The 57,671-nt window shown below is 35.3% G+C and carries 63 protein-coding genes (2 of these 63 cut by a window edge); all 63 read left to right on the top strand.

Annotation, left to right across the window (positions count from 1 at the left end):
* A protein-coding gene (gene smc, locus GH741_RS06010) for a chromosome segregation protein SMC (RefSeq protein WP_153735879.1) crosses the window boundary here: on the top strand, positions 1 to 3,379 show its 3' portion. It extends 185 nt beyond the left edge of the window; the window shows 3,379 of its 3,564 coding nt (coding positions 186-3,564); its start codon lies beyond the left edge, outside the window; the stop codon is at positions 3,377 to 3,379.
* Between the two features lie 16 nt (positions 3,380 to 3,395).
* Complete coding sequence (gene ftsY / locus GH741_RS06015) at positions 3,396 to 4,403, top strand: signal recognition particle-docking protein FtsY (RefSeq protein ID WP_153735880.1); 1,008 nt, start codon at positions 3,396 to 3,398, stop codon at positions 4,401 to 4,403.
* Positions 4,404 to 4,571: 168 nt separating this feature from the next.
* Positions 4,572 to 4,898 carry a putative DNA-binding protein gene (locus GH741_RS06020; RefSeq protein ID WP_153735881.1) on the top strand — a complete coding sequence of 109 codons (327 nt, stop codon included), beginning with the start codon at positions 4,572 to 4,574 and terminating at the stop codon, positions 4,896 to 4,898.
* Positions 4,899 to 4,911: 13 nt separating this feature from the next.
* Positions 4,912 to 6,264 carry a signal recognition particle protein gene (gene ffh / locus GH741_RS06025; RefSeq protein ID WP_153735882.1) on the top strand — a complete coding sequence of 451 codons (1,353 nt, stop codon included), beginning with the start codon at positions 4,912 to 4,914 and terminating at the stop codon, positions 6,262 to 6,264.
* An 80-nt stretch (positions 6,265 to 6,344) separates the two neighbouring features.
* Complete coding sequence (gene rpsP / locus GH741_RS06030; protein ID WP_153735883.1) at positions 6,345 to 6,617, top strand: 30S ribosomal protein S16; 273 nt, start codon at positions 6,345 to 6,347, stop codon at positions 6,615 to 6,617.
* A gap of 14 nt (positions 6,618 to 6,631) precedes the next feature.
* Positions 6,632 to 6,859 (top strand): KH domain-containing protein, encoded by a 228-nt coding sequence (locus GH741_RS06035; RefSeq protein WP_153735884.1) that lies wholly within the window; start codon positions 6,632 to 6,634, stop codon positions 6,857 to 6,859.
* 78 nt (positions 6,860 to 6,937) lie between these two features.
* The gene (locus tag GH741_RS06040; protein ID WP_338079266.1) at positions 6,938 to 7,324 is read left to right on the top strand and encodes a YlqD family protein; all 387 of its coding nucleotides are present in this window, start codon (positions 6,938 to 6,940) and stop codon (positions 7,322 to 7,324) included.
* Positions 7,325 to 7,337: 13 nt separating this feature from the next.
* On the top strand, positions 7,338 to 7,856 hold the full coding sequence (rimM, locus tag GH741_RS06045; RefSeq protein ID WP_153735885.1) for a ribosome maturation factor RimM: 519 nt from the start codon (positions 7,338 to 7,340) through the stop codon (positions 7,854 to 7,856).
* Positions 7,856 to 8,593, top strand: a complete 738-nt coding sequence (gene trmD, locus GH741_RS06050) for a tRNA (guanosine(37)-N1)-methyltransferase TrmD (protein WP_153735886.1) — start codon at positions 7,856 to 7,858, stop codon at positions 8,591 to 8,593. The genes rimM and trmD overlap by 1 nt, the downstream gene beginning before the upstream one ends.
* Positions 8,594 to 8,719: 126 nt before the next feature.
* Complete coding sequence (rplS, locus tag GH741_RS06055) at positions 8,720 to 9,064, top strand: 50S ribosomal protein L19 (protein ID WP_153735887.1); 345 nt, start codon at positions 8,720 to 8,722, stop codon at positions 9,062 to 9,064.
* 212 nt (positions 9,065 to 9,276) lie between these two features.
* Positions 9,277 to 9,837: a signal peptidase I gene (lepB, locus tag GH741_RS06060; RefSeq protein WP_153735888.1), complete on the top strand. Its 561-nt coding sequence runs from the start codon at positions 9,277 to 9,279 to the stop codon at positions 9,835 to 9,837.
* Between the two features lie 12 nt (positions 9,838 to 9,849).
* Entirely contained in the window at positions 9,850 to 10,695 is an 846-nt protein-coding gene (gene ylqF, locus GH741_RS06065; RefSeq protein ID WP_153735889.1) for a ribosome biogenesis GTPase YlqF, read from the top strand.
* Positions 10,696 to 11,472: 777 nt separating this feature from the next.
* Positions 11,473 to 12,249 (top strand): ribonuclease HII, encoded by a 777-nt coding sequence (locus GH741_RS06070; protein WP_153735890.1) that lies wholly within the window; start codon positions 11,473 to 11,475, stop codon positions 12,247 to 12,249.
* An 11-nt stretch (positions 12,250 to 12,260) separates the two neighbouring features.
* Positions 12,261 to 14,081 (top strand): hypothetical protein, encoded by a 1,821-nt coding sequence (locus GH741_RS06075; RefSeq protein ID WP_153735891.1) that lies wholly within the window; start codon positions 12,261 to 12,263, stop codon positions 14,079 to 14,081.
* On the top strand, positions 14,078 to 14,347 hold the full coding sequence (locus GH741_RS06080; RefSeq protein WP_153735892.1) for an EscU/YscU/HrcU family type III secretion system export apparatus switch protein: 270 nt from the start codon (positions 14,078 to 14,080) through the stop codon (positions 14,345 to 14,347). The genes GH741_RS06075 and GH741_RS06080 overlap by 4 nt, the downstream gene beginning before the upstream one ends.
* Positions 14,348 to 14,458: 111 nt before the next feature.
* Complete coding sequence (gene sucC, locus GH741_RS06085) at positions 14,459 to 15,619, top strand: ADP-forming succinate--CoA ligase subunit beta (RefSeq protein WP_153735893.1); 1,161 nt, start codon at positions 14,459 to 14,461, stop codon at positions 15,617 to 15,619.
* A 56-nt stretch (positions 15,620 to 15,675) separates the two neighbouring features.
* Positions 15,676 to 16,578, top strand: coding sequence for a succinate--CoA ligase subunit alpha (gene sucD, locus GH741_RS06090; protein ID WP_153735894.1), 903 nt, complete (start codon positions 15,676 to 15,678; stop codon positions 16,576 to 16,578).
* A 73-nt stretch (positions 16,579 to 16,651) separates the two neighbouring features.
* Positions 16,652 to 17,605, top strand: a complete 954-nt coding sequence (dprA, locus tag GH741_RS06095) for a DNA-processing protein DprA (RefSeq protein WP_338079267.1) — start codon at positions 16,652 to 16,654, stop codon at positions 17,603 to 17,605.
* A 239-nt stretch (positions 17,606 to 17,844) separates the two neighbouring features.
* On the top strand, positions 17,845 to 19,926 hold the full coding sequence (gene topA / locus GH741_RS06100; protein ID WP_153735895.1) for a type I DNA topoisomerase: 2,082 nt from the start codon (positions 17,845 to 17,847) through the stop codon (positions 19,924 to 19,926).
* Positions 19,927 to 20,289: 363 nt separating this feature from the next.
* Positions 20,290 to 21,204, top strand: a complete 915-nt coding sequence (gene xerC / locus GH741_RS06105) for a tyrosine recombinase XerC (RefSeq protein WP_153735896.1) — start codon at positions 20,290 to 20,292, stop codon at positions 21,202 to 21,204.
* Positions 21,205 to 21,223: 19 nt separating this feature from the next.
* Entirely contained in the window at positions 21,224 to 21,769 is a 546-nt protein-coding gene (gene hslV, locus GH741_RS06110) for an ATP-dependent protease subunit HslV (protein ID WP_338079272.1), read from the top strand.
* An 18-nt stretch (positions 21,770 to 21,787) separates the two neighbouring features.
* Positions 21,788 to 23,191, top strand: coding sequence for an HslU--HslV peptidase ATPase subunit (gene hslU, locus GH741_RS06115; RefSeq protein ID WP_153735897.1), 1,404 nt, complete (start codon positions 21,788 to 21,790; stop codon positions 23,189 to 23,191).
* A 25-nt stretch (positions 23,192 to 23,216) separates the two neighbouring features.
* Entirely contained in the window at positions 23,217 to 23,990 is a 774-nt protein-coding gene (codY, locus tag GH741_RS06120; RefSeq protein WP_153735898.1) for a GTP-sensing pleiotropic transcriptional regulator CodY, read from the top strand.
* A 372-nt stretch (positions 23,991 to 24,362) separates the two neighbouring features.
* Positions 24,363 to 24,761, top strand: a complete 399-nt coding sequence (gene flgB / locus GH741_RS06125; protein ID WP_153735899.1) for a flagellar basal body rod protein FlgB — start codon at positions 24,363 to 24,365, stop codon at positions 24,759 to 24,761.
* Positions 24,762 to 24,763: 2 nt separating this feature from the next.
* Positions 24,764 to 25,219 (top strand): flagellar basal body rod protein FlgC, encoded by a 456-nt coding sequence (gene flgC / locus GH741_RS06130; RefSeq protein WP_153735900.1) that lies wholly within the window; start codon positions 24,764 to 24,766, stop codon positions 25,217 to 25,219.
* 54 nt (positions 25,220 to 25,273) lie between these two features.
* The gene (gene fliE / locus GH741_RS06135) at positions 25,274 to 25,546 is read left to right on the top strand and encodes a flagellar hook-basal body complex protein FliE (protein WP_476693034.1); all 273 of its coding nucleotides are present in this window, start codon (positions 25,274 to 25,276) and stop codon (positions 25,544 to 25,546) included.
* An 83-nt stretch (positions 25,547 to 25,629) separates the two neighbouring features.
* Positions 25,630 to 27,228: a flagellar basal-body MS-ring/collar protein FliF gene (gene fliF / locus GH741_RS06140; RefSeq protein WP_153735902.1), complete on the top strand. Its 1,599-nt coding sequence runs from the start codon at positions 25,630 to 25,632 to the stop codon at positions 27,226 to 27,228.
* 13 nt (positions 27,229 to 27,241) lie between these two features.
* Entirely contained in the window at positions 27,242 to 28,255 is a 1,014-nt protein-coding gene (gene fliG, locus GH741_RS06145; RefSeq protein ID WP_153735903.1) for a flagellar motor switch protein FliG, read from the top strand.
* The gene (gene fliH / locus GH741_RS06150; protein WP_170287573.1) at positions 28,248 to 29,021 is read left to right on the top strand and encodes a flagellar assembly protein FliH; all 774 of its coding nucleotides are present in this window, start codon (positions 28,248 to 28,250) and stop codon (positions 29,019 to 29,021) included. The genes fliG and fliH overlap by 8 nt, the downstream gene beginning before the upstream one ends.
* The gene (gene fliI, locus GH741_RS06155; RefSeq protein ID WP_338079268.1) at positions 28,999 to 30,315 is read left to right on the top strand and encodes a flagellar protein export ATPase FliI; all 1,317 of its coding nucleotides are present in this window, start codon (positions 28,999 to 29,001) and stop codon (positions 30,313 to 30,315) included. The genes fliH and fliI overlap by 23 nt, the downstream gene beginning before the upstream one ends.
* Positions 30,315 to 30,761, top strand: a complete 447-nt coding sequence (gene fliJ, locus GH741_RS06160) for a flagellar export protein FliJ (protein ID WP_153735905.1) — start codon at positions 30,315 to 30,317, stop codon at positions 30,759 to 30,761. The genes fliI and fliJ overlap by 1 nt, the downstream gene beginning before the upstream one ends.
* A gap of 4 nt (positions 30,762 to 30,765) precedes the next feature.
* Entirely contained in the window at positions 30,766 to 31,350 is a 585-nt protein-coding gene (locus GH741_RS06165; RefSeq protein ID WP_153735906.1) for a MotE family protein, read from the top strand.
* 29 nt (positions 31,351 to 31,379) lie between these two features.
* Complete coding sequence (locus GH741_RS06170; protein WP_153735907.1) at positions 31,380 to 32,726, top strand: flagellar hook-length control protein FliK; 1,347 nt, start codon at positions 31,380 to 31,382, stop codon at positions 32,724 to 32,726.
* A gap of 8 nt (positions 32,727 to 32,734) precedes the next feature.
* Positions 32,735 to 33,175: a flagellar hook assembly protein FlgD gene (gene flgD / locus GH741_RS06175; protein WP_153735908.1), complete on the top strand. Its 441-nt coding sequence runs from the start codon at positions 32,735 to 32,737 to the stop codon at positions 33,173 to 33,175.
* A 14-nt stretch (positions 33,176 to 33,189) separates the two neighbouring features.
* Entirely contained in the window at positions 33,190 to 33,561 is a 372-nt protein-coding gene (locus GH741_RS06180; protein ID WP_153735909.1) for a TIGR02530 family flagellar biosynthesis protein, read from the top strand.
* Between the two features lie 83 nt (positions 33,562 to 33,644).
* Positions 33,645 to 34,559: a flagellar basal body rod protein FlgG gene (flgG, locus tag GH741_RS06185; protein WP_153735910.1), complete on the top strand. Its 915-nt coding sequence runs from the start codon at positions 33,645 to 33,647 to the stop codon at positions 34,557 to 34,559.
* A gap of 45 nt (positions 34,560 to 34,604) precedes the next feature.
* Positions 34,605 to 34,820: a flagellar FlbD family protein gene (locus GH741_RS06190; RefSeq protein ID WP_153735911.1), complete on the top strand. Its 216-nt coding sequence runs from the start codon at positions 34,605 to 34,607 to the stop codon at positions 34,818 to 34,820.
* Positions 34,817 to 35,239: a flagellar basal body-associated FliL family protein gene (locus tag GH741_RS06195; protein ID WP_153735912.1), complete on the top strand. Its 423-nt coding sequence runs from the start codon at positions 34,817 to 34,819 to the stop codon at positions 35,237 to 35,239. The genes GH741_RS06190 and GH741_RS06195 overlap by 4 nt, the downstream gene beginning before the upstream one ends.
* 33 nt (positions 35,240 to 35,272) lie before the next feature.
* Positions 35,273 to 36,274 carry a flagellar motor switch protein FliM gene (fliM, locus tag GH741_RS06200; RefSeq protein ID WP_153735913.1) on the top strand — a complete coding sequence of 334 codons (1,002 nt, stop codon included), beginning with the start codon at positions 35,273 to 35,275 and terminating at the stop codon, positions 36,272 to 36,274.
* On the top strand, positions 36,264 to 37,430 hold the full coding sequence (fliY, locus tag GH741_RS06205) for a flagellar motor switch phosphatase FliY (RefSeq protein ID WP_153735914.1): 1,167 nt from the start codon (positions 36,264 to 36,266) through the stop codon (positions 37,428 to 37,430). The genes fliM and fliY overlap by 11 nt, the downstream gene beginning before the upstream one ends.
* Before the next feature lie 26 nt (positions 37,431 to 37,456).
* A complete protein-coding gene (locus GH741_RS06210; RefSeq protein WP_153735915.1) occupies positions 37,457 to 37,819 on the top strand; it encodes a response regulator in 363 nt (120 codons plus the stop codon).
* 57 nt (positions 37,820 to 37,876) lie between these two features.
* Positions 37,877 to 38,491 (top strand): flagellar biosynthetic protein FliO, encoded by a 615-nt coding sequence (fliO, locus tag GH741_RS06215; protein WP_170287574.1) that lies wholly within the window; start codon positions 37,877 to 37,879, stop codon positions 38,489 to 38,491.
* A complete protein-coding gene (gene fliP / locus GH741_RS06220) occupies positions 38,484 to 39,149 on the top strand; it encodes a flagellar type III secretion system pore protein FliP (RefSeq protein WP_153735917.1) in 666 nt (221 codons plus the stop codon). Before fliO ends, fliP begins: the two co-directional genes overlap by 8 nt.
* Before the next feature lie 18 nt (positions 39,150 to 39,167).
* Positions 39,168 to 39,437 (top strand): flagellar biosynthesis protein FliQ, encoded by a 270-nt coding sequence (gene fliQ, locus GH741_RS06225; RefSeq protein WP_153735918.1) that lies wholly within the window; start codon positions 39,168 to 39,170, stop codon positions 39,435 to 39,437.
* Between the two features lie 3 nt (positions 39,438 to 39,440).
* Positions 39,441 to 40,220: a flagellar biosynthetic protein FliR gene (gene fliR, locus GH741_RS06230; protein WP_153735919.1), complete on the top strand. Its 780-nt coding sequence runs from the start codon at positions 39,441 to 39,443 to the stop codon at positions 40,218 to 40,220.
* Positions 40,221 to 41,300 carry a flagellar biosynthesis protein FlhB gene (flhB, locus tag GH741_RS06235; protein WP_153735920.1) on the top strand — a complete coding sequence of 360 codons (1,080 nt, stop codon included), beginning with the start codon at positions 40,221 to 40,223 and terminating at the stop codon, positions 41,298 to 41,300. It begins immediately after the preceding gene.
* 23 nt (positions 41,301 to 41,323) lie between these two features.
* Positions 41,324 to 43,354: a flagellar biosynthesis protein FlhA gene (gene flhA / locus GH741_RS06240; RefSeq protein WP_153735921.1), complete on the top strand. Its 2,031-nt coding sequence runs from the start codon at positions 41,324 to 41,326 to the stop codon at positions 43,352 to 43,354.
* Positions 43,351 to 44,478, top strand: a complete 1,128-nt coding sequence (flhF, locus tag GH741_RS06245; RefSeq protein WP_153735922.1) for a flagellar biosynthesis GTPase FlhF — start codon at positions 43,351 to 43,353, stop codon at positions 44,476 to 44,478. The genes flhA and flhF overlap by 4 nt, the downstream gene beginning before the upstream one ends.
* Complete coding sequence (locus GH741_RS06250; protein WP_153735923.1) at positions 44,471 to 45,334, top strand: MinD/ParA family protein; 864 nt, start codon at positions 44,471 to 44,473, stop codon at positions 45,332 to 45,334. Before flhF ends, GH741_RS06250 begins: the two co-directional genes overlap by 8 nt.
* Positions 45,335 to 45,340: 6 nt before the next feature.
* Positions 45,341 to 46,420, top strand: coding sequence for a protein-glutamate methylesterase/protein-glutamine glutaminase (locus GH741_RS06255; RefSeq protein ID WP_153735924.1), 1,080 nt, complete (start codon positions 45,341 to 45,343; stop codon positions 46,418 to 46,420).
* 4 nt (positions 46,421 to 46,424) lie between these two features.
* Positions 46,425 to 48,467 (top strand): chemotaxis protein CheA, encoded by a 2,043-nt coding sequence (locus tag GH741_RS06260; protein WP_153735925.1) that lies wholly within the window; start codon positions 46,425 to 46,427, stop codon positions 48,465 to 48,467.
* A gap of 12 nt (positions 48,468 to 48,479) precedes the next feature.
* Positions 48,480 to 48,953, top strand: a complete 474-nt coding sequence (locus GH741_RS06265) for a chemotaxis protein CheW (RefSeq protein WP_153735926.1) — start codon at positions 48,480 to 48,482, stop codon at positions 48,951 to 48,953.
* Between the two features lies 1 nt (position 48,954).
* On the top strand, positions 48,955 to 49,590 hold the full coding sequence (locus tag GH741_RS06270) for a chemotaxis protein CheC (protein WP_153735927.1): 636 nt from the start codon (positions 48,955 to 48,957) through the stop codon (positions 49,588 to 49,590).
* Entirely contained in the window at positions 49,587 to 50,084 is a 498-nt protein-coding gene (locus GH741_RS06275) for a chemotaxis protein CheD (protein ID WP_153735928.1), read from the top strand. The genes GH741_RS06270 and GH741_RS06275 overlap by 4 nt, the downstream gene beginning before the upstream one ends.
* A 45-nt stretch (positions 50,085 to 50,129) precedes the next feature.
* Entirely contained in the window at positions 50,130 to 50,891 is a 762-nt protein-coding gene (locus tag GH741_RS06280; protein WP_153735929.1) for a FliA/WhiG family RNA polymerase sigma factor, read from the top strand.
* A 74-nt stretch (positions 50,892 to 50,965) separates the two neighbouring features.
* The gene (locus GH741_RS06285) at positions 50,966 to 52,333 is read left to right on the top strand and encodes a DUF342 domain-containing protein (RefSeq protein WP_153735930.1); all 1,368 of its coding nucleotides are present in this window, start codon (positions 50,966 to 50,968) and stop codon (positions 52,331 to 52,333) included.
* Between the two features lie 32 nt (positions 52,334 to 52,365).
* On the top strand, positions 52,366 to 52,665 hold the full coding sequence (locus tag GH741_RS06290; protein WP_153735931.1) for a hypothetical protein: 300 nt from the start codon (positions 52,366 to 52,368) through the stop codon (positions 52,663 to 52,665).
* 15 nt (positions 52,666 to 52,680) lie between these two features.
* Entirely contained in the window at positions 52,681 to 53,199 is a 519-nt protein-coding gene (locus GH741_RS06295; RefSeq protein WP_153735932.1) for a hypothetical protein, read from the top strand.
* Positions 53,200 to 53,358: 159 nt separating this feature from the next.
* On the top strand, positions 53,359 to 54,090 hold the full coding sequence (gene rpsB, locus GH741_RS06300; RefSeq protein WP_153735933.1) for a 30S ribosomal protein S2: 732 nt from the start codon (positions 53,359 to 53,361) through the stop codon (positions 54,088 to 54,090).
* 216 nt (positions 54,091 to 54,306) lie between these two features.
* A complete protein-coding gene (gene tsf, locus GH741_RS06305) occupies positions 54,307 to 55,191 on the top strand; it encodes a translation elongation factor Ts (protein ID WP_153735934.1) in 885 nt (294 codons plus the stop codon).
* A 260-nt stretch (positions 55,192 to 55,451) separates the two neighbouring features.
* Positions 55,452 to 56,183, top strand: coding sequence for a UMP kinase (gene pyrH / locus GH741_RS06310; protein WP_153735935.1), 732 nt, complete (start codon positions 55,452 to 55,454; stop codon positions 56,181 to 56,183).
* A complete protein-coding gene (gene frr, locus GH741_RS06315) occupies positions 56,176 to 56,733 on the top strand; it encodes a ribosome recycling factor (protein WP_153735936.1) in 558 nt (185 codons plus the stop codon). Before pyrH ends, frr begins: the two co-directional genes overlap by 8 nt.
* A 205-nt stretch (positions 56,734 to 56,938) precedes the next feature.
* Positions 56,939 to 57,671 carry the 5' portion of an isoprenyl transferase gene (locus GH741_RS06320; RefSeq protein WP_153735937.1) on the top strand. It continues 38 nt past the right edge of the window, so the window shows 733 of its 771 coding nt (coding positions 1-733); its start codon is at positions 56,939 to 56,941; the stop codon falls past the right edge of the window.

Here is a 57,671-nt window from a genome sequence, read left to right on the forward strand (position 1 = left end):
AGATATCATCTTTCAGGGAAGTGATTCAAGGAAAGCTCTTAATGTGGCTGAAGTTACACTTACTCTTGATAATTCTGATCAAATGTTAGCTGTTGATTACGAAGAGGTAAGTGTTACAAGACGGGTGTATCGTTCTGGAGAAAGTGAATTCCTAATTAATAAACAGAGCTGCCGTCTAAAAGATATCGTTGACCTTTTTATGGATTCTGGGCTAGGAAGAGAAGCATTTTCAATTATTAGTCAGGGGAAAGTAGAAGAAATTCTGAGCTCGAAAGCCGAGGAACGTAGATCCATCTTTGAGGAAGCTGCTGGTGTATTAAAATATAAACATCGAAAGAAAAAAGCGGAATATAAGCTTGCAGAGACACAAGAAAATTTAAATCGTATCGAGGATATTATCCACGAGATAGAAAATCAGTTGGATCCTCTTAAGGAACAAGCAGCAGTTGCTAAGGATTATCTTGAAAAGAAAGATGACCTAAAAGAAAAAGAGATTTCTTTATTAATTGCCGAAATTGAACAACTTCACTCTCAATGGAAAGCAATGCTAGAAGAAATTGAAACCCAAAAGCGCAATGAGATTGAGCTAAAGACGAAAATACAGAAAAAAGAAGCAAATTTAGAAGAAGAACGAAGTCAGATTCAACTTTTAGATGAATCAATAGAAGAACTTCAAGAAACTTTACTGATCCTAACAAAGGATTTAGAAAACCTTGAAGGAAAGAAAAAATTAATAAACGAAAGATATAAATATTTCGAATCTAATAAAGCAAAACTTCAAGAAGAGGGTACCCAATTACAGGATAAAGTCTATAGGATAGAAAAAGATCTAGGTGTGGAACAACAAAAGTTAACTGAAAATGTAAAAAGCAGAAATCATACTAAAGAACATGTCCAAAAATTAGCACAAGATTTGACGATGACTAAAGAAAACATTCAAGATCAAATTGAAGAACTAAAAAGTGAATACATTGAACGCTTAAATGAACAGGCTGCAAAAAGGAACGAAAGACAATCAATAGAAAGTCAAAAATCCCAGATTGGAAACAAAAAAAATAACCAACAAGATAAATTTAAAGGACTTGTAACTGATCGTGACCTTGTAGAGGAAAAAATACAGCGACTTGAAAGTGATCTTGAATCTCGTAAAACGGAGCGTGCTGATGCTGAGCAACAGTTGCTTTCCGCCAAAACAAATTTAACTAATGAGAAAGCAAAGTATCAGGAGCTTCAGACTAAGTTATACCAGGGATACCAATACGTCGAAAAATTAAGATCAAAAAAAGAAATGCTTGAAGATATGAAAGAGGATTTTCAAGGTTTTTTTCAAGGTGTAAAGGAAGTATTGAAAGCAAGAGAAAATAACGAGCTAGAACATATAAATGGTGCTGTGATTGAATTAATTAATGTACCAGCTAAATTTATCACTGGTATTGAGACTGCTCTTGGCGGTCAATCTCAACATATAGTGGTAAAAGATGAGTCTGCGGCTAGGTCCGCAATAAATTGGTTGAAAAGAACTAATAAAGGCCGCGCTACCTTCTTACCGATTACGGCAATTAAGCCTAAATATATTTCAAATGACTTATTAAAATCGGTATCGAATCAAAAAGGATATATTGGTGTTGCTTCGGATTTAATCACATTTAATGATCATTATGAGAATGTAGTAAAAAGCTTGTTAGGTAATGTTGTTATAGCTGAAACCTTGGAGGATGCCAACAATATTGCGGTAAAACTTCATAGAAGGTTTAGGGTAGTGACACTTGAAGGGGATGTAGTAAATCCAGGTGGATCGATGTCTGGAGGGGCTCAAAAGAAAACAAATCAATCTTTGTTTACAAGAGAAAAGGATCTTGAAGAAATTACGAAAAAACTAACAGAATTTGAGAGCAAGGTTACTCATTTTGAAACAAAAGTAGAAAGTAATAAAGAAATTATTGAAGAATATGAAGAAAAGTTAGAACAACTGAGATTTAGTATTAGAGAAAAGCAACAAAATGAGCAACTTGCTCAATCAAAACTGACAGAGCAAGAGATTAACTTGAATCACCTGAATGAAAACTTGAAATTGTTTGATCAGGATAAGGTGCAATTTGATCAGGATATCATCGGATTAGAAGGAAAAGATTTAACCTTAGCCAATGATTTAGAGATGCTTGAAAAAGACCTTTTAAATATTCAGAGTAGAATCGATGAACTTTCCAAGCAACAATCGGAATATCAACAAAATCACGATGAAATACAAAAAAAATATCATCAACTACAGATTTCTTTGGCGGAGCAAGAGACACTTGTTAAAAATCAAAAAGAAAAAACAAATACTTTAGAGGATTCTTTATTAGAATCAAAACAAGCCTTATCCAACAATCAACAACAACTCACAGAGATGTATGAATTTAATAAAAATGGAGAGACAGAGGAAGAGGTGGACGCCACACTTCAGGAAAAACAAAAACATAAAAATAAGGTGATTGAACAAATTCAATCAAAGCGTCAAGAAAGGTCTAATCGCACTCAATCTATAAGTGATGAAGAGCGTGAATTAAAAGAGCATAATAGAATACATCAATCATTAGTACATGCTGTTCAAGATAAAGAAGTAAAGTCAACTAGACTAGATGTAGAATTAGAAAATAGGTTGAATCACTTACAGGATGAATATACGATTTCGTTTGAGAAAGCACAACAAACCTATACTAAGGCTACGGATATTGAGGAGGCTAAGCGATCTGTTAAACTAATTAAACGATCCATTGAAGAATTAGGACTTGTAAATCTAGGATCTATTGATGAGTATGAGCGGATCGAGGAAAGGTACCAGTTCCTAACTGAGCAGAAAACCGACCTTGTCGAGGCAAAGGAAACACTATATGGAGTTATTTCGGAAATGGACGAAGAAATGAAGAAAAGATTCGAATCTACCTTTTACCAAATAAAAGAGGAATTCTCTCAAGTATTTCAACAATTATTTGGTGGAGGAAGTGCAGAATTAAAGTTAACTGATCCTAATAATATCTTAGATACAGGTGTAGATATTATTGCCCAACCACCAGGTAAAAAGTTGCAACATCTTGGATTGCTTTCAGGTGGTGAACGTGCGTTAACTGCAATTGCATTATTATTTGCTATATTACGGGTTAGACCAGTTCCTTTCTGTGTTTTAGATGAAGTAGAAGCAGCATTAGACGATGCTAACGTGAACCGGTTTGCTCGTTATTTGAAATTCTATAGTGAAAAAACACAATTTATTGTGATTACTCATAGAAAAGGAACGATGGAAGAAGCAGATGTCCTATATGGAGTAACGATGCAGGAATCTGGTGTATCACGATTAGTATCAGTAAAATTAGAGGATACTCCAGAACTCGTCAAGTAGTAGAAAGGAAGATTAGATGAGCTTTTTTAAAAAATTAAAGGACAAATTTGTTAATAATGAGGAAACAGAGCAGGTCTCAGATAAGTATAAAGATGGATTAACTAAAACTAGAAGCTCGTTTTCAAGTAAAATTAATGATCTCGTTGCTAAATACCGTAAAGTTGATGAAGACTTTTTTGAAGATCTAGAGGAAATATTAATCTCTGCTGATGTAGGTGTTTCGACAGTTATGGATTTAATTGATGAGTTAAAGCTAGAGGTGAAGCGTCAAAATATAAAAGAAACTACACAAGTAAAAGAAGTTATTTCCGAAAAACTTGTTGAAATTTATTATGGGGATGATGATGAGGCTGTTGAGGAATTAAACCTGCAGAAGGATCAGTTATCTGTTATTTTATTTGTTGGTGTAAATGGTGTTGGTAAGACAACAACAATAGGAAAATTAGCTTATAAACTTAAAGAAGAAGGTAAAAAGGTTGTCCTAGCAGCTGGTGATACATTTCGAGCTGGCGCGATAGAACAGCTAGAAGTTTGGGGAGAACGTGCAGGAGTTGATGTCATTAAGCACAGTGCAGGTAGTGATCCTGCCGCTGTAATATTTGATGGTATTAAAGCAGCCCAGTCTCGAAAAGCTGATGTACTTCTTTGCGATACAGCGGGTAGGTTGCAGAATAAGGTTAATCTCATGAACGAATTAACAAAAGTAAAACGTGTAATAGAAAAAGAAATCCCCGGTGCACCACATGAAGTATTACTCGTTCTTGATGCTACGACAGGGCAAAATGCAATGAGTCAAGCAAAAACCTTCTCTGCAGCAACTGACGTTTCCGGAATCGTATTGACAAAGCTAGACGGTACAGCAAAAGGTGGGATTGTTCTCGCTATCCGTAATGAACTTGAAATTCCGGTGAAATTTGTTGGTTTGGGAGAAAAAATTACCGATTTACAATCCTTTGATGCACAGGCATTTGTGTTTGGCTTATTTGCTGATATGCTCGAAGATGATGATCAACCTGCAAAATAAACAAATGACGTTTAATTTTATCCATCCCTGCTAATAAAATAGGTTTTTACTCTTTTTTCCACCTGTAGGATAAAAAAGGGAACAGTAAACAGATTCTTGACAGAATTAGGTCATTTCCTTTAGTATCTTTATATGTAAAGGCATTTCACTTAACAAGGAGTGCTTCATTTGTTAGAAAAAACGACGCGTATTAATTTCTTATTAGATTTTTATCAAGAATTACTAACACCAAAGCAACGAAATTATATGGAATTGTATTATCTTGAAGATTATTCTTTAGGGGAAATTTCTGAATCCGTTGATGTATCAAGACAGGCTGTTTACGATAATATTCGTAGAACAGAGACAATGCTAGAAGCATATGAGGAGAAACTGCACTTATATGAAAAGTTTAAAGAACGTAGGATTTTATTAGAACAAATCGAAGAGAAATTAACTAATCAAAAAGTGACAACTGTCATTCCATTAGTTGAATCTCTAAAAGAATTAGATTAGGAGGGCACCTTCTATGGCATTTGAAGGCTTAGCCGACCGCCTGCAGAGTACGATACAGAAGATTAAGGGCAAAGGTAAGGTTACAGAGCAAGATGTAAAAGAAATGACCCGAGAAGTTCGTCTTGCATTATTAGAAGCTGATGTAAACTTTAAAGTGGTTAAGGATTTTATCAAACGAATAAAAGAGCGTGCAATTGATCAAGAAGTTATGGAAAGTCTTACACCAGGCCAACAAGTAATTAAAGTTGTTAAAGAAGAACTTACTACATTAATGGGTGGAGAGCAAAGTAAAATTGCTGTTGCTGATCGATCTCCAACGGTTATAATGATGGTTGGTTTACAAGGTGCTGGTAAGACAACCACAACCGGAAAACTTGCCAATTTATTAAGAAAGAAATTTAATAGAAGTCCATTATTAGTTGCGGCTGACGTGTATCGTCCTGCAGCAATTAATCAGCTGCAAACATTAGGAAAACAACTGGATATGCCTGTTTTCTCTTTAGGTACAGAGGCAAATCCTGTGGATATTGCTAATCAGGCCATTGAACAGGCTAAAAATAATCACAACGATTATGTCATCATAGATACCGCTGGTCGATTACATGTCGATAATGACCTTATGGCTGAACTTCAGCAGATTAAGGCCGACGTCAAGCCTGACGAGATATTCTTAGTTGTCGATGCAATGACAGGGCAGGATGCTGTTAATGTGGCTGAAAGTTTTAATGAGCAGTTAGATATCACTGGAGTTGTATTAACTAAGTTGGACGGGGATACACGTGGTGGTGCAGCGTTATCGATTAAAGCAGTCACAGACAAACCAATCAAGTTTGCTGGTATGGGTGAGAAGCTAGATGAATTAGAGGCATTTCATCCAGAACGTATGGCTTCACGTATTCTTGGTATGGGTGATGTACTATCGTTGATAGAGAAAGCCCAGGATAATGTTGATGAGAAAAAGGCGAAAGAGCTTGAGGAAAAAATGCGCTCTGCTTCTTTCACATTCGATGACTTTTTAGACCAAATGGCCCAAGTCCGAAGTATGGGACCGATGGAGGATTTACTTGGTATGCTCCCGGGTGCCAATAAGATGAAGGGTTTGAAGAATGTTCAGTTTGATGAAAAACAGATTTCACATGTTGAGGCTATTATTCAATCGATGACAAAAAAAGAACGACAAGATCCAAATCTAATGAATGCTAGTAGAAAAAAACGAATTGCAAAAGGCTCTGGTAGATCTGTTTCTGAAGTCAATCGTTTACTAAAGCAGTTTGAAGAAATGAAGAAAATGATGAAACAAATGACAAACATGCAAAAAGGAAAGAAGGGTAAAAAAGGTAAAGGAATGAATTTTCCGTTCATGTAATGGAAAAATACTTTACAGACATTTAAAGTTCTGATACAATCTAAACTTGTGTAAAACAATTTTTATGGAGGTGCGAAAACATGGCAGTAAAAATTCGCCTAAGACGTATGGGTTCTAAAAGAAATCCTTTTTATCGTGTAGTAGTAGCTGATTCACGTTCTCCTCGTGACGGACGTTTGATTGAACAAATTGGCACATACAATCCGGTTGCTAATCCGGTTGAAGTTAAGCTTGATGAAGAAAAAGCGCTTGAATGGATGTCAAAAGGTGCAAAGCCTAGCGATACTGTACGTAACTTATTTTCAAAAGAAGGCATCATGAAGAAATTCCACGACCTGAAAAATCAAAAGTAAAGTAGTGTGATATCATGAAAGCCCTAATTGAAACAATAGTGACACCATTAGTTGATTATCCAGAAGATATATCTGTAGCTGTAAATGAAGAAGAACATAAAGTTGTTTATCATCTAACAGTCAATTCGGATGATGTCGGTAAAGTAATCGGTAAAAATGGTAGAATTGCTAAGGCTATTCGAACTGTTGTATATGCAGCGGGGTCGGATACCAAAAAACGTATTTATCTTGATATTATGTAAAAAGGGAGAGGGCAACCTTTCCCTTTTTCAATAGTATACGACCTAAGCTTTACATAGAACTCAAAAGAGGCGAGTCTAGTGAAAATTATCCGGAAAATTCCAGTCAAACAGATAATTACAGAAAATAGCAAAAAAAAATTAAAAGATCAATTTCTCAAAGATCAGCATCAGCTTGAACAAGAGTGTCAACAACTTCTATTTGAACAGAAAAAGCTGCAAAATAAAAAGGGAATTTCAAAACAGGAAGTATTTAAGAGATTTCAACAAGAAATAACAAGAAGAAAAGATAGAATTAACTGGACAACTTTTCAATTAGAACAGTTAGAGATTTTACCAATAGGAAGTCAAATAACGGAAGATGAGGTTGAAACTCTTGTTGAGGTTGAAGAAGGTTCAAATTGGGAAGAATTATTAAGAGATAAGGCCATTATTGTTAAAGATGGCATTGTGACTCAATTTAAATAGCAGGTGAATAAAAATGGAAAAAAAACTTTTTAATGTTGGGAAAGTAGTAAATACGCACGGAATCAAAGGTGAGGTCAAAGTAGTAAGAATTACAGATTTTGAGGACCGATTTAAAAAGGGACAAAAATTGTATTGGGTAGGAAAAGATGGTGACAAACCTATTCCATTGACTGTTGCTGGTCACCGGATACATAAAAATTTCGACCTGCTTTATTTCGAATCTTATAACTCAATTAATGATGTTGAATCTCTAAGAGATGGATTACTAAAAATAAGTGAAGAATATTTAACATCCTTAGATGATGGTGAATATTATTATCACGAAATTATTGATTGTACGGTTCAGACAACTACAGGAGAAGTGCTCGGGAAAGTCAAAGAAATACTATCTCCTGGAGCAAATGATGTTTGGGTAATAGAACGCCTAAAGCAGAAGGATTTACTTATTCCATACATTGAAGATGTGGTTAAAGAAGTAGATGTTGGTGAAAAAAAGATAGTGATCGAACCGATGGAAGGATTGCTTGATTAATGAGAATCGACATTTTATCTCTATTTCCTGAAATGTTCGAAGGTGTATTTAATTCATCTATCCTAAAAAAAGCCCACGAAAATGGGGCTTTTGATTATAATTTTATAAATTTCAGGGACTATACAGAAAACAAACATAAGAAAGTAGATGACTATCCATATGGCGGTGGGGCAGGGATGGTGCTAACTGCACAACCTATTTTTGACGCTGTTGCTGACACAACTAAAAACAGTGAAAAAAAAGCTAGAGTGGTTCTGATGTGTCCACAAGGTGCTCCTTATAACCAACAGAAAGCTGAAGAGCTATCTAAAGAGGAGCATTTAGTCTTTATTTGTGGTCATTATGAGGGATATGATGAGCGAATACGTGAATACTTGGTCACTGATGAAATATCCATTGGTGATTATGTACTAACCGGTGGAGAATTAGGGGCAATGGTAGTGGTAGATAGTGTTGTCCGGTTGCTCCCCGGTGTACTTGGGAACGAAGCATCTGCACCCGAAGATTCTTTTTCTCATGGTTTATTAGAACATCCACATTATACAAGGCCCGCTAATTTTCGGGGTATGGAAGTACCTGAAGTATTAACCTCAGGAAATCATGCGAAAATTGAAGAATGGCGTAAGCAGCAGTCTTTATTAAGGACCCAAGAGCGTAGGAAGGACTTGTTAGCTACCTATCCACTTTCGGATAAAGAGAAAGAATGGTTGAAAAAAATATCTCCTAAGCTAGATTAAGGTTGAAGTGATAGGTTATATATGATATATTATTTGTTGTGCTTGATTAGATTATCAAGTCGTATAAACGATGTTCCGCTTTCATATTTTTTGTTATGAGCATTGGTTTGGAAGGAGTGTTACATGATGCAAAACATTATCGAAGAGGTAACAAAGGATCAGCTTCGCAATGACCACCCTAATTTCCGTCCTGGTGATACGGTAAAAGTCCACGTTAAAGTTGTGGAAGGAACCCGTGAACGTGTTCAGGTATTCGAAGGCGTTGTAATTAAACGTCAAAACGGCGGAATTAGTCAGACATTCACTGTACGTAAGATTTCTTACGGTGTTGGTGTTGAACGTACTTTCCCAGTACATTCACCTCGTTTGGATAAGATTGAAGTAAGCCGTCGTGGTAAAGTACGTCGTGCTAAACTATACTATCTACGTGAACTACGTGGTAAAGCTGCACGTATTAAAGAAATTCGCTAATTAGAAATGGAAAGGAGCTTGAATTATCAAGCTCCTTTTTTCTACTACATAAACCAATTTAATCATCTATTATATTGAGTATGCTGTGTTAGAAGCACTAAGCATTTTTTTAGTCGAATAAGCTTTTTAATTGCATAGATAAATTTGTTTATTTCATAATAATAGATAAATATAATAGATAAGATAAATGGAAGTTGTTGGGGGTAAGGGGTATGGCCAGAAAAAAGAGTGAATGGATAGATTGGATAAAAGCACTTGTTATTGCTGGTCTTCTAGCCTTTATCGTGAGGGCTTTCCTATTTGCACCTATAGTTGTTGATGGGCCATCAATGCTACCATCACTGGAGAATGGCGATCATATGATAGTAAATAAATTTTCTTATACTATTGGTGAGCCCGACCGATTTGATATTGTTGTGTTTCACGCTACAGCAAATAAAGATTATATTAAACGAGTCATAGGTCTTCCTGGAGAGCATGTTGCTGTCAAGGATGACACCCTATATATAAATGGACAAGAAGTGGAAGAACCATTCTTAACTAGCAAAATAAAGATGTTAGAAGCAACTCAATCCTATACGTTTGATTTTTCTATAGAAGACTTACCCGGGAGATATAGTGAGATACCAGAGAATCATGTTCTTGTTCTAGGTGATAATCGGGGTAATTCTACAGATAGTCGAGTACTAGGACTAATATCGACTGACCAAATAGTTGGAAAAACCAATCTGATATATTGGCCGGTAGATCGCATCAGGATACTAAATGAATAGGGGGACGACAATTTGACAATACAATGGTTTCCCGGACACATGGCTAAAGCTAAAAGGCAAGTGCAAGAGAAATTAAAGCTAGTAGATTTTGTAATTGAATTGGTCGATGCTAGAGCGCCTGAATCCTCACAAAATCCAATGCTTCAGCAAGTACTGCAAGATAAACCACGCATGCTAGTTCTAATGAAAAAGGATTTAGCTGATCCAAGTCAAACAACAGCTTGGGTAAATCATTACAAAGAAAAGGAAATACCTGCTATTGCTGTTGATGTCCAACAAAAACAAGATATACAGCATGTTATAGCAATGGCAAAAGAAATGGGTAAAGAAAAATTAGAAAAGCTAAAGAAAAAGGGTATTAGACCTAGGCCTGCCCGTGCAATGATTGTTGGGATTCCTAATGTAGGAAAATCAACTTTGATTAACCGTCTTGCTAATAAAAAGATTGCAAAAACTGGTGACCGACCTGGTGTAACTACGAGTCAACAATGGATCAAAGTTAAAAAAGACTTTGAATTGTTGGATACTCCAGGAATTTTATGGCCTAAGTTTGAAGATCAAATGGTTGGGTACAGATTAGCTGCGATAGGTACAATTAAAGACCAATTATTATCTTTGCAGGATATTGCTACATTTGTAATTACTTATTCCCAGGACAACTATCCAGCTATGTTGGAGTCAAGATTTAAAATATCTTCTGATATGAAAGATATGGCTCAAATCTTTGATGAAATAGGAACGTTGAGGGGTTGCTTAGAACCTGGTGGAACAATAAATTACGATAAAACTGCAGATGTCATTGTTCGTGACCTTAGATCAGGACGTTTAGGTCGCTTGACGCTGGAATCTCCAAGTTAATATTACTGACTAACAAAGGCATCTTTCTTTAAGAGGGTGTCTTTAATTAAAGTTTTTTTCGTAAGTTTTATTGCTATTTCGTTTCATATTTGATATAAAATCCGTCGTAGCGTAGCTATTAGTTGATTTACGCTCCGGGCAGTCGCTTTCCGCGGGCAACGCTTCAACTTCCTCGGAAGAAAACCGCTTCCTGTGGGATTTTCAGCTGTTGCTTTTCCCGCAGGAGTCGACTGCCCTATGCTTCAATCACTATCTATTTAGTACAATATAGGGAGAAGGGTATAGTCCAAAACTAACGTATGCAGTTCTGAAGCTTAGAATAGGTTTGTGTTTAAATCTTGCGCGGTGCATTTAAAAGTACACCAGCATTTATATGGGTAACAACGGCAACAGGTTATTGAGTTAATTGAAAAAGAGGTAGAAACAAAAAAAGACAAAGTGTTAACCCTTCACATAGGACTAGGCTTTAGGCTTTATCCTTCAATAATCAGAACACCACTACCAGTGTAGTCAGAATACGTAGACTCCTATGGGAACAGCGCGTTTCCGAAGACCCCGGAAGAATCGCTTTTTGATTCTGAGGAGGCTGAGGCCGTGCCCATGGAAAGCGAAGTATTCTGCCGGAACGGCATATAAGCATTCAACTTTCATTAGTGTCAGAGATAGAAGATACTACTTCGTAGTTTATGGACTTTTTGTCATAGAACAACAATCATTTAGAAAACAGTCTTAATTTATTGGTTAATTATCCGATAAATAAGTAAACGGGGGAACATGATGAATGATCAATTAACAATAGTAGAAATAAATAAACTTATTGATAGTGAACAATTTTCTGAACGAGAGATAGAGAAGTTAAAGCTAGATGAACGAAAAGGAGTACAGAAACTACTTGATAGATATGAAAAACAGTTAAAAATAAAAAAACAACAGGAGTCACTTTTCAACAGTATGCTTGTATATGAGAAAAATCTATATAAACTTGGGAATAATTTTGTTGCTGGGATGGATGAAGCAGGAAGAGGACCGTTAGCAGGTCCTGTAGTAGCAGCCGCTGTTATTTTAAAAAAGGATTTCTATTTACCTGGGCTAAATGATTCGAAGCAGCTAAATAAACAAACACGGGAAAACTTCTTTGAAATCATCAAAGAAGAAGCGATTTCCGTTGGCATTGGAATCATTCATAGTGAAGAAATTGATAAGCTAAATATTTATCAAGCAACTAAAAAAGCCATGAAGGTTGCAATTCAACAGCTTAACCCAATTCCTGATCATGTGTTAATCGATGCTGTTCCACTTGATAATCTACCCTGTACAAGTGACTCCATAACAAAAGGAGATCAAAAAAGTATATCCATTGCTGCAGCGAGTGTAATTGCAAAGGTTACTAGAGATAACCTAATGGAAGAATTACATAATAGCTATCCACATTATAATTTTGCTTCAAATAAGGGATACGGTACAAAAGAGCATTTAGAGGCGATTATCCAGTGCGGAGTGTCTCCGTATCACCGTAGGTCATTTGCTCCTGTTAAAGACGTCGTAAATGAGTAAGGAGAGCCTATATGGCAGGTACAAACCCAATATCATCTGAATTATTCAAATCAATACCTAAAGGTGTCCCAGTAACAACCAGACATATGCAACTAAGACCGGGTCAAATCGTTTCCGGTAAAGTCCTTGAGTTATATCCCAATCAAAAAGCATCTATTTTATTGGGCAATCAACAACTCACTGCACAATTACAAGCTCCACTAAACCTTCACAAAAACTACTGGTTTCAAGTACAATCTGTCGATCAACTACTGCGCTTAAAAGTAATAGTAGATAGAGCTACTGATAAGCGGAATCAAGGTGTTGACGTCCTTTTAAAGTCAATGGGACTTAGCCCTATTAAAAATAACACTGAATTTTTAATGAAGTTAATCGATTTGCAAATTCCTTTTAATAAGGAAAGTGTAAAGGAAGCAATTAATCTATTGGATAAACAAGCAAATAAAAAGGATGCACAGTCAGTCCTTACGGAAATGATTAAACATAATCTTCCGATAAAGCATTCAATTTATTCAGCTCTTTTAACAAAAAAATCTACTAGTTTAACTGAGCAAGTAACATCTGTGCTATCTGATTTATCAGGACCTAAACACTTAAGTAAAATAGAAACCGGACTTCGACAGCAATTAGAGTTACTTCAAAACAACACGACTGATTTCGAGCTAATTGAACTGTTAGCACTAAAAGTTTCAAAGGGAGAAAAGAGTATTTTTAACTTGTTTAAGTTGGCAGGTCTGATTCCTTCAACCGTTCGTTTTGAGCAGTGGGAGCAAAGGTGGATGAATTGGCAACAGGCGGCAAATAATTCTGATTTGCAAGTTCCATTTAATATTGAAGAAGCTAAGGTTGTTGAAGCATTACAGCAATTAAAAGGAAAACAATTATTTCTTTCCCCTCTGGAACAACAACATTTTTTAAAATTTGCAAAGCAATCCGAAATCATAGCTAGTGAATTTACGAACAAAAACCAAATCAACCAACTCAAGGAGCTATTTCAACGATCGACAGAGTTGCAACGCGTTTATTCTAAATTATCAGCTAGTGACCAGTCATTGGTAAATAAATGGTTAAAAGAACCAACGATAAATAGCTTGTATCAATTGGTCCCAACGGTCAAAAATTTGGCTAATAGTCAAGTGAGTCAGGGTATTGACAAAGAGATAACAGAGTTATTAGTCAAGTCTAGCATGGGTCAGCTAACTCTCTCACAAAATCCTAGGGATCAGTTTGTAACTCAGTTAAAGTATTTTCTTAATTTCTCAGGCCTGCTGTATGAGAATGAGCTTTTAAATAATGCACAAAACCAAACAAATGATAATAATTCCTTAAAATCCATGCTCCTTCAAATAATGCAGAATGGAAGTTCAATAAACACTAAATCTATTGAGTCTCTAGTTCATTTACTAAACGGAATTCAGTTGACTGCTCTCCAGGATAATGATGCAATGCTTCAACTAACCTATCAAATTCCAGGCAATGGTTTAGGATTGTCTAAAGATTTGGAACTTACCTTTGAAAGCCAGAAGGATCAAACCAACCAAATCAATCCTGATTTTTGTCATGTTATATTTTATTTACAGCTAGAAAAATTAGGCGATACAATTATAGATATGCATATTCAAAAACGAATGATTTCAATGACAGTGCTGAATGATCAACAAAAGGTAGAATCGTTATTGTCACAGTTAAGACCTACGTTAACTGATGGATTAAGACAGTTAAACTATCAACTATCTTCAATTCAGTTTAGAAATATGACTCTGGATGAGGAGATAAAGCCTAAAAGTGATAGAGTAACAATTTCATCCAAAGGAGTAGATTATAAAATATGAGCGACTTGAGAATAAATAAAAAAGCTGCAGCACTCAGTTATGATACAAAAAAAGATTTGTCTCCAAAGTTGAAAGCAAGTGGGAAAGGGTACGTGGCAGAAAACATCATTAATAGGGCAATTGAACACAATATTCCAATTCAAGAAGATTCAACACTAGTAGAGTTACTTTCACAAATAAATATTAATGAAAATATACCGGAGGAACTCTATCAAGCTGTTGCAGAAGTTTTTGCTTTTATTTATCAAGTAGATAAGAAGATGTGAATAATTGGCATAATTTCAACTCATTTTAAAAGAACAGTGGTAATTTGTGGACAATCAAACCCTATTTTTAATACAATAAACATGCAGTGATTTTAGATGGGAGGATGAAAGATGAACATTCACGAGTATCAAGGAAAAGAAATCTTGCGTAAATACGGTGTTTCTGTGCCTAACGGGCATGTTGCATATACAGTAGATGAAGCTGTAGAAGCTGCGAAACAACTAGGAACAAAAGTGTCAGTTGTGAAGGCACAAATCCACGCTGGTGGTAGGGGTAAAGCAGGTGGTGTGAAAATAGCTAAAAACCTTGATGAAGTGCGTACATATGCGGATGAAATTCTTGGAAAAACTTTGGTTACACATCAAACTGGACCTGAAGGTAAAGAAGTAAAGCGTTTACTAATTGAAGAAGGATGCGACATTAAAGAAGAGTACTATGTAGGATTAGTCTTAGACAGAGCAACATCTAGAGTAACGATGATGGCTTCTGAAGAAGGCGGTACTGAGATTGAAGAAGTCGCAGAAAAGAACCCGGAAAAAATATTCAAAGAGGTAATTGATCCTGTTGTCGGACTAACAGCATTTCAAGCACGCCGACTAGCATTTAACATCAATATACCAACTGAATATCTTTCAAAAACGGTTAAATTCATGCTAGGTCTTTATCAAGCCTTTGTTGAAAAAGACTGTTCTATTGCAGAGATTAACCCACTAGTAACAACTGGAGATGGAGAAGTGTTGGCGTTAGATGCGAAGTTAAACTTTGATGATAATGCTATATTCCGTCAAAAGGAAATCTCACAGTACCGTGATTTTGATGAAGAGGATGCTAAAGAGATTGAAGCATCTAAATTCGATCTAAGTTACGTTGCACTTGATGGAAACATCGGTTGCATGGTAAATGGTGCTGGTTTAGCTATGGCTACTATGGATATAATCAAGCACTCTGGCGGAGACCCCGCAAACTTCCTTGACGTTGGGGGCGGCGCGACAGCTGAAAAGGTAACTGAGGCATTTAAAATCATCTTGTCCGATAAAAATGTTAAAGGTATTCTTGTTAACATTTTCGGTGGAATTATGAAGTGCGATATTATTGCTGAAGGTGTTGTTGCAGCTACGAAACAAGTAGGTTTAGAAATACCGCTTGTTGTACGTTTAGAAGGCACCAATGTTGATTTAGGTAAAAAGATTCTTGCCGAGTCTGGCTTAAATATTACTGCAGCTGAATCAATGGCTGATGGAGCAGAAAAAATCGTATCATTAGTTAAGTAGACTAATAAAACGTATTTTTATTGTCAGGCAGATTTAATAAGGGAGGACGGACGTAAATGAGTGTGTATATAAATAAAGATACTAAAGTAATTGTTCAGGGTATTACAGGTTCCACAGCTCTTTTTCATACAAAGCAGATGCTAGAGTATGGGACAAAGATTGTTGGAGGAGTGACACCGAAAAAGGGTGGCACCGAAGTTGAAGGAGTACCTGTTTTCAATACTGTTAAAGAAGCTGTTGATAAGACAGGTGCTACTGCTTCTGTAATCTATGTACCTGCTCCATTTGCAGCAGATGCAATTTTAGAAGCGGTTGATGCTGAACTTGATCTTGCGATTTGTATAACAGAGCATATTCCAGTTTTAGACATGGTAAAAGTAAAGCGTTATATGGAAGGTAAGAAAACAAGGTTAGTAGGCCCGAACTGTCCGGGTGTAATTACTCCTGACGAATGTAAGATTGGTATCATGCCAGGATACATTCACAAAAAGGGACATGTTGGAGTTGTATCACGTTCTGGTACATTAACCTATGAAGCTGTCCATCAGCTTTCAGAACAAGGATTCGGACAGTCAACAGCTGTTGGAATTGGTGGAGACCCAGTAAATGGAACTGACTTTATAGATGTGTTGAAGGCCTTCAATGAGGATCCTGAAACAGAAGCAGTTATGATGATCGGTGAAATTGGTGGAACTGCTGAAGAAGAAGCTGCTGAATGGGTGAAGGAAAATATGACTAAGCCTGTTGTCGGCTTTATCGGTGGTCGCACAGCACCCCCTGGAAAACGAATGGGTCATGCTGGAGCGATAATCTCCGGAGGAAAAGGTACAGCTGAAGAAAAGATTAAGGTAATGAATAATTGTGGCATTGAAGTCGCTGAGACGCCTGCAGTAATGGGTGAAACTTTGATTGGTGTTTTAAAAGAAAAAGGTTTATACGATAAGTGTAAAACCCACTAATATGATGAGGGCTGGCTATTATGGCCAGTCCTTAAATATAACATAGATAAAAAAGAATAAGGAAGTGTCGCCTGTGAATAAACTAAGATGGAGATTAATTCATTTACATAAATGTAGTGGGATAACTAGACCACTTTTATGGCAAATACTTGGACAAGATCCCACACTTACACTGGTTTACCAATTTTCTTCCTCCGAATTAAGCAAGAATTTCACAATTACCTCTCAAAAAGCAAATCATTTGTATAATGACCTCCATAACGAAAAAATTATTCAATCACTAGCTAGCGATTCGAAAATGTGTAAAGTAGTTACGATTTTAGATCCGTATTATCCTCCTCTACTTAAAACAATCGTAGATCCTCCATTAGTTTTATACTTTCTCGGTAATCACAATTTATTAACTCAAATGCCTTCACTTAGTGTGGTAGGAACAAGAAATCCCACCTGGGAAGCCAACAGAAAAATGAATAAGATTGTTACACCATTAATAAAACAAGATTGGGTAATTGTTAGTGGAATGGCAAAAGGTATTGATGGGATTGCTCATAGACTTGCACTAAGCAATAATGGAAAAACTATTGCAGTTCTAGGAAGTGGTTTTCAAAAAATATATCCTAAGCAACACCTAAATTTGTTTCAGCAACTGGCATCTAGTCAATTAGTTATTTCTGAATATCCTCCCGAAACCCCTCCTAGACCATGCCATTTTCCTGAAAGGAATAGAATAATAAGTGGACTTAGCTTTGGAACAATTGTTATTGAAGCTAAAGAAAAAAGTGGTTCTTTAATTACAGTCGATCAAGCGCTGGAACAGGGAAGAGAAGTCTATGCTGTACCTGGATCTCCTCTTGTTGAGCAAACAAGTGGTTGTCACAAAATGATTCAAGATGGTGCAAAATTAGTTCAAAATACCTATGATTTGTTAGAAGATTGGGATGCCCAAAAGGAAAAATGGTGTCGATTATTGTCGGATTCAAACGAAAACGCTTCCTTTTTTAACATCGATATGGAAACTGAAGTTTGACAAATCAGCATTAAGTATTTAATAATAGGGAAGATTTATCATCTAAGTAAAGTTGTTCAAGAATTTAGATAGCTATTTTCGTTATACTTATTGTTATACTGGTTAGGAATTCATAATAAATTTATTATGATTCACCTAACAGAGATGATCACTTACTAATTACTTATTAAATGTAGATACTATTTTCAGCTTTAAAATTTATTAGGAAAAAGAGAGATACCTCTTGGGAGGAAAAAAACATGGCAGATTATCTTGTAATTGTAGAATCTCCAGCAAAAGCAAAAACAATTGAACGATATTTAGGTAAAAAGTATAAAGTTAAAGCCTCTATGGGACACTTGAGAGATTTACCCAAGAGTCAAATGGGAGTTAATGTAGAAGAAAAATTTGAACCTAAGTACATTACAATTCGAGGCAAGGGTCCTGTATTAAAGGAATTAAAAACAGCAGCAAAAAAAGCAAAAAAAGTTTTTCTCGCGGCTGACCCCGATAGAGAGGGTGAAGCTATCGCTTGGCACTTAGCTCACAGTCTTGATATTGATTTAGATTCGGAATGCAGAGTTGTATTTAATGAAATTACAAAAGAAGCAATTAAAGAATCCTTTAAGCATCCAAGAACTATAAATATGGACTTAGTAGATGCACAACAAGCTCGTCGGATTTTGGATCGGTTAGTCGGCTATAATATTAGCCCCTTACTATGGAAAAAGGTAAAAAAAGGCTTGAGTGCTGGTAGGGTGCAATCTGTCGCTGTTAAAATGATTATGGACAGAGAGAGAGAAATCGGAAAGTTTGAACCGGAGGAATACTGGTCAATTGAAGCAGGTTTCTTAAAGGACAAAGAAGAGTTTGAGGGAGTATTCTACGGTATTGATGGCAAGAAACAGGAACTCAATAATAAAGAAGAAGTAGATAAAATTCTAGCAACATTAAAAGGTAAAAAATTTAAAGTAGATAAAGTTAATAAGAGAGAAAGAAAAAGAAATCCTTCTACACCATTTACGACTTCTTCAATCCAACAGGAAGCTGCTAGAAAACTTAATTTCAGGGCTAGAAAAACAATGATGGTAGCACAACAATTATATGAAGGTATTGATTTGGGGAAGAAAGAAGGTGGGATAACTGGTTTAATCACGTACATGCGTACCGATTCTACTAGGATTTCCGACACAGCTAAGAAAGAAGCTGTCCAATATATTACCGAGAACTATGGTGAAGAATATTTAGGTAAAAACGCTAAACCAGCAAAGAAAACAGAGGGTGCTCAAGATGCTCATGAAGCAATTCGTCCAACTTCTGCTTTTCGGGATCCTAAATCACTGAAAAGTGTTCTATCACGAGATCAGTTTAGATTGTATAAGTTGATCTGGGATCGATTTACGGCAAGTCAAATGGCCCCCGCTGTTATGGATACAATGACAGTACATCTTGTAAACGAGGGTATTGAATTTCGAGCAACCGGTTCTAAAGTAAAGTTTAAGGGATTCATGAAGGTGTATATTGAAGGTAGAGATGATAATAAAAAAGAAGAAGATACATTACTACCAGATATAGAAGAAGGAATGTCTGTAGAGGCAAAGGCTATTGAACCTAACCAACACTTCACGCAACCTCCACCAAGATATACTGAGGCTAGATTGGTTAAAACAATGGAAGAACAAGGGATTGGTCGACCATCTACCTTTGCACCTACATTGGATACTATTCAACGCAGGGGATATGTGACACTAGACAATAAAAGATTTGTCCCAACTGAACTTGGTGAAATTGTTATAGATTTGATTGAAGAATTTTTCCCTGAAATCATTGATGTTGATTTTACTGTTAAAATGGAAGGCGATTTGGATTCAATTGAGGAAGGCAAGAGAGAATGGGTTCAGATCATCGATAGTTTCTATCAAGGCTTTGACAAACGATTAGAAATAGCCGAAAAAGAGATGGAAAAAATTGAAATCAAGGATGAACCCGCCGGAATTGATTGTGAAAATTGCGGACATGAAATGGTTTATAAAATGGGAAGATACGGTAAGTTCTTAGCGTGCTCTAACTTTCCTGAATGTAGAAATACGAAACCTATACTTAAAGAAATTGGTGTCAAATGCCCTAACTGTAAAGAAGGAAATGTAGTTGAAAGAAAGACCAAAAAAAGGCGTACTTTTTATGGATGTGATAATTATCCAAAGTGTGAATTTATCTCATGGGATAAGCCAATTTCAAGGCCATGTCCAAAATGTGAATCTTTGTTAGTTGAAAAGAAAAATAAAAAAGGAACTCAGATTAATTGTACTAATTGCGATTACCAGGAAGAAGTACAAGATTAAATAAGTGTGCGTAAAAAGTCTACTGGATTTCCATACCCAGTAGACTTTTTATATGAAAATGGTAATTCATTATTTAGAATGTTATAAAAGTTGGAAAATGTGGGATAATGTATTGAATAGGTGAAATTTTGTGCCAATAGTGTCTAAGGGATTACAAAATTCTCTAAATAGGTTATATTGACAATAAGATGAGTAGGGGATATAATTTCGATTCCATAAGATTAGTTACTAAATACATAAATGTTTTTAAAACTCATCAACGACCTTAAGGACGATTCAGAATTTTGTTACTATTCGGAAAAATTCATTGCAACGTAAGCAGAAATTATGTTACTATTTAAACGCCTTGAGCGAGGTGAAAATATGGATAGATTTGAAAATTATAGTAACTTATTTTTAGAATATTTGCAAATAGAGAAAAATGCTTCGCCTTATACTACTAAGTTTTACCTAAAAGACATTGAAACCTTTATCTTGTTCTTAAATAGAGAAGGAATAACTGATTTGGGAAATATTGATTACCAAATTGTAAGGGTATTCCTAACTTCGCTGTATGATCGACAGTTGTCTCGAAGAAGTGTCTCTAGAAAAATTTCGAGTTTAAGAAGCTTCTATCGTTTTCTAGAACGAGAGGGATTAGTAACAGAAAATCCTTTTCAAAATGTAACTTTACCAAAGGCTGAACATCCTGTTCCAGATTTTTTATACATGGAAGAAATTGAGAAGCTATTTACCATAAGTGATACTGGTAATCATCTGGGTCAGAGAAACCAAGCAATTCTTGAACTTCTATATGCAACAGGTATTCGTGTCAGTGAGTGTACAGGGTTAAGACTAAACGATATTGATTTTCAAATTAATACAGTGTTAGTTACCGGAAAGGGTAGAAAAGAACGATATGTGCCTTTTGGCCAATATGCTGAGACTGCATTAAGAGAATACATAAATGATGGTCGTCAAGCATTGCAAGAAAAAAGTAATAACCAGTCAAAGGCTGTATTTCTGAATTCGAGAGGTAATCCCCTTTCAACAAGAGGCGTCGGGTTGATCTTAGATAAAATGGTTAAAGAAGCTGCATTAACTATCGATATTCATCCGCATAAATTAAGGCATACATTTGCTACTCATATGCTAAATGAAGGAGCAGACCTAAGAGGTGTCCAAGAGCTGTTAGGGCATGAGCATCTTTCTTCAACACAAATCTATACTCATGTATCCAAAAACCACTTACGTAATGTATATATGAATAGCCATCCCCGAGCTAAAGAACGGGAATAATTGAAAAGAGGTGGAAATTATTAATCAAGAATTTCATGCGACCACCATATTCGCAGTTCAGCATAATGGTCAATGTGCTATGAGTGGCGATGGCCAGGTTACCTTAGGAAATGCTGTTGTTATGAAACATAAAGCAAAAAAAGTTCGTAGACTATTTAGAGGCCAGGTAATAGCTGGATTTGCAGGTTCTGTAGCCGACGCATTTACGTTATTTGAGAAATTTGAAGGAAAATTAGAGGCTTTTAACGGCAACCTTTCTAGAGCAGCTGTAGAGTTAGCTAAAGAATGGAGAAGTGATAAAGTTCTTCGTAAGCTAGAAGCTATGCTTATCGTAATGAATAACGAAGAAATGCTTCTCGTATCAGGTACAGGAGAAGTAATTGAACCGGATGATGGTATTCTAGCTATTGGATCTGGAGGAAATTATGCATTAAGTGCAGGAAGAGCATTAAAACGTTATTCGAAAGAACTTACTGCAAGAGAGATTGCTAAAGCTGCTATAGAAATAGCAGGTGAGATTTGTGTTTATACAAATGATTATATTACTCTAGAGGCGATTGATTAATAAGGAGGCAATTGATGAATGTCGATGAATATGACGCCTAAGCAAATTGTTGAGCAATTGGATAAATATATAATTGGTCAAAGAAATGCTAAAAAGTCTGTTGCAATTGCATTACGGAATAGATATAGACGAATGCAATTAGATGAAAAAATGCGGGAAGAAATTGTTCCGAAAAATATATTAATGATTGGACCAACCGGAGTTGGGAAAACAGAAGTTGCTCGAAGGTTGGCTAAATTAGTTGGAGCACCTTTTGTGAAGGTAGAAGCCACCAAATTTACTGAGGTTGGATATGTTGGCCGTGATGTCGAATCTATGGTTCGTGATCTTGTTGAGATGGCTGTACGTATGGTGAAGGAAGAAAAAATGGTTGGAGTAATGGAGAAAGCCAAAGACCTAGCGAACAAAAGACTTGTAAAAATCATCGTACCAAAAGAAAAAAAACAAAATTCTTTTAAAAATCCTCTTGAGATGTTCTTCACACCACAACAACAAAATGGTGATGAGCAAGAACAAGGACAAGAAGAAGATAAACAGGATATAGAGATAAAAAGAGAGCAAGTTGAGCGTCAATTAGCATTAGGAGAATTGGAAAAACGTATGGTGTCAATTGAGGTGGAAGAACAGTCCTCATCTATGTTTGATATGATGCAAGGATCGGGAATGGAACAGATGGGAATGAATATGCAGGATGCATTAGGACAATTCATGCCCAAAAAGAAGAAGAAACGCAAGTTACCTGTATCAGAAGCCAGGAAGGTGTTAACTCAGCAAGAAGCTCATAAGTTAGTTGATATGGATGAAGTTGCACAAGAGGCAGTGGAAAAGGTAGAACAGTCTGGGATTATTTTTATTGATGAAATTGATAAAGTTGCAGGTAAGGGTGACCAACAATCAGCTAATGTATCAAGAGAAGGTGTTCAACGCGACATTCTTCCTATTGTTGAAGGATCGACAGTTGTTACCAAGCACGGGCCCGTGAAAACCGATCACGTTCTGTTTATCGCAGCAGGTGCATTTCATATGGCAAAACCATCTGATCTAATACCTGAATTGCAAGGACGGTTCCCAATCCGAGTTGAATTTGATAAATTAACAACGGATGACTTCAAGAAGATATTGACAGAACCTTCAAATGCATTACTAAAGCAATATGAAGCACTTTTAGGAACAGAAGGTATAAATGTCTCTTTTACTGACGAAGCTGTAACAAGACTGGCAGAAGTTGCCTTTGAAGTGAACCAGGAAACGGATAATATTGGTGCTAGAAGATTACACACAATTCTAGAAAAGTTGCTCGAAGATTTATCTTTTGAGGCGTCTGATATCAATATGGGGACTATCGAAATAACGAAAAATTATGTGGATGAAAAGCTAAGTTCTATTGCTAAAAACAAAGACTTAAGTCAATATATACTATAATATACAATAACGAAGGAGTAGTTACATGTTACTAGAACGAGCACGAAAAATAAACTCAATGTTACAAAAAGCAACTGGTAAGTCTGTTAATTTTAACGAAATGTCTGCGACGCTAAGAGATACGATTACAGCTAATATTTTTGTGGTAAGTCGCAGAGGAAAATTATTAGGAGTTGCTATTAATCAACAAATAGAAAATGAGCGAATGAAATCTATGTTGGAATCAAGACAATTCCCTGAAGAGTACACAGAGAGCCTGTTTAATATTCAAGAAACTACTGCAAACATTGACATCGAAAGTAAATATACTGCTTTTCCAATAGAAAATAAAGATTTATTTAAAAATGGATTAACAACAATTGTTCCAATTATTGGTGGTGGTGAAAGACTAGGAACACTCATTCTAAGCAGACTAACCCAAAGTTTTAATAATGATGACTTGTTACTGGCCGAATATGGTGCAACGGTTGTTGGTATGGAAATTCTACATGAAAAAACAGAAGAAATTGAAATGGAAGCTAGAAGTAAGGCAGTTGTTCAAATGGCCATTAGCTCTCTTTCTTACAGTGAATTAGAAGCGATTGAACACATTTTTGAGGAGCTAGATGGTAATGAAGGACTTTTAGTAGCGAGTAAAATTGCTGATAGGGTAGGTATTACAAGATCTGTTATTGTTAATGCGTTAAGAAAGCTTGAAAGCGCTGGGGTAATTGAGTCGCGTTCACTAGGGATGAAAGGTACTTATATTAAAGTGCTAAATAGTAAATTCTTAGTTGAATTACAAAAAATAAAGTCTTAATAATCGCAATACTAAGAGCATTCCTTATGATTACAAGGAATGCTCTTTTTTCTATGTGTTTTTTGCTATTTGAATAATAGAAACCTATAGTTATATTCAGAAATCTAACAAGCTGAGTTTATAATTAGTTATTTCCATTTAGTCCTTAATGTGTGATAATAAAAGCAATCGGTTACATATTTCGACAATAAACTTGAGTAGAAAAAAATCTTGTATATTTAGAGGTACTTTAGTCCTGTTTTTCACTAAAAAGTAGTGACCGAGGTAAGATTGTGGTCGATTGCCATAGACACACTATCGCATTTAAACTACAATATTCGATAACGAAAGACTTTTTATGACAATCTTCAATATATGAAAGGGAGAATTATAATGTCATTATTTGGTAAAACAATTAATACTTTAGAGCGATCCTTAGACTATTCCTCATTAAAAAATCAAACCATCTCAAATAATATAGCTAATGCTGACACTCCGAATTATAAAGCAAAAAGTGTTGTTTTTAAAAATGTATTAGGTAATGAAATAGAAAACACATTTCATGCAAAACGAACACATCCAAAACATATCCCTTTTCAATCTAGTTCTGATCATTCCTCCTATCGAGTGATATCAGACTCTAGCACTACATATAACCATAACGGAAATAATGTCGATATCGATAAAGAAATGACAGAATTAGCTAAAAATCAAATTTATTATCAAAGTATCGTAGATAGATTGAATGGCAAATTTAATAGTCTTCAAACAGTTATAAAAGGAGGAAGATAGCAATGAGCATCTTTCATTCAATTAATACAAGTGCGAGTGCTTTGACTTCACAACGTTTACGAATGGATACTATTTCCTCAAATATAGCAAATGCTGAAACAACTAGAGCAACTATAAATGAAAATGGGGAGTATGAACCATATCGTAGAAAGATGGTTGTTTTTGAACAAAATGAACAACGATTCTCTTCGTTCTTAAGGCGTGCTTCCAGTGGAGTTCATAGCTCTGGTTCAGGTGTTAGGGTAAGTGAGATTGTCGAAGATGATGAACCATTCAAACTCGTTTTTAATCCTAATCATCCAGATGCAAACGAAGAGGGTTATGTTCAATTACCAAACGTAGACCCATTAAAAGAAATGGTAGACCTAATGAGTACTACTAGATCTTATGAAGCAAACGTTACATCGTTAAATGCTACAAAAAGTATGCTGATGAAAGCATTAGAAATTGGAAAATAAAAAGGTGGGGATTAATTAATGGCTATTTCAGCAATAAACACATTGCAAACACCAATGATCTCTTTACAAAACGTTCAGACTCAAAAGGTGACACCTGCAAAAGCTCAAAGTCAATTTACGAATAACCTAAAAAACGCAATTGATCATTTAAATCAAGTTCAAGGTGCCTCTGATAAAAAGACTGAGGCATTGGCAAGAGGAGAAATAAATGATCTTCACGATGTAATGATAACAGCTAAGAAATCGAGTTTGACCCTGCAAACAGCTGTTGAAGTACAGAGAAAAGTTATCGATGCTTATAACGAAGTAATGAGGATGCAAGTTTAATAGAAAATAAGTTATATATTAGACTTTATTATCCAATCCATAAGCTTCCTAAACAAAAATAGTCGGTTCTTCGGAGGCAAAAGATGAAAGAGAAATTTAATATATACAAAGAAAAAATAACGAATTTTTGGTCAACAAGGTCACGTTCACAGCAAAGACTGTACTTAGGATCTGTTCTTTTATTTCTATTCTTGATTATTGGTAGTAGCTTGTTTGCGTCGGCATCAAATATGGTTCCTTTGTATAACAATCTCTCGCTACAAGAAGTAGGCCAAATAAAAGGTGAACTTGATGCTAGAGGTATAAAATACGAGCTTGGGAATGCTGGTACGACTATTAATGTTCCAGATGATCAGGTAGATACATTACTGGTCGATTTAGCAGCTCAAGGTATTCCGAACAGTGGAAGTATTGATTATTCATTTTTCAGTGCTAACACTTCTTGGGGAATGACAGACAACGAATTTGATGTAATTCATCTGGATGCAATGCAAACAGAGCTCGGTAATTTAATGAAAAGCATCGATGGAATCGAAGAAGCAAAAGTGATGATTAATAAGCCTCAAGATCCTGTGTTCGTTAGTGACCAAACACAGGAAGCATCCGCCTCAATAGTTATTAACACTAGACCAGGTTATCAGTTCCAAGAAAGTCAAATTAGTTCATTGTATCATTTGGTTTCAAAAACAGTACCTAACTTGCCTACTGACAATATCGTCATTATGAACCAAAACTTTGAGTACTTTGATTTAAATAATTCAAATTCTTTTAGTGGGGACACTTATACATCCCAACAAAAAGTAAAACAGGATATCGAAAGAGATATTCAACGTCGCGTTCAGCAAATGATAGGTATGATGGTCGGTACTGAAAAGGTTATTGCTTCCGTTACTGCCGATATTGATTTCACACATGAGAATAGAATTGAGGAGTTAGTAGAATCACCGGATGAAGACACTCTAAATGGCTTACCTGTAAGTATTGAATCAATCAAAGAGTCTTATACCGGTAATCCTCCTGTTACAGGAGAAGCAGGTACAGGAGAAGGGGATATACCCAATTATCCTGCAGGTGGAGTGGGTGATGATGGTGACTACGAACTGGTTAAAGAATCAATAAATAATGAGTTCAATCGGATTCGTAAGGATATTGTTGAAAGTCCTTACAAAATACGTGATTTGGGCATTCAGGTAGCTGTAGATAATACAAAGGATTCGACAGAGGGACAGGAAATTGAATACCTGACACAACAGGAACAAAACACTGTTGAAGAAGGAATATCGTCAATACTAAGTTCCATCGTTTCTACTTCCATCGATAAGAGCTACGGACAGGTAATTCCTGAGGAGAAGGTCTCCATTGTCTTTCAAGAATTTAATGGCAAACCAAACGTACCTACTAATAATATACCAGTAATTCCATATTGGGTTTATGGTTTGGGAGCGTTACTATTCATCGTTATCTTAGCTTTGATATGGGTACTGAGGAAACGGAAAAATAGTGAAGAGGAAATGGTTACTGAGAATGTAATTGAGAGACAGGTCACCGCTGCTCCTGTCCCAGACATTGAAGAGGATTATGATTCAGAATCTTCAATGAAAAGAAAACAATTGGAAAAAATGGCTAAAGATAAACCAGAAGACTTCGCTAGACTATTAAGAAGTTGGATTGCAGAAGATTAGGGGGCAACCTTTTATGGCTAGGCATAGAGAATCATTAACTGGAAAACAAAAGGCTGCAATTCTATTAATTTCTCTTGGACCTGATGTAGCAGCTCAAATATACAAGCATCTAACAGAAGAAGAAATTGACAAATTAACATTAGAAATTTCTTCTGTTAAAAAAGTGAATTCTAATCAAAAAGAAAATATATTAGACCAGTTTCATCAAATCGCACTGGCGCAAGACTATATATCTCAGGGAGGTATTAATTACGCTAAGTCGATATTAGATAAGGCTTTAGGACAGCAAGAGGCCACGAAAATCATTAATCGTTTGACATCATCATTACAAGTTAAACCGTTTGATTTTGCTAGAAAGGCAGAACCATCACAGATTTTAAATTTCATCCAAAATGAACACCCACAGACAATTGCTTTAGTACTTTCATACTTGGATGCAGAACAAGCTAGTCAGATTTTATCTGAACTTCCACAGGAAATGCAGGCAGATATAGCAAAAAGAATTGCTTTGATGGACTCTACATCACCGGAAATCATATATGAAATCGAACAGGTATTGGAAAGAAAACTTTCAACTTCTGTTACGCAAGATTATACACAAACCGGTGGAATTCAAGCTGTGGTTGAAGTACTAAATGGGGTTGATCGCAGTACTGAGAGAACAATATTAGATGCATTAGAAATACAGGATCCTGAACTGGCTGAAGAGATTAAGAAGCGAATGTTTATATTTGAGGATATTGTTACTCTAGACAATAGAGCAATTCAACGAGTTATCCGTGAAGTAGAGAATGATGATCTAAGACTCTCACTCAAAGTTGCTAGTGAAGAAGTAAAAGAAATTGTCTTTAAAAATATGTCTTCTAGAATGGCAGAGACTTTTAAAGAGGAAATGGAATTTATGGGTCCAGTTAGATTAAGAGATGTGGAAGAGGCACAAACGAGAATTGTTTCTGTGATTAGAAGATTAGAGGAAGTGGGAGAAATTGTAATAGCTCGTGGTGGAGGGGATGATATCATTGTCTAGTAGTGTAATAAAACTAAAACAATACTCTGAAAACAATAAAGTTATAGGCATTAAACCCATCCAAGTAAGTGCTAATACCTCAACAGAAACGGAAGAATTTGATGAGCAGGAACAAATACAGATCCGATTACAAAATGCACATAGTCAATTGAAGAGAGTCGAACAGCAATCTAAAGAGATTTTAGAGTCCGCTCATAAACAAATTGAACTAGATAGGAATCAATGGAAAGAGGAAAAAAATGATCTTATACACCAGGCAAAAGAACAGGGCTATAGTGATGGATTTGAACTTGGAAAGAAAGAAAGTCTAGAAGAATATAGTAAACTTATAGACCAAGCTCAAGCTATTATTAAAAAGGGACATTCTGACTATGATTCTATTATTGAAAAAAGCGAGGATACGGTACTCGAACTAGCGTTAAATGTTGCCTCTAAGATTCTTCATTTCGAATTGGTAGAGACTGATCATTTTATAAACATAGTAAAACATGTAATTAAAGAAACAAAAGGTCAATCGACAGTAAGCATATATTCACATCCGGAAGATTATATACTGATCGATAGTCATAAAGAAGAATTAATAAATAATACTAGTAGTCAAACACTTTCCATCTATCCAGATGCTGATTTAGAAAGAGGTTCATGTATTATAGAAACTTCTTTCGGAAAGATAGATGCTAGTGTTGATAGTCAATTAATAGAGTTAAGTAATAAGTTGATAGGCTTTGCTCAGGAGGTAGGCCGTGAACATTCAAGGATACCTTGATTTTATAGAACAAGCTGATACATACAAACGGTACGGAAAAGTTCATAAAGTAGTCGGATTGATGATTGAATCGATTGGACCCGAAACAAGTATTGGTGATGTTTGCTATATCCATAATTCCAAGAAGAGTAAAGTGTTTCTTGCTGAAGTGGTTGGATTTAACCAGGAGAAGGTACTATTGATGCCTTATTCGTCAATAAAAGATATTGGACCTGGTTGCTTGGTTGAAGGGACAAATAATCCACTAAAAATAAAAGTAGGTAAAGGTCTAATTGGAAAAGTAATTGATTCTTTAGGTAACAATCTGGATAATAATCCTTTACCTAAGGGTTTAATACCTTATCCTACCGAACAAGATCCGCCTAATCCTTTAGAGCGACCAACAATTGATGAACCAATTAATGTGGGTATCCGGTCAATTGATACATTACTAACAGTTGGAAAAGGGCAAAGGATAGGACTTTTTGCTGGAAGTGGAGTAGGAAAAAGCACTTTGCTAGCAATGATTGCTAGAAACAGTAGTGCTGATGTTAATGTAATTGCTCTAATTGGTGAACGTGGAAGAGAAGTTAGAGAATTCATCGAAAAAGATTTAGGTGTTGAAGGATTAAAAAAATCAATTATAGTGGTTGCTACTTCAGATCAGCCAGCATTGATGAGAATTAAAGGTGCATATACTGCAACGGCAATCAGTGAGTATTTTCGTGATCAAGGATTACAAGTAAATCTGCTTATGGACTCAGTTACCAGAGTTGCAATGGCACAACGAGAAATAGGACTTGCAATAGGTGAACCACCAACAACTAAAGGTTACACACCTTCAGTATTTGCAATTTTGCCAAGATTGCTCGAGCGTACAGGTTCAAATCAACATGGTACAATTACAGCGTTTTATACAGTATTAGTTGATGGTGATGATATGAATGAACCAATTGCTGATACAACAAGAGGAATACTTGATGGACATTTCGTTCTAGATAGAAAACTAGCAGAACAAGGCCAATTCCCTGCAATAAATGTTTTAAAATCTATTAGTAGAGTTATGCCTAACATTACATCAAAGGATGATCAAGGATTAGCTCAACGTGTAAGGTCTTTATTGGCAACCTATGAAGAAAACCAAGAATTAATTCAAATAGGAGCTTATAAAAGAGGTACTAGTCCACAAATAGATGAGTCAATTAGATTTCATCCAAAGATTATAGATTTTTTAAAGCAGTCTACAGAGGAAATATCTTCAAGAGAAGAATCGCTAAGGATGATGTCTGACTTGGTAAACGGGAGTGTTAACTAATGACCCAATCTGATTCATTTCAAAAGATATTAGTTGTTCGAGAAAAAGAGAAAAAACAGAGACAAAAGGAATACAATAAGGCCATCGATAGCTTTGAAGAGGTTGCAACACAGTTATATACTTTGCTAAAGAAAAAGGAAGATGTGGAATCGAGTTACAAGCAGTTTCTTGAAAGTCCAGGTCCTATCACGACCTTATCCACTCACTATTCTTTTTTAGAAAGAATAAAGACAAAAATAACACAATTAGAAGAAAAGGTTAAAAATGCTAGAAAGTACATGGAGAATGAACAAAGTAAATTAACTGAAGCACATATAGAAGTTAAAAAGTTTGAAAAATTGATTGAACAAAAACATTTGAAACAATTACAAAAGGAAAAAAACGAAGAAACTAAACTGATGGATGAACTTTCAGTGATACAGTTTTCTTATAGTGAAGATAGGTGAGTGTATGGCTAGCAATGATTTTAATGAAGAGAAAACTAAAGCTGGATTTCTACAATGGTCACTAGTATTAATCATACCATTAGTTTTTGCTATAACTTTAGCATTAATCATCATGACCTTTGCAGGTATAGATATCATAGGAAAGACCGAAACAATTGCAAATAAAGTGCCACTTTTATCTGAAGTAATTACTACTGAAGATGAAAGAGCAGTAGAGGACGATCAAGCGGAATTACTGAATGAGATATCTACTAAGAATAATGAAATCGACAGGTTAACAGCTGACGTTCAGGACAAAGAAAATACCATTGAACAGTTAAATCAAGAAATAGCCGATTTAACTATCCAAATGGAAGAAGCAGTGACTACACAAGAAGCACAGAAGGAAAAAATGGAAAGTGTTGCCACTTCTTTTAGTAACATGGAACCTTCTGCTGCTGCTCCTATTATCACAAACTTAGAAGATGATCTTGCAGGTTCAATCTTGGAAAAACTATCAAATGAAGTACGTGGACAAATTCTGGGTGAGATGGAACCAGAAGAAGCAGCACGATTAACCAACTACATTTTGCAACAGACTAGCAATTAAAAATAGAGTACTGAAAGGGGGTGATAATAATGCAAAACGTCGGGATGTTGATGACTCATCCAGCACCAATGAAAACAAATAGCAACACCACTAACAAGGAATCTGGTACAAAAATGAACTTCTTAGAGTTGTTGGGAAATTTAACTAACTCTAAAAACAATCAAGCTAGTACTCTGACTCTTCAACAATTAAATACTTTAGAAGATCCATTAACAGGTGAAAAGCAAAAAGTTGAAGAGTTTAACTTGGTTTCACTTCTACATTACTTACATCAAGGAGAAGTTGAACAAACAGAGCCCGGTTTATCTAGTGAAAACAATCAAGAAGGATACACCATAGGACTACCACAAATTCCAGAACTAAATTTACAATTAACTCAGAAAGTTGAAGGAAATCTTGATATTAATCAAGAGAAATCAATACAACTGGTAAGCATAGTAGGTGAACAAGTTCTATCTGCTGAAGAAGAAAATAAATTTCTTCTGTTAGAAAAACTGTCTAATTTATGGACTAAAGTAGAATCTATTTTAAATCAGTTGGCTAGTAACATTACAAAGAAAGATCAAGCTCAATTGTTAAAACTTCTTGAGCAGTGGACAAGTTTGGAGAAAAAGTTAGTGAAAATTGATGGGTCTAATACAAACTTAGAAAAAGTAATTCCAAAAGAAGGTAGTAAAGAACAAATGCTTTGGAGTCAATTACTACAAACCTATCAAAAAAGAAATGGTCTACAAACAAATCATAGATATCAAACTAATTCAATGGTGACAGGTAATGATGTAGCAAAATGGATAAAGGACGCACTAGTGAAATTTTCAGGTGAATCCTCCACTATCTCATCTAAGGCTAGTCCAGCTGAATATCAGGTAAATCTAATGCAAATGTCCAAGGTAGAGCAATTTGTTATTCATTTAAATCAAGGATCAAGTCCGGAATCTAATTCAGACGAATTAGTCGAAGAGTTTAAAAGGGCTATAAATTCGAGTAAGTTCTTAACCACAAATGACGGCAAGCAGTTGCTACTGAAATTACGGCCTGCAAATCTTGGTGAAATGATGGTGAGATTCACACAAATTGATGGTGAAACTGTTGTGAAAATCACAGTTACATCCCTAGCCACAAAAGAAATGCTAGAGGGCAATATGAGCCAATTAAGACACATGTTCTCTCCACATCAGGTTGTAGTAGAAAAACAAGATTCACAAACGTTCCAGCAAGATCAATACCAATCAGAAAAGCAAAAAGAGAATTCTAAAGAAAACCAATCATCAAACAATCCAAAACCAGATAGTTCACAGTCCAACCAAGATGAACAGAAGGATAACTCTGATGCTGAAACAAGCTTTCATCAACTATTAATGAATGAGAAGGTGTAGTGGTATCTATGACCAAAATTGATCCGTCCTTATATCTGAATCCTCAAACTAGAGGAACGACAAACTCTAATTTAGGAAAAGATGAATTTTTGAAAATATTAATGGCACAGTTACAAAACCAAGATCCATTAAATCCTATGCAAGATAAGGAATTCATATCACAAATGGCTACTTTTTCTTCACTCGAACAAATGATGAACATGTCAAATTCAATCGGTAATTTGGCAAACAATCTTTCAGTGTCCCCGGTAGTTCAATATAGTAGCTTTATTGACAAAGAGGTTAGCTACTATCGATATGATACAGATACTGGAGCTAAATTAGACTTGATTAGTAGTAAAGTGAAAGCAGTAAGTCAGTATCAAGGAACCGCGGTATTAGAGTTAGAGAATGGTGAGAAGATTAATGCAGATGAAATCGAAAAAGTTAGCAGTATTACAGAAGAATAAAGGAAGGTGATGTAATGGATCATCGAATTCAACAAATGCATCATCAAGCATTACTTCCAAAAATTAAAAAACCTAACATTAACACCAAACAAACGATTTCCTTTAATGAAGTGCTTACCGAAGTTCAAGGATTAAAGGTGAGTAAGCATGCTAGTGATCGACTTGCACAAAGAAATATCACTATAAATGATGCACTTTGGAAAAAAATATCTGAAAAAGTAGTAGAAGCAAACCAAAAAGGGATAACAGATTCGCTAGTAGTCACAAATGAAGCAGCATTACTTGTAAGTGCAAAGAATAGCACCGTTGTGACAGCAATGAATCGTACAGAAGCCTCGAGTAGAATATTTACAAATATTAACGGAACGATCTTAATTGATGAATAGGCTGGACCCAAATGGGAGGCCACTAAGCTGCTGATTGATTGACGCAGCCCATTCTAATAAAAAATGGAAGGAATGTTAGCCTCATGTTACGTTCAATGTATGCAGGAATTTCAGGTATGAAAGCATTTCAAACGAAGTTAGATGTTGTAGGTAATAATATTGCCAATGTCAATACTTCTGGCTTTAAAAAAGGAAGAATCACATTCCAAGATATGATGAGTCAAACGCTATCAGGCGCAGAAGGACCTGTTCAAGGAGCAGGTGGAAATGTTATTCGCGGTGGAATCAATCCATCTCAAGTAGGACTTGGTACTCAAATTGGTTCGATTGACAATATCCATACACAAGGAAACAGACAAACGACAAATAGAACACTTGATTTAGCATTAGAAGGCGATGGAATGTTTGTTTTAGGTCAGGAGTTGCAGCTTAACGGGACAGAAGTAGACATGGAGACGACACCATTAACTTTTTCTCGATCAGGTAACTTCTATTTAGACAATGAGGGTTATATCGTAAATGCTAACGGGCAATACCTTCTTGGTGAGGCGGATGTAGATGCAGATGGTGGATTGGATGGTGTTCTAGGCAGAATCCAAATTCCGGAAAATGCTGAGAGCTTTAGTATCCAAGGTAACGGAACTGTAACTTATGTCAATGCTGCTGGAAACACGATGGATGCCGGACAAGTATTATTAGCCAAGTTTTCGAATCCAGGTGGCTTACAAAAAATCGGATCGAATATGTTCCAGATGACCAACAATGCTGGTGTATTTACCGACGGTGTTGATGGTGTTTTTAATGACATGGCTGACCTAGTAACACCAGAACAAGAAGGTTCGGCATCGATTGTCTCAGGTGCGCTTGAAATGTCCAATGTTGATTTAGCTGAAGAGTTCACAGAAATGATCACAGCTCAACGTGGGTTTCAAGCGAATACTAGAATTATAACTACATCTGATGAGATTCTTCAAGAACTAGTAAACTTAAAACGATAATATAAGGGAGGTGGGGGGCTGGGTCCTACCAAGCCCCCTCCATTTATGATACAAGTTACAAGATTAAATGGGGATACCTTTACATTAAATGCACTCTATATCGAACAAATACAATCATTCCCTGATACCACTATCTCATTAATTAACAGTAAAAAGTTAGTTGTAAAAGAATCTGAATCTGAAGTAATCCAATTAATCAACCAATTCTATCAGCATATTGGATTGCAAGGATGTCTAAAAGAAATAGGTGATAATCAATGAATCGTAGACTTTTTAAGATTTTGATTTCAATTTTGGTAGTACTTACTATTTTAGGTGTTGTTGCCTTTGTTGTCGTACTCAATGTATCAGGCGAACAAAAAAGAAGCGATGTATTATCTCTCAAAAAAATGGTCGACTATTCTTTTACTACATCTGAGATGAGCACAGATTTAAAAGACGATAGCTTTGTTAGAATTCAGTTTAGGATTATAACAGATAGTAAAAAAGCAAAGGAAGAAATTGAAAATAGAGAGTTTCAATTGAAGAATATCTTCATAAAAGAATCTGTTGAGATGGAAGAAGAGGATCTCCAGGTTGGTTTATCGGACTTGGAAGAAACAATAAAAATAAAAATGAATGAATTAATGGAAGATGGTCAAATCAAAGAAGTTTATGTTATAGGTAAAATTGTTCAGTAAATATAGATGCTCCTAAGATGGAGGTGACACAAATTGGCGGAAGAAGTACTTTCACAAAATGAAATTGATGCTCTTTTATCCGCACTATCTTCGGGTGAGATGGATGCTAATCAACTCAAACAAGAGGAAAAAGATAAAAGAATTAGAATATATGACTTCAAAAGAGCACTTCGTTTTTCAAAAGATCAAATTCGAAGTATTTCCAGAATACATGAAAATTTCGCAAGATTATTAACTACATTTTTCTCAGCACAATTAAGGACATATGTGCATATTTCAGTCGCGTCGGTTGACCAAGTTCCTTATGAAGAATTTATTCGATCTATCCCTACTATGACTATATTAAACATTTATAGTGTCTCCCCACTAAATGGAAGAATTATTTTTGAGTTTAATCCAAATATTGCTTATGCGATGATGGATAGATTGCTTGGCGGTAAAGGGAACAGCATAAACAAAGTGGAGAGCCTTACGGAGATTGAGACAACATTAATGACCCAGTTGTTTGAGAAGGCGCTAGATAATTTACAGGAAGCTTGGAGCTCAGTTGTAGAGATTGATCCAGTGTTAGAAGAATTTGAAGTGAATCCACAATTTTTACAATTAGTATCTCCAAATGAAACAGTAGTAGTAGTGTCTCTAAATACAACTATTGGAGAAAGTAGTGGAATGATAAACATTTGTATTCCCCATGTTGTCTTGGAACCTATTATCCCTAAGCTATCAGTCCATTACTGGATGCAAAACGAAAGTACGAAAGAAAGTAAACCAGAGGAATATGAAAATCTAGCAAAAAGTATTGAAAAAGCTGTCGTTGATTTACGTGTAATTTTAGGCGAATCTACTATAAGTATGAACGAATTACTTCATTTAAATGAGAATGATGTAATCCAGTTGAATCAATCGATTGACACTCCACTAAAACTAAATATAGATAAGCAACAAAAATTTCATGTTCAACCAGGAAAGAGAAGAAATAAGATTGCTGTTCAAGTAATAGAGGAAATAAAAGGGGGGAATGAAGATGATGAATGATGGAATGTTATCTCAAGATGAAATTGATGCATTACTAAAAAGTACAGATGAGGAAATAAATGAAGATGATCATGGAGAGACGCCCCCAGTAGAAGAGTATTTATCGTCTTTAGAGCAAGATGCACTTGGTGAAATTGGTAATATTTCTTTTGGGAGTTCTGCCACAACCCTATCAACATTGTTAAATCAAAAAGTTGATATAACCACACCTCAAACAACTGTGATAAAACGAAGTAAATTAATAGATGAATTTCCCCAACCCCATGTCGGTGTTGAAGTTAAGTACACACAAGGGTTTTCTGGGATGAACATATTTGTAATAAAATCGGAAGATGCAGCAATCATTGCAGATTTAATGCTTGGTGGAGATGGAAATCCAACTTCCAATGAATTGAGCGATATATCTTTAAGTGCAGTTCAAGAAGCAATGAATCAAATGATGGGAACTGCTGCAACGAGTATGTCGACAATATTTAACAAACGTGTTGATATTTCTCCTCCTTCAATAAACGTCTTGGATGTTGAGGAAGCAACAAGTGGTGAAGATTTATCAGATGATGATGTACTGATAAAAGTGTCTTTCCAATTGAAAATTGGTAATCTGATAGATTCAAATATTATGCAACTTTTACCTGTATCATTTGCAAAAGACCTGGTCTATGAGTTACTTAATCCAGAGGGTGACGATGATAGTAAAACAGAAGAACATGTTAGTGTTTCAACCCAGGCATCTTCACAGGTAAGAAAACAGACGAAGGAAGTACAATCGTATTCGGAACAAGAATCAAAACGGGAACCCAGCCCTAAGCATTTGGGCGAAGCGATGTATCCGAATGCAGCCATCCAACAGGCTGAATTTTCTAACTTTGACAATAGTGACCTACCTAGTAAAGAAAAACGAAATCTTGATATGCTTCTTGACATTCCTTTAAAGGTGACTGTTGAATTAGGAAGGACAAAGCGAACTGTAAAGGATGTCTTGGAATTATCATCCGGTTCAATTATAGAACTGGATAAACTAGCAGGTGAACCTGTTAATATTCATGTAAATGATAAGTTAATTGCTAAAGGAGAAGTAGTGGTAATTGATGAAAACTTTGGCGTGAGGGTAACAGACATCATAAGTCAATCTGATAGAATAAAAAGATTGAAATAAAGGATACGGGAATGGGAGAGATTATTTTGGCAAATAAGATATTAATAGTAGACGATGCAGCATTTATGAGAATGATGATAAAAGACATTTTAAGTAAAAATGGATTTGAAGTTGTTGGCGAAGCGCAAGATGGTGTTCAAGCAGTAGAAAAATTCAAAGAACTGTCTCCTGATCTTGTTACAATGGACATCACTATGCCTGAAATGGATGGTATAACCGCATTAAAAGAAATCAAAAAGTTAAATGCAGATGCCAAAATAATAATGTGTTCGGCAATGGGTCAACAAGCAATGGTTATTGATGCTATTCAAGCTGGCGCAAAGGATTTCATAGTTAAGCCATTCCAATCTGAACGTGTTATTGAAGCTATTCAAAAAGTATTAGATTAAATGGGTGAATATATGCTAAAAAGGATGGTACTGTTTGTCATTTTAGGTTTTAGTTTTTTGAATATAATTAATAATTCTAATCATGAAGTTTCTGCATCACCAATGGTGTCAGATTGTAAAGAAAATCTAACAGATTGTGAACCAGAGACTGAACTTAATCTTGAAAGTGAAGAAGAGGAATCTGAAGAGGAATCCTTTGGTCAATCGACCAACTTGTTCCTGGTATTAGTTCAATTAATATTAGCTCTAGCTTTTGTCTTAGCACTTATTTATTTCTTACTTAAATTTGTAAATGGTAAAAATAAGATGTTTCAAAAAGTACGTACACTAGAAAACTTAGGTGGTATTCCACTTGGATCTAATAAGTCGATACAAGTTGTCCGTATTGGTGAACGTGTTTATGTCCTTGGAGTCGGAGAGAATGTAGAATTGTTGTCCGAGATTACAGACGATCAAACAAAAGAAGATTTACTAGCCAACGACCAGGTAACAGAGTTGAATCCTAGCAGTATCATTTCTTCAATGTGGAAGAAGAAAAAGTCAGAGGAAAAAGATGAAAATAGTCCTCAACATTTTACTCAATTATTTCAAAATGAGTTAAGTAAGTTAACAGAGGGTCGCAAAAAAATTACAAACAGATATAAACGTAAGGAAGACGATAGTCATGAATGAGTTTGTTGAAATTTTTTCTAGTTCCGATCCTGCTAATGTTTCTACTTCAGTAAGAATGTTATTACTATTAACTGTGTTTTCATTAGCTCCAAGCATATTAATATTGATGACAAGTTTTACGCGTATCATAATCGTACTCTCCTTTGTTAGGACTTCCTTGGCCACTCAGCAAATGCCACCTAACCAAGTGCTTATAGGAATAGCATTGTTTTTAACGTTTTTCATCATGGCACCCACCTTTCATGAGATTAATGAAGAAGCATTAACACCATTATTTGATGAAGAAATAACATTAGATGAAGCATATGAAAGAGCCAGTATTCCGATGAAGGAATTTATGGCAAAACATACAAGACAAAAAGATTTAGCACTTTTTATGAATTATTCTCAAATGGAAAAACCAGAAACACTCCAAGATATACCGATGACCACCTTAGTTCCAGCTTTTGCTATTAGTGAATTAAAAACAGCATTTCAAATGGGTTTTATGATATTTGTTCCTTTTTTAGTTATTGATATGGCAGTAGCAAGCGTTCTGATGTCAATGGGGATGATGATGCTTCCACCTGTTATGATTTCACTACCATTTAAAATACTTTTATTTATTTTAGTTGACGGATGGTACTTAATCTCGCATTCATTGTTACAGGGATTCTAGTGAGAGGAGAGAGACTCCATGAGTGGTGAATTTGTAGTATCACTAGCACAGCAAGGAATATATACAATTTTAATAGTTACAGGTCCGTTGTTGCTCTTAGCTCTTGTAGTAGGTTTGTTGGTTAGTATTTTTCAGGCGACTACTCAAATACAGGAGCAGACACTCGCTTTTATTCCAAAAATCGTTGCTGTACTAGTCGGTTTAGTATTTTTTGGTCCGTGGATGTTGTCAAGAATGGTGGAATTTACTGCTAATATCTTTCAAAATCTAAACCAGTTTGTAGGTTAAAGAATGATTGAAACTATTAATTTATCAAGTGTACCTGCGTTTATATTAATTTTAATACGTGTGACATCATTTTTTGTAACACTACCGATTTTCTCGTATCGTAATATACCTACTCATTTTAAAATTGGGTTTGGTTTTTTCTTAACTTGGATTATGTTCTATACAATATCTATCCCGGAAATCCCTATAGATGGTACGTTTATATTACTTATATTAAAGGAATCATTAGTAGGACTATTGATAGGGTTAATTGCCTATATCATCCTCTCAGCTATACAAATTGCTGGAGGGTTTATTGACTTTCAAATGGGGTTTGCAATAGCAAATGTTATCGATCCACAGACAGGTGCACAGAGTCCTCTAATGGGTCAATACTTCTACACGATAGCATTGTTATTTTTATTGGCAGTTGATGGTCACCATTTGTTAATTGATGGCATTTTCTATAGTTATCAAGCGATTCCAATAGATTCATTCATTCCATTTGGCGAAGAGGGAATAGCATTTTTTGTAATTGATACGTTTAATCAAATGTTTATTATTGCATTTCAAATGGCGATTCCGATTGTAGGGTGTTTATTTTTAGTAGATGTGGCACTAGGGATAATAGCCAGGACAGTCCCGCAACTAAATGTGTTTGTAGTAGGTATTCCACTTAAAATCCTTGTTGCTTTTTTAGCGATATTTGTATCAATAGCTTTTTACATCATGTTAATTCAGGATTTATTTGAATCGATGCTACATTCAATGCGTGGACTTATCCAATTATTTGGAGGTGGCTAGATGTACCTTAAATTAAACCTACAATTTTTTGCAGGAGAAAAAACCGAGAGAGCGACCCCGAAAAAAAGACAAGACTCCAGGAAAAAAGGTCAAGTCGCTAAGAGTCAAGATGTTAATACTGCAATACTATTATTTTTTGTATTTATACTTTTTATTGTTATTGGTGGTTATCTTAAGAACATAATGACTAGCATGTATCAGAAAACTTTTACAGAATACATCAATTGGGAAGTAACACACGCAAACATTCATCAAGTCTTTACTGAAACAACAATAGAAATGAGCAAAGCGCTAGCACCAATTATGGGGATTGCCATTGTTGCAGGATTGGCTTCAAATTTTTTGCAAATTGGATTTTTATATTCTACAGATCCATTGAAACTTAAGCTCAGTAAAATAAATCCAATAGAAGGTGCTAAAAGGATATTCTCGGCAAGGGCATTAGTGGAGATGGTTAAGTCAATTCTTAAAATTGTGGTCGTAGGAGTCATAACCTTTTCTATATTATGGATGAGTAAAGACGAGATGTTAATGTTGGGTGGCAAAGATGTAACAGCTTCGTTAGCGTTTTTTGGATACACTACCGTTTTGATGGGACTTGCATCATCTATTGCTTTACTTATTATTTCTGTAATTGATTATTCATATCAAAAATATGATTTTGAGAAAAATATTCGGATGTCCAAAAACGATGTAAAAGATGAATATAAAAATATTGAAGGAAATCCGCTAATAAAGTCGAAAATAAAAGAAAAACAACGGCAAATTGCGATGAGAAGAATGATGAGTGAAATACCACAAGCTGACGTGGTTATAACAAACCCAACACATTATGCTATTGCCGTTAAATATGATGAGGAAAAGTCTGATGCTCCTTATGTTGTTGCTAAGGGTGTCGATTATGTAGCTTTGAAAGTTAGAGAAGTAGCTAAAGCCAATAATGTAATGCTAGTAGAGAATCGACCTTTAGCAAGAGCACTATATGACAATGTCGAAATAGGTGAAATTATCGGCGAGGAATTCTTCCAAGCTGTAGCCGAAGTACTGGCCTATGTGTATAAGTTGGAAAGAAAAGTTTAGTTGTGTATCAAGGAGTGGGGACAATGAAAGCCAAAGATTTAACAGTATTACTAGGTGTCATCTTAATTATTATTATGTTAGTCATCCCATTACCAGGGTGGTTATTAAGTGTTTTAATTCTTACAAATATATCATTAGCACTTCTGGTTATCTTAGTTTCAATGAACACAACTGACGCACTTCAATTTTCCATTTTCCCCTCTCTTTTATTACTTTTAACTTTATTTAGACTAGGTCTTAATGTTTCGACAACTCGTTCAATATTGTCTGAAGCAGATGCAGGTGGGGTAGTAGAGACATTTGGTACCTTTGTAATTGGAGATAATCCACTTGTTGGCTTTGTAGTATTTACTATTCTTGTTATTATTCAGTTCTTAGTTATTACAAAAGGTAGTGAACGTGTGTCTGAAGTTGCAGCTCGATTTACATTAGACGCAATGCCAGGAAAACAAATGAGTATAGATGCAGATTTAAATGCTGGAATGATTAACGAATTCCAAGCTAAAGAACGTAGAGAAAAAGTAGAAAATGAAGCGGATTTTTACGGAGCGATGGATGGTGCCACAAAATTTGTAAAAGGTGATGCAATTGCGGGTATCATCATTGTTCTTATTAATATCGTCTTCGGATTAATTATTGGTATGGCACAAATGGGTATGGGCTTTGGAGAAGCGATAAATACATATATGCAATTGACTGTTGGAGATGGACTAGTAAGTCAAATTCCAGCGTTACTTATTTCAACTGCAACAGGTATTGTCGTTACACGAGTTGCCAGTGAAAATAACTTGGGAACAAATGTCACAGAGCAGTTATTGAGATACCCTAAATTGTTATATATTGCAGCTGGAACAATATTCTTGTTAGGTCTTACTCCTATTAATTTCTTTTTAACACTATCAATCTCACTGATCCTAGCTATTGGAGGTTATATGTTAGAAAGGCCTGTTAAGGATGTGGAACCCGACAAACTAGAGGAAGAACAAGCAGAGAGTAATCAAATGAAATCACCAGAAAACGTTGTTGGGTTGCTAAGCATGGACCCAATTGAATTCGAATTCGGTTATGCATTAATTCCTTTAGCGGATACTAGTCAGGGTGGAGATCTGTTAGATCGTATTGTCATGATTCGAAGACAATTAGCAATCGAATTGGGTATTGTCATTCCAGTTGTGAGAATTAGAGATAATATTCAATTAAACCCGAATGAATATCGACTAAAGGTCAAAGGTAATGATGTGGCAAGTGGAGAATTAATCTTGGATCACTATCTAGCAATGAGCCCAAGCGTGGAAGACGATAGTATTGAGGGGATAGATACCGTTGAACCAGCATTTGGTTTACCGGCAAAATGGATTAGCGAAGAACTAAAGGACGATGCGGAACTATCTGGTTATACTGTGGTCGATCCACCATCAGTTGTGTCGACCCATATTACCGAGGTAATTAAAAAGAATGCACATATGCTACTAGGTAGACAAGAAACAAAGCAATTAATCGATCATTTAAAAGAAACTTATCCAATATTAGTAGAGGAAGTTACACCAGAACCGCTTTCTATCGGTGATGTACAAAAGGTTTTAGCAAAGCTATTACGTGAAAGTATCTCAATTCGTAATTTGCCAGTTATATTTGAAACTCTTGCTGACTTTGGCAAAATGACTTCTGACACAGATTTACTAACAGAATATGTTAGACAATCATTAGCTTCACAAATAACCAAGCAATATGTTCAATCAGAAAACTCTTTAAAAGTAGTTACAATATCGGGAGAAGTAGAAAGTATGATTTCAGAACATATTCATCAGACAGAACATGGAAGTTATTTAGCACTTGATCCAGAATCTCAACAATTAATCATTCGTTCCGTTACAGAGAAAATAGAACAATTGTCATTACAGGAGGAAACTCCTATATTACTATGTTCTCCATCTATTAGAATGTACGTTAAACAGTTACTAGACCGGTTCTTTCCTAATGTTGTTGTTTTATCTTACAACGAACTAGAGCCTAATTTAGAAGTTCAAAGTGTTGGGGTGGTGAATGTAGCATGAAGGTGAAAAAGTTTGTGGCTCCCACTATGCCGGAGCTAATGACCAAGATTCGTAAAGAATTAGGTGCAGATGCAGTTATTTTAAATTCTAAAGTTGTTTATCAAGGTGGATTCTTGGGTTTCTTTAAAAAGAAAAAGATTGAAGTTATTGCTGCCTTAGATCCACAACCAATTAAGCCGAAGAAGGAAGCACCTCGACCTAGCGAAAATAAAATAAAAACAGAAAAATTTCACTTAAAATCCGATGAAGAAAAAGCTAGCAATCATGTTCTTGACGAAATAAAGGATTTAAAAAAGTGGATTCAAAAGAATTCCGTTTTGCAGCAACCCTCTTTTTCAGCAACAAATCAATATTTATTTGATTTGTTAGTTGAACAAGAGATTAAAGTAGAGATTGCAGAAGAAATAATTAGTCAAATAAAAGAAAATGCTGATGATATTGATGAAGTAGATATTTTAAAATCAAAAAAACTAGTGATTACTGAATTGGAAAAAAGATTGTCAAAAGAAAACTTTGGAGGGATTCGCTATGATAAGAAATTCGTCCATTTGGTTGGTCCTACTGGAGTTGGAAAAACGACGACAATAGCCAAAATAGCAGCTAACAGTGTTCTGAAAGATAATAAAAAGGTTGCATTTGTCACCACAGATACTTATCGAATTGCCGCTATAGATCAACTAAAAACATATTCCAAAATTTTAGATATACCACTTGAAATTGCATACACGTTGGAAGACTATGATAAAGCTAGACAAAAATTTAAAGACTATGATCTAGTACTAGTGGACACGGCTGGTCGAAACTTCAGAGATGAGAAATACATAAACGAGCTTGGGAAAATAGTTGATCTTAACTTTGATATAGATACTTATTTAGTTTTGTCTCTAACAACAAGAGCAAGTGATTTGGAAGATATTTTTGCTCAATTCAAGAATATACCGATTAAACAATTAATCTTCACTAAGAAAGACGAAACTAACAAGTATGGACCAATTTTAAACCTGTGCCTAACAAATGATATTGGTGTGGCGTATATTACAGACGGTCAAGATGTACCTGATGATATAAAAGAATCATCTATTAATACGATTTGCAAAATGATAGTTGGTGAATTTGATGAGTGATCAAGCTGCTAGATTACGACAAAAGATTGAAATGTTACGTGGGCATAGACAAGCCAAAACAATCGCAATCGTTAGCGGAAAAGGAGGAGTAGGAAAGTCTAATTTTGCAATTAACTTTTCATTGGGATTAACAAGACACCATAAAAAAGTTTTAATTTTTGACTTAGATATTGGTATGGGTAATATCGACATTTTATTAGGTTTAACTCCAAAGCATTCAATAGTAAATATGTTTGACGAGCATTTATCGATAAAAGATATAGTTGAATCAGGTCCAAACTCGTTGTCCTATATTGCAGCTGGTTCAGGACTATCTGATATTTTTACAATGGATGAAGAAAAATTTGAATATTTCCTTAATCAATTAGAAGAATTAATTAATAGTTATGATTATATTATTTTTGACATGGGCGCGGGAATATCGCAAGGAACTCTATTTTATATGCTTGCTGCCGATGAATGTATTGTTATTACTACTCCAGAGCCAACAAGTTTAACAGATGCCTACGCGATGATTAAACATATATCAAATAAGAGTGCAGAATTACCACTATCATTATTAGTAAATCGTGCTTATGATCGAAAAAGTGGTCAAAATACATTGGAAAGATTGCAACAGGTAGTTTTAAAATTTCTCGAAAAAGAAATATCACTACTTGGGGTATTACCAGAAGATAAAACTGTTTTCAAAGCAGTAAGCAGTCAAACACCTTTTGTACTTTATGATTCAAATGCACTTGTGTCCTTAGCGATGAATCAAATCGTAGATCAATATGTTAATAACAAAATAGATGTTGGAAAGAAAGTCCCCTTTTCATTTATAAGAAAGCTAAAACAATTCATAAAAGAGAGGTAGACTATCATGAAAGAAATTAAAGTTTTAGTGGTAGATGATTCAGCTTTTATGAGAAAAGTAATCTCTGATATCTTAAATTCCAGCCCGGAAATTAATGTGATAGGCACGGCAAAAAATGGTGAAGATGCACTAATTAAATTAAAACAATTATCACCTGATGTACTTACTTTGGATGTGGAAATGCCGATTATGAATGGTATTTCTACATTAAATATAATCATGAGGGAGATGCCACTTCCTGTGATTATGTTGTCCAGTTTAACGAAAGAAGGAACTGATAAAACAATTCAAGCGATGTCACTTGGTGCTGTTGATTTTATCACCAAACCTTCGGGTCCAATCTCATTGGATATTGAAAAAGTTAAGGGTGAAATTATTGATAAGGTTATAGCCGCTAGTAAGACATCTATACATAAGTATGTAACAAAGGGTGCTCAGTTAGAATCCAAGAACAAGAGTACGGATTTTAGGTTTCAAAACAATAGTTCAAGCATTGGTTCAAGTGGAGCCATTGTAGCAATTGGAACATCAACAGGAGGTCCGCGTGCACTCCAACAAGTTTTAACCAATTTACCTGAAGATTTTCCAGCACCAATAGTAGTTGTACAACATATGCCACCAGGATTCACTAAATCGTTGTCAAACAGACTCAATACATTATCCAAGATTAAAATAAAAGAAGCTGTCGATGGTGAATTGCTTTTAAAGGGAACTGCATACATTGCTCCAGGTGGCTATCACCTAAGAGTGAAAGAGAGTGGAAAGTCCTTAACAGCTCACGTTTCTCAAGATCTTCCTAGAAATGGTCATCAGCCTTCGGTAGATGTGCTGTTTGAGTCGTTAGTAAAACAGCAAATGTTTCAAACTTATGCAGTAATTATGACTGGTATGGGTTCTGATGGAACAAAAGGAGCAAAAGCTTTAAAAGAAGTAAAAAGCGACACAGTTATCGTAGCCGAATCGGAGAAGTCCGCCATAGTTTATGGAATGCCACAAGCTGTGATAAAAACAAATTTAGTAGATTACATCGAAGAGTTGGATAACATAAGTAGCTTACTGATAGACAAAATAAAAAATCAGAGGTGATGTTATGGAAATGAATGAATATCTTGAGGTATTTATTGAGGAAAGTAAAGAACACATTCAATCGTTAAACAACCATTTATTAGTCTTAGAAAAGAATCCTTCTAGCATGGAAATAATAAACGAGATATTTAGATCAGCACATACATTAAAGGGGATGTCCGCTACCATGGGTTATAAAGATTTAGCAAATCTAACCCATAAAATGGAAAACGTTTTGGATGCAGTTAGAAATAAGCAACTTGTAATTAATTCTGACATTCTAGACGTAGTTTTAAATGCGGTTGATCATTTGGAAGCGATGGTAATAGATATCGCAAATGGTGGAGATGGTAAGTGTAATGTCGAATCATTAGTGGCTAAGCTAGATTTGATTGAAAATGGAGAAACAATTGTTCAAGACAAATCTGATTCTAATGAAATGGATAGTAGTCAAAACTATAATAGTAGCATCGTTAATACTTTAGATGAATTTGAGATTACGATATTACAAGAATCGGAAGAAAAAAACTATTCTAATTTACAAATAACTATTAAATTAAGAGAAGACTGTTTATTGAAGGCTGCTCGTGTGTACATGGTTTTTGAAGTTCTAGAGCAGATTGGTGAAGTAATTAAATCTGTCCCAACTGTAACTGCACTAGAGGAAGAAAAATTCGAACATGAATTCACAGTTTTGTTAGTGACAAAAGAAAAAACAGAGCATATCAAAAAGAAAATAATGAAAGTTTCAGAAGTTGATCTAGTTACCATTGTATCGTTTTCTGTTGAAGGTATAAAAAAACAAGTAAAACAAGCAAGTGGACAAATACATCAAAGTGCAGAAAATAGTCAGCTTGAAGTAGCATCAACGTTAGAAATAACGGCTGAGAACAACACAAGCAATAGTAAAACAGTAATAAATAACAAAACAATTCGAGTGAATATTGACCGTTTAGATGCCTTAATGAATCTATTTGAAGAGCTTGTAATAGATAGAGGTAGACTAGAGCAGATTTCAGATCAATTAAAACATGTTGAATTACAAGAGACTGTCGAACGTATGACTAGAATCTCAGGTGACTTACAAACAATTATATTAAATATGCGGATGGTTCCTGTTGATCAAGTATTTAACAGATTTCCTCGAATGGTAAGACAATTGGCTAAGGACCTAGCTAAGGAAATACGAATTGTAGTTAATGGAGCAGATACTGAATTGGATCGAACCGTTATAGATGAAATCGGGGATCCATTAGTCCATCTAATTCGAAATGCTATTGATCATGGTATTGAATCTCCTGAAGTTAGGAAAAAAAATGGCAAATCACCAGAAGGATTACTAGAATTAAATGCCTATCATAGTGGAAATCACGTCTTTATTGAAATCTCAGATGATGGTGCCGGGATTAGCAAAGAAAAAGTGATAAACAAAGCAATTTCAAATGGAGTAATAACTAGTGATCAAGCGAGTCAACTAAGTGACAAACAGGTCTATCAGCTAATTCTTGAAAGTGGATTCTCTACTGCTGAAACAATTTCAGATGTTTCCGGACGCGGGGTTGGACTGGATGTAGTTAAAAATACGATTGAGTCCCTAGGTGGCAATGTATCAATAGAATCTGAGTTAGGAAAAGGTTCAGTATTCTCTATTCAATTACCTTTAACACTATCAATAATATCTGTTCTTTTAGTTGAGGTAGAAAAAGAAAAATACGCTATACCATTATCTTCCATTATTGAAACGGCTATTGTTGATAAGTCCGAAATTTTAAGTGCTCATAACAAGAAGGTAATTGATTTCCGAGGCAAAGTAGTGCCTTTAATCTCTATTAAGGAAGTTTTTGATGTTCCAAGAACAATGGAAAAAGACGAGTTTTATTCAATTGTTATCATTAGAAAAGGTGACAAGATGGCTGGGTTAATTGTTGGCACATTTATTGGTCAACAAGAAGTAGTTCTCAAATCACTTGGTGACTATTTGACTAATGTTTTTGCTATATCAGGTGCAACAATTCTTGGTGATGGACAAGTAGCACTTATTATTGATACAAATTCTCTAATTAAATAAGGAGGCTTTCCAATGACTGAAGTAAATGATCAAGAAATTAAAGCGATTATTTTCCAATTGAAGAATGAGGAGTATGCAATTTCCGTTCAGCAAGTAGGTTCCATTGAAAGAATGCAGCATATTACTAGAGTCCCTCAAACATCAGAATTCGTTAAAGGGGTTATTAACCTGAGGGGCGTAGTAACACCTATTATCGATTTAAGAAAACGTTTCGGTATTGAAGAATCAGAATTTACTGACAGTACTAGAATTATTATCGTCTATATTGATGGTTTGGAAGTGGGGCTTATTGTTGATGCCGCATACGATGTAATCGATATTCCACAATCAGCTATCGAACCTCCACCAGAAGTTATCGGTACAGTAGATGTTGATTATATCGAGGGCGTTGCCAAAGTTGATTCGCGTTTGCTTATTCTATTGAATATGAAAGAGGTACTCTCAAGTAAAGAAGTAAAAATATTAAAAAGTGTTGAGAATAGTTAACATGTCTTTCATAGAAAATCTGACAAGTTATCAATTGGATATTCTCAAAGAAATCGGCAATATTGGATCTGGAAACGCTGCAACTTCTTTATCAAAGCTCCTAAACCGACCGATTGACATGGAAGTTCCTTCTGTCCGAGTGTTGAGTTTCGATGAAACGATGGAGATTGTCGGTGGCCCAGATGAAACAATTGTTTCTGTATTTCTGAGGATTCAAGGTGATGCTCCTGGTAGTATGTTTTTTGTATTATCACCAGGGCAAGCGGAGCAATTTGTACATCAAATTACAGGTAATACAGATTTTTCTTTTGCTTCTCCACCGTTTGAAGAAATGGGATTATCTGTCCTCCATGAAGTCGGGAATATTCTTGCGGGAACTTATTTATCAGCATTATCTGATTTTACTAAAATTAACATGCAACCGTCAGTACCTGCTTTAAATATTGATATGGCCGGTGCTATTCTGTCGCAAGGATTGATGGAATTATCCCGAGAAAGTGATTATGCGATCATCATTGATACTACATTTAATGACAATGATAAAAACAATGCCCAGATACAAGGACATTTCTTTTTGTTACCAGATCCGGAGTCATTTGAGAAAATTTTTGTATCCTTAGGTGTTCAGGACCAATGAATATAACAAATAATATAGTAAAAGTAGGAATTGCAGATATGAAGATGGTTGAGGCCCCAGAGGTTATAAGAACTTCAGGTTTGGGTTCTTGTGTAGGGGTCGTTGTTTATGATCTTTCTCTAAAGATTGCAGGTATGGCACATGTAATGTTGCCAGATTCAAATCTATCTAAGAGAGAAAATTTAAATGAACTAAAATATGCTGATACAGCTATCGACATTTTGTATAGCACGATTATTGACAACGGAGCTAGAAAATTTGCATTGAAAGCTAAGATTGCTGGTGGAGCCCAGATGTTTTCATTTAATTCTACTAAAGATGTCTTACGAGTTGGAAATAGAAATATTGAAGCCGTTATCGAAAGGTTAAATAAGCATCGAATTCCAATCATATCCAGTGACACAGGTGGTAATAGTGGTCGAACGATAGAGTTTGATCCGTCGACAGGTGTCTTGAAAATTAAGACAGTCAATACTGGTGAAACGGAAATATAGAGTGATGCTAGTAATAAGGATAAGCAAGACAAAGAGGTGATTAATATGTCCAAATCAACAACTGTATATGATCAACACCTATGGGACAACTGGATAAAAAATAAAGATAATGAAGCTGCTGACCAACTTATTAAAAAGTATTTTTATTTAGTTAATTATCATGTTCAACGTATTGCAATTCATTTACCTAGCAGTGTAAGTAAAGATGATATAACTAGTTTAGGTTTATTTGGTCTTTATGACGCACTTAATAAGTTTGAACCTAGTAGAGATTTGAAGTTTGATACCTACGCCTCATTTCGCATTCGAGGTGCTATTATGGATGGGTTGCGAAAAGAAGATTGGCTTCCAAGGTCTATCCGTGACAAGGCAAAAACCATTGAGCGGGCTTCACAATCATTAGAGCAGCAGTTACAGCGTCAACCAACATCCGAAGAAATAGGAGTAGTAGTTGGTCTATCGGCGAAGAGTGTAGAAGAGGTTGTTAAGGATACTTTGTTTGTTAATGTATTATCTATCGAGGAAAAACCGAAGAGTTCTCATGAGGATTATAAAGAGGGAATTGGCTACCATATACCAAGTGATCCTAGTAATAGTCCAGAACATCACATCTTAAAAGCGGAAAATATTCAGGATATGGAAGCTGCAATTAAAGCTTTAAATGAGAATGAACAGATGGTAGTTAGTTTATTTTATAAGGAGGAGCTCACTCTTACAGAAATTGGTCATGTCCTAGACCTAACTACTTCACGTATTTCCCAAATACATAAACGAGCAATATTCAAACTAAGAAAGCAGTTGTCCTAACTCTTAGCTAATAATTTAGACGGTCGATAGCTAATATCTCTTAAACTAAAATTGTAAACAGAGGGGATAGCTTGATGGAGCAATTTGATAATTGGTTTGATTTAATTATCTCAAAAGATCTTATGACTGTATCGATAAATTGTAAAGAGGATTGTCCTATAGATTTTGACTGCAGTAAAGAAGATTTAATCCGGTATCTGGTGTCCAAAAAGATTAAGTATGGAATTATTGATGAGGAATTAACTAGATTACTAGATGCAAACAAGACTTTACAAGATTCAATAACAATAGTAAAAGGTAAGCCTCCCGAAAAAGGTATGGATGGTTTCATTCACTACATCGGTGAGCAAAGTATTAGGATAGAACAAGAAAAAAAGAAAAGCTTTAGAGATGTAACAAAGATACCATCCGTTAAAGAAGGAGAAAAGCTAGCATACATTACCAATGCTACCGCTGGTGAAAAGGGGATTAACATACTAGGTGAAATTGTTGATCCAATCCCAGGAAAACCTTTAAAAATAAGAGCGGGGAAAAATGTAAGATTTGATGAACAAGAAAACACATTTTTTGCAACTGCTAATGGACAACTAAGTTTCGGTGAAAAAGTAATTCATGTTCATCCATTGTTTGAAATTAAAGGAGATTTGAGTCTGAAAACAGGAAACCTAGATTTTGTTGGATCGGTGACTATCTATGGAAATGTTCCAACAGGGTATTCTGTAAAAGCAGAAGGTGATGTTAGGATTTTCGGATTGGTAGAAGCGGCTTATATTAAAGCGGGTGGTTCGGTTCAGATTTCTGAAGGAATTGCTGGGCTTAAGAAGGGAACCGTCCAAGCTGGACTTGATATTAAGATTGGTTATATCAATCAGGCAAAAATTGAGGCTGGTAGAGACATCATAGTAGAAAACTCTATTTTACATAGTGATTGTGTTGCGCAAAATAACATTAGATGTCAAAATGGTAATATCATTGGTGGTATTTTGTCAGCTGGTAAGATTATTGAGGCAAAGGATATTGGTAATAAAATGAATACCAAAACCGACCTAGCTTTTGGGATCAACACAAAACTAAAAGAACAAGAAAAAGAGTTGCATACTAGAAAAAAAGATCTTATAACCAATAAAATGAAGTTGGAGATTATCGGTAATAGTTTGACAGATAAAGAAAAATTGGGTCTATCTTCGAAAGAAAAGATTTTACTGTTAAAACAACGGCACTCAATGGAGAAAACATCGCTACAACTTGAAGAAGTAACTCAAGAACTTGATCTATTAGAGGTGCAAATCGGTGACCTTGAAGGGATGAAATTAATTGTTAAAGGTCGTCTATATTCAAATGTTTATATTTCGTTCGGAAAATATCTAAGGAAAATTACTAAAACCAGACAATATGTAAGCGCTACGTTAAACAGCCGTGAAATAACAATTCAGTCGCTTTAAAACTATTGACTCCGAGAAGGATGCGATGAAAAATGAGTTGGAAATCGGTCGAAATGCAGGTGGCACTACCTAGAGTTCAAGATGCAGGTAAAATTCAAGAACAATTGCAGCAAAGAGGACAACTTCTTCAAGATACTATTTCAAACAATCAATTATTGACGGAAGAATTAAAACGAAAGAAAGTTAATGATTATAACCAAAAAGACAATGTAAATAACAAAAAAAAAGAGGATTCCAATAAGCAATATCGTGAGGGGCATGAACATTCCGAAGAGTCTGAGAACACCTCAGATCATCCTTTTTTGGGGAAACAAATCGATTTTAACGGTTAAAGGGGAGGGAATGCAGTGGTTTATCTTTTACTATTAATAAGTTTTCTTCTCCACATTATATTTTTTATCATACTAAAGTCATTCAATGATCGTATAAAACAATCTGTGGAATTGGAATCTATGCAAAAACAACATACAAAAGAAATTGAGGATTTACTATCAGTTTATTTGCTGGAGATAAAGGAAGAGAATGATTCGTTGCTGAATGCAATAAATAATCAGGAATACCCGGAGGATGTTGAATTAACAAAGCCTTCCAAAATTGCTAGCATAAAGGGAAAGAATACAGCTTCAACTATGACTGGTGAAAAAACAACAATCCGACAATTATATCAATCAAAACAAGTCGACGAGACTTCATTATACACTCCTCCATCGATAGACGAGGTACAGGATACTGTTGAACAAACCATTTCCGGAAAGGTTTATACCTTATATAGTCAAGGTGATTCCATTGAAACTATCGCAAGAAAACTAGACTGCGGGAAGACGGAAATAGAATTAATGTTAAAATTCCATCGAAAAAACTCATAATATTGCTTGATTGCTCTTATTCCATATGTTATATTTACTTTTGGTGTTAATTACACACGTTTGTGGATTATGTAAGAGGTGCTAATCTATGTATTAGTTCTTACGTAAAGATGAAGCGAACGGAGGATAAAAAAACCAAAATACAGGAGGAAATTATTCATGGCAGTTATTTCAATGAAACAATTACTTGAAGCTGGTGTGCATTTCGGTCACCAGACACGCCGTTGGAACCCAAAGATGAAGAAGTATATCTTCACTGAGCGTAACGGTATTTACATTATTGACCTTCAAAAGACTGTAAAGAAGGTTGACGAAGCTTACAACTACGTAAAAGAAGTTGCTGCAAATGGCGGTACTATTCTTTTCGTTGGTACTAAGAAACAAGCTCAGGAATCTGTAAGAGATGAAGCAATTCGCTCTGGAATGTACTTCATTAACCAACGTTGGTTAGGTGGTACTCTTACAAACTTCGGTACAATTCGTAAACGTATTAATCGTTTAAAAGATATTGAGCGTATGGAAGAAGATGGTACTTTTGAGGTACTTCCAAAGAAAGAAGTTGTAGGACTTCTTAAGGAAAAAGAACGCCTAGTTAAGTTCTTAGGTGGAATTAAAGAAATGACTAAATTACCAGATGCATTGTTTATTATTGATCCACGCAAGGAACGCATCGCAGTAGCAGAAGCTCACAAATTAAACATTCCTATCGTAGGTATTGTTGATACTAATTGTGATCCTGATGAAATCGACTATGTTATCCCAGCTAACGATGATGCAATTCGTGCTGTGAAACTTCTTACTGGTAAAATGGCTGATGCTATTTTAGAAGCTAAACAAGGTGAAGTTACAGAAGAAGCAGAAGCAGAAGTAGTAACTGAAACTGCAGAATAATTAGAGGTTGGCGGGTGATAAGAGGGGAACCTTTTATCACCTTTTTTTAAGAAAAATCTCAATGGATAAAACATCCATTGCTGACAGTTAGTAGGTATGAATATTACGATACTTGGTGAACATTTTAAAATCAGGTGTAATGTTACCTATAGCCTAAAAAAGTTGTTGGTAGGCGTTATTTTGAAAATAACTGCTAATATAAGGAGGAAATTTAATATGACTGTAACTGCTAAAATGGTTAAAGAACTTCGTGAAAAAACTGGTGCAGGAATGATGGATTGTAAAAAAGCTCTACAAGAAACTGATGGGAATATTGACAATGCGATAGACTACCTTCGTGAGAAAGGTATTTCTAAAGCTGCTAAAAAGGCTGATCGAATTGCTGCAGAAGGTTCTACACATGTTGAAGTCGATGGAAATACTGCTGTGCTAATTGAGGTTAATTGTGAAACGGATTTTGTAACAAAAAATGATCAGTTTAAAAACTTACTTAATGAACTAGGAAAACACCTAATTAAACAAAAACCGGAATCAGTAGAGGCTGCTTTACAACAAAACCTTCATGGTGATGGAGAAAACTTGGAGCAATATATTAATGCTAACATCGCTAAAATTGGAGAAAAGCTTTCATTGCGTAGATTTACAATTTTTGAGAAAACAGATAATGATGCATTCGGAGCATATATCCACATGGGTGGAAATATCGGCGTAGTAACTGTTTTAGAAGGTACTACTGACGAGAATACTGCTAAGGACATCGCAATGCATGTTGCTGCTGTTAACCCTCGTTATATTTCTCGTGACGTAGTCTCGGAGGAAGAAGTAGAAAAAGAACGTGAAATGTTGAAGGCACAAGCATTAAGTGAAGGAAAACCAGAAAAGATTGTTGAAAAAATGGTAGAAGGTCGTCTTGGTAAATTTTTCGAAGAAATTTGTTTGTTAGAACAAAATTTTGTTAAAGATCCTGACCAAAAAGTTAAAAAGATCGTTGAAAGTAAAGGTGCAACCTTAAAAGGATTTGTTCGTTACCAAGTAGGAGAAGGTATGGAAAAACGTGCAGATAATTTTGCTGAAGAAGTAATGAGCCAAGTCAAAAAATAAGGATTACTGCTTGAGTAGGGGACACACAGTGTTCCCTATTTTTCAACAGCTAAACATGGTTAGTGGTTAACTAACTAAACGACCTTATAAAAAAAAGAATTCTGGAAAAATTAATTACTACACCCCAATAAGTAGTGGAAATCTAGGGATAGAGGAAAAGTAACTTTATTCCTTCAGGATTCGTTTTAGAACTAAAGTATGAAAAAAATAAAAGTAAATGCTATTATAATAAATAAGTACATATCATACTGGAGGTAATTATGACAACTGCTCGTTACCGTAGAATTGTGTTAAAATTAAGTGGAGAAGCCCTAAGTGGAGATCAAGGATATGGAATCGAACCAAAAGTAATTCAATCGATAGCCCATCAGGTTAAAGAGGTTGCTGAACTAGGTGTAGAGGTCGCTGTTGTGGTTGGTGGAGGTAACATATGGCGCGGTAAGGTTGGTAGTGAAATGGGTATGGACCGTGCTAATGCCGATTATATGGGTATGTTAGCTACAATCATGAACTCGTTAGCGCTCCAAGACAGTCTAGAAAATCTTGGTATTCCAACCCGTGTACAAACATCAATTGAAATGAGACAGGTAGCTGAACCATATATTAGACGGAAAGCAATACGTCATTTAGAGAAAAAACGAGTGGTAATATTTGCTGCTGGTACTGGAAATCCTTATTTTTCTACTGATACAACTGCTGCTTTGCGAGCTGCTGAGATTGAAGCTGATGTTATTCTAATGGCAAAAAATAATGTGGATGGTGTGTACACTTCAGATCCAAAATTAAACAAAGATGCGACAAAATATGAAGAATTGTCTTACCTAGAAGTCTTGAATGAAGGATTAGGAATAATGGATTCCACTGCATCATCATTATGTATGGATAATGACATTCCACTATTAGTCTTCTCTATTTCTGAGGAAGGTAATATCAAGCGTGCTGTTCTAGGTGAAAAAATTGGTACTATTATAAGGGGGAAAAATAATGTCTAAAGAAGTAATTAATGAAACTCAATCTAAAATGGCTCAGGCGGTTCAAGCATTTTCTAAACAATTGGCTACGGTCAGAGCAGGACGAGCAAACCCATCATTACTGAATGGAATTTATGTAGACTATTATGGCGCACCTACACCACTGAATCAGTTAGCTTCTATTTCCGCGCCTGAAGCTCGTCTATTAGTAATTACACCTTTTGATAAAACTTCTACTGGGGATATTGAGAAAGCAATTCAAAAGGCTGATTTAGGCTTGTCTCCATCGAGCGATGGAAATGTTATTCGGATCAATATTCCAGCTTTAACGGAAGAAAGACGTAAGGATCTTGCTAAGGTTGTTGGTAAGTTTGCTGAAGAAGCTAAAGTTCAGGTGAGAAATATTCGAAGAGATTCAAATGATCTTCTAAAGAAATCTGAAAAAAATGGTGACATAACAGAGGACGATTTACGTGGTTTCCATGATGACGTTCAACAGGAAACAGACAAGTATATTGGTGAAATTGATAAATTAGTTGTGGAAAAAGAAAAAGAAATTATGGAAGTTTAAGTTGATAACATGTAAAATAAGTTATGAATAAAGACCCTCTTTAAAAAGGGGGTTTTTGTATGTTATTAAGATTAGGCAATTAATAAAGTCCACAACAAGTTCTAATTATTGTTATGCAGTACGAGGCTATCTTTTATTTCACAAAGAAAAGTTATATACTTGTATGATATTATATATGTTGGTAGGCAATCATGGAGGATTTATTATGCTATTAATTAAACTTCCGTTTCTAAATAAAAAAACAGCGGATCAGACAATTAAAAATGAACTAAAACAAGATAACTTGCCTAAACATGTGGCTATTATAATGGATGGCAATGGTCGTTGGGCAAAAAAACGAGGATTGCCTCGATTTGCTGGGCATAAACAGGGTATGGATAATGTGAAAAACATTGTAAGAGTAGCAAATAAAAACAAGATTCAAATCCTTACATTATATGCATTTTCTACTGAAAATTGGAAACGTCCAAAAAGTGAAGTGGACTACTTGATGAAGTTACCGATGGAGTTTCTTAATACATATTTACCTGAATTAATTGAAGAAAATGTTCGAATACAAACAATTGGTGATTTTAATGAGTTACCACAACATACTCGTAAGGCTGTTGAAGAAGCCGTAGATAAAACAAGTTCAAATAACGGTTTGATTCTTAATATTGCTTTGAATTATGGTAGTAGATATGAAATAATCCAAGCAATCAAGCGAGTTGCAACAGATGTAAGCTCAAATAATATAGCGATTGAAGATATAGATGATGATTTATTTGGGGAGTATCTTTATACCAAACATTTACAGGACCCGGACTTATTAATTCGAACTAGTGGTGAACAACGTTTAAGTAATTTTTTATTGTGGCAATCTGCATATACTGAATTTTGGTTTACGGATGCATTTTGGCCAGACTTTGATGAAATTCTATTTGAAAAAGCCCTTAACG

Source organism: Aquibacillus halophilus, from assembly GCF_009649745.1.
In the GTDB taxonomy this organism is placed as follows: domain Bacteria; phylum Bacillota; class Bacilli; order Bacillales; family Amphibacillaceae; genus Aquibacillus; species Aquibacillus halophilus.

Bases quoted from the DNA above. Each gene is read 5' to 3' on its own strand.
- ftsY (WP_153735880.1), top strand. From the start codon at position 3,396: ATGAGCTTTTTTAAAAAATTAAAGGACAAATTTGTTAATAATGAGGAA.
- ffh (WP_153735882.1), top strand. From the start codon at position 4,912: ATGGCATTTGAAGGCTTAGCCGACCGCCTGCAGAGTACGATACAGAAG.
- rpsP (WP_153735883.1), top strand. From the start codon at position 6,345: ATGGCAGTAAAAATTCGCCTAAGACGTATGGGTTCTAAAAGAAATCCT.
- GH741_RS06035 (WP_153735884.1), top strand. From the start codon at position 6,632: ATGAAAGCCCTAATTGAAACAATAGTGACACCATTAGTTGATTATCCA.
- rimM (WP_153735885.1), top strand. From the start codon at position 7,338: ATGGAAAAAAAACTTTTTAATGTTGGGAAAGTAGTAAATACGCACGGA.
- trmD (WP_153735886.1), top strand. From the start codon at position 7,856: ATGAGAATCGACATTTTATCTCTATTTCCTGAAATGTTCGAAGGTGTA.
- rplS (WP_153735887.1), top strand. From the start codon at position 8,720: ATGCAAAACATTATCGAAGAGGTAACAAAGGATCAGCTTCGCAATGAC.
- lepB (WP_153735888.1), top strand. From the start codon at position 9,277: ATGGCCAGAAAAAAGAGTGAATGGATAGATTGGATAAAAGCACTTGTT.
- GH741_RS06070 (WP_153735890.1), top strand. From the start codon at position 11,473: ATGAATGATCAATTAACAATAGTAGAAATAAATAAACTTATTGATAGT.
- GH741_RS06075 (WP_153735891.1), top strand. From the start codon at position 12,261: ATGGCAGGTACAAACCCAATATCATCTGAATTATTCAAATCAATACCT.
- GH741_RS06080 (WP_153735892.1), top strand. From the start codon at position 14,078: ATGAGCGACTTGAGAATAAATAAAAAAGCTGCAGCACTCAGTTATGAT.
- sucC (WP_153735893.1), top strand. From the start codon at position 14,459: ATGAACATTCACGAGTATCAAGGAAAAGAAATCTTGCGTAAATACGGT.
- sucD (WP_153735894.1), top strand. From the start codon at position 15,676: ATGAGTGTGTATATAAATAAAGATACTAAAGTAATTGTTCAGGGTATT.
- topA (WP_153735895.1), top strand. From the start codon at position 17,845: ATGGCAGATTATCTTGTAATTGTAGAATCTCCAGCAAAAGCAAAAACA.
- xerC (WP_153735896.1), top strand. From the start codon at position 20,290: ATGGATAGATTTGAAAATTATAGTAACTTATTTTTAGAATATTTGCAA.
- hslU (WP_153735897.1), top strand. From the start codon at position 21,788: ATGTCGATGAATATGACGCCTAAGCAAATTGTTGAGCAATTGGATAAA.
- codY (WP_153735898.1), top strand. From the start codon at position 23,217: ATGTTACTAGAACGAGCACGAAAAATAAACTCAATGTTACAAAAAGCA.
- flgB (WP_153735899.1), top strand. From the start codon at position 24,363: ATGTCATTATTTGGTAAAACAATTAATACTTTAGAGCGATCCTTAGAC.
- flgC (WP_153735900.1), top strand. From the start codon at position 24,764: ATGAGCATCTTTCATTCAATTAATACAAGTGCGAGTGCTTTGACTTCA.
- fliE (WP_476693034.1), top strand. From the start codon at position 25,274: ATGATCTCTTTACAAAACGTTCAGACTCAAAAGGTGACACCTGCAAAA.
- fliF (WP_153735902.1), top strand. From the start codon at position 25,630: ATGAAAGAGAAATTTAATATATACAAAGAAAAAATAACGAATTTTTGG.
- fliG (WP_153735903.1), top strand. From the start codon at position 27,242: ATGGCTAGGCATAGAGAATCATTAACTGGAAAACAAAAGGCTGCAATT.
- fliJ (WP_153735905.1), top strand. From the start codon at position 30,315: ATGACCCAATCTGATTCATTTCAAAAGATATTAGTTGTTCGAGAAAAA.
- GH741_RS06165 (WP_153735906.1), top strand. From the start codon at position 30,766: ATGGCTAGCAATGATTTTAATGAAGAGAAAACTAAAGCTGGATTTCTA.
- GH741_RS06170 (WP_153735907.1), top strand. From the start codon at position 31,380: ATGCAAAACGTCGGGATGTTGATGACTCATCCAGCACCAATGAAAACA.
- flgD (WP_153735908.1), top strand. From the start codon at position 32,735: ATGACCAAAATTGATCCGTCCTTATATCTGAATCCTCAAACTAGAGGA.
- GH741_RS06180 (WP_153735909.1), top strand. From the start codon at position 33,190: ATGGATCATCGAATTCAACAAATGCATCATCAAGCATTACTTCCAAAA.
- flgG (WP_153735910.1), top strand. From the start codon at position 33,645: ATGTTACGTTCAATGTATGCAGGAATTTCAGGTATGAAAGCATTTCAA.
- GH741_RS06190 (WP_153735911.1), top strand. From the start codon at position 34,605: ATGATACAAGTTACAAGATTAAATGGGGATACCTTTACATTAAATGCA.
- GH741_RS06195 (WP_153735912.1), top strand. From the start codon at position 34,817: ATGAATCGTAGACTTTTTAAGATTTTGATTTCAATTTTGGTAGTACTT.
- fliY (WP_153735914.1), top strand. From the start codon at position 36,264: ATGATGAATGATGGAATGTTATCTCAAGATGAAATTGATGCATTACTA.
- fliP (WP_153735917.1), top strand. From the start codon at position 38,484: ATGAATGAGTTTGTTGAAATTTTTTCTAGTTCCGATCCTGCTAATGTT.
- fliQ (WP_153735918.1), top strand. From the start codon at position 39,168: ATGAGTGGTGAATTTGTAGTATCACTAGCACAGCAAGGAATATATACA.
- fliR (WP_153735919.1), top strand. From the start codon at position 39,441: ATGATTGAAACTATTAATTTATCAAGTGTACCTGCGTTTATATTAATT.
- flhB (WP_153735920.1), top strand. From the start codon at position 40,221: ATGTACCTTAAATTAAACCTACAATTTTTTGCAGGAGAAAAAACCGAG.
- flhA (WP_153735921.1), top strand. From the start codon at position 41,324: ATGAAAGCCAAAGATTTAACAGTATTACTAGGTGTCATCTTAATTATT.
- flhF (WP_153735922.1), top strand. From the start codon at position 43,351: ATGAAGGTGAAAAAGTTTGTGGCTCCCACTATGCCGGAGCTAATGACC.
- GH741_RS06250 (WP_153735923.1), top strand. From the start codon at position 44,471: ATGAGTGATCAAGCTGCTAGATTACGACAAAAGATTGAAATGTTACGT.
- GH741_RS06255 (WP_153735924.1), top strand. From the start codon at position 45,341: ATGAAAGAAATTAAAGTTTTAGTGGTAGATGATTCAGCTTTTATGAGA.
- GH741_RS06260 (WP_153735925.1), top strand. From the start codon at position 46,425: ATGGAAATGAATGAATATCTTGAGGTATTTATTGAGGAAAGTAAAGAA.
- GH741_RS06265 (WP_153735926.1), top strand. From the start codon at position 48,480: ATGACTGAAGTAAATGATCAAGAAATTAAAGCGATTATTTTCCAATTG.
- GH741_RS06270 (WP_153735927.1), top strand. From the start codon at position 48,955: ATGTCTTTCATAGAAAATCTGACAAGTTATCAATTGGATATTCTCAAA.
- GH741_RS06275 (WP_153735928.1), top strand. From the start codon at position 49,587: ATGAATATAACAAATAATATAGTAAAAGTAGGAATTGCAGATATGAAG.
- GH741_RS06280 (WP_153735929.1), top strand. From the start codon at position 50,130: ATGTCCAAATCAACAACTGTATATGATCAACACCTATGGGACAACTGG.
- GH741_RS06285 (WP_153735930.1), top strand. From the start codon at position 50,966: ATGGAGCAATTTGATAATTGGTTTGATTTAATTATCTCAAAAGATCTT.
- GH741_RS06290 (WP_153735931.1), top strand. From the start codon at position 52,366: ATGAGTTGGAAATCGGTCGAAATGCAGGTGGCACTACCTAGAGTTCAA.
- rpsB (WP_153735933.1), top strand. From the start codon at position 53,359: ATGGCAGTTATTTCAATGAAACAATTACTTGAAGCTGGTGTGCATTTC.
- tsf (WP_153735934.1), top strand. From the start codon at position 54,307: ATGACTGTAACTGCTAAAATGGTTAAAGAACTTCGTGAAAAAACTGGT.
- pyrH (WP_153735935.1), top strand. From the start codon at position 55,452: ATGACAACTGCTCGTTACCGTAGAATTGTGTTAAAATTAAGTGGAGAA.
- frr (WP_153735936.1), top strand. From the start codon at position 56,176: ATGTCTAAAGAAGTAATTAATGAAACTCAATCTAAAATGGCTCAGGCG.